At 42.3% G+C, this 57,671-nt stretch carries 55 protein-coding genes, 2 tRNA genes and 1 pseudogene (1 of these 58 cut by a window edge); 2 read left to right on the forward strand and 56 right to left on the reverse strand.

Annotated elements, in window-relative coordinates:
- From A5882_RS00015 to rhaB, 11 genes and pseudogenes are all read right to left on the reverse strand, one after another.
- Nucleotides 1-504: pseudogene (locus A5882_RS00015) on the reverse strand (transketolase); the annotation flags it as partial.
- Nucleotides 505-670: 166 nt separating this feature from the next.
- Nucleotides 671-1,363, reverse strand: a complete 693-nt coding sequence (gene alsE / locus A5882_RS00020; protein ID WP_008380955.1) for a D-allulose 6-phosphate 3-epimerase — start codon at nucleotides 1,361-1,363, stop codon at nucleotides 671-673.
- 71 nt (nucleotides 1,364-1,434) lie between these two features.
- Nucleotides 1,435-2,535: a PTS fructose transporter subunit IIC gene (locus A5882_RS00025; protein WP_005234436.1), complete on the reverse strand. Its 1,101-nt coding sequence runs from the start codon at nucleotides 2,533-2,535 to the stop codon at nucleotides 1,435-1,437.
- A gap of 24 nt (nucleotides 2,536-2,559) precedes the next feature.
- Nucleotides 2,560-2,880 (reverse strand): PTS fructose transporter subunit IIB, encoded by a 321-nt coding sequence (locus A5882_RS00030; RefSeq protein WP_008380953.1) that lies wholly within the window; start codon nucleotides 2,878-2,880, stop codon nucleotides 2,560-2,562.
- A 25-nt stretch (nucleotides 2,881-2,905) separates the two neighbouring features.
- Nucleotides 2,906-3,358 (reverse strand): PTS sugar transporter subunit IIA, encoded by a 453-nt coding sequence (locus A5882_RS00035; protein WP_016612612.1) that lies wholly within the window; start codon nucleotides 3,356-3,358, stop codon nucleotides 2,906-2,908.
- A 58-nt stretch (nucleotides 3,359-3,416) separates the two neighbouring features.
- On the reverse strand, nucleotides 3,417-3,854 hold the full coding sequence (locus A5882_RS00040; protein WP_086316451.1) for a PTS sugar transporter subunit IIA: 438 nt from the start codon (nucleotides 3,852-3,854) through the stop codon (nucleotides 3,417-3,419).
- Nucleotides 3,847-5,325 (reverse strand): PRD domain-containing protein, encoded by a 1,479-nt coding sequence (locus tag A5882_RS00045; RefSeq protein WP_086316452.1) that lies wholly within the window; start codon nucleotides 5,323-5,325, stop codon nucleotides 3,847-3,849. The genes A5882_RS00040 and A5882_RS00045 overlap by 8 nt, the downstream gene beginning before the upstream one ends.
- Nucleotides 5,326-5,670: 345 nt before the next feature.
- Nucleotides 5,671-6,822: a lactaldehyde reductase gene (gene fucO / locus A5882_RS00055; protein WP_061053118.1), complete on the reverse strand. Its 1,152-nt coding sequence runs from the start codon at nucleotides 6,820-6,822 to the stop codon at nucleotides 5,671-5,673.
- Between the two features lie 84 nt (nucleotides 6,823-6,906).
- Entirely contained in the window at nucleotides 6,907-7,731 is an 825-nt protein-coding gene (gene rhaD, locus A5882_RS00060) for a rhamnulose-1-phosphate aldolase (protein ID WP_005234418.1), read from the reverse strand.
- Nucleotides 7,732-7,738: 7 nt separating this feature from the next.
- Nucleotides 7,739-8,992 carry an L-rhamnose isomerase gene (gene rhaA, locus A5882_RS00065; protein ID WP_061053119.1) on the reverse strand — a complete coding sequence of 418 codons (1,254 nt, stop codon included), beginning with the start codon at nucleotides 8,990-8,992 and terminating at the stop codon, nucleotides 7,739-7,741.
- Nucleotides 8,967-10,451, reverse strand: coding sequence for a rhamnulokinase (gene rhaB, locus A5882_RS00070; RefSeq protein ID WP_086372280.1), 1,485 nt, complete (start codon nucleotides 10,449-10,451; stop codon nucleotides 8,967-8,969). The genes rhaA and rhaB overlap by 26 nt, the downstream gene beginning before the upstream one ends.
- Before the next feature lie 151 nt (nucleotides 10,452-10,602).
- Here rhaB and A5882_RS00075 point away from each other — a divergent pair, with 151 nt between their 5' ends.
- On the forward strand, nucleotides 10,603-11,484 hold the full coding sequence (locus tag A5882_RS00075; RefSeq protein WP_074536507.1) for an AraC family transcriptional regulator: 882 nt from the start codon (nucleotides 10,603-10,605) through the stop codon (nucleotides 11,482-11,484).
- Nucleotides 11,485-11,541: 57 nt separating this feature from the next.
- Here the strand turns inward: A5882_RS00075 and A5882_RS00080 are convergent, their stop codons facing one another.
- Nucleotides 11,542-13,356: a beta-glucoside-specific PTS transporter subunit IIABC gene (locus tag A5882_RS00080; protein WP_086372281.1), complete on the reverse strand. Its 1,815-nt coding sequence runs from the start codon at nucleotides 13,354-13,356 to the stop codon at nucleotides 11,542-11,544.
- A complete protein-coding gene (locus A5882_RS00085; protein ID WP_254908449.1) occupies nucleotides 13,353-16,010 on the reverse strand; it encodes a glycosyl hydrolase in 2,658 nt (885 codons plus the stop codon). The genes A5882_RS00080 and A5882_RS00085 overlap by 4 nt, the downstream gene beginning before the upstream one ends.
- Before the next feature lie 152 nt (nucleotides 16,011-16,162).
- Between A5882_RS00085 and A5882_RS00090 the strand changes: the two genes are divergently transcribed.
- A complete protein-coding gene (locus A5882_RS00090; protein ID WP_086372283.1) occupies nucleotides 16,163-17,131 on the forward strand; it encodes an AraC family transcriptional regulator in 969 nt (322 codons plus the stop codon).
- Nucleotides 17,132-17,303: 172 nt separating this feature from the next.
- On the opposite strand, the gene A5882_RS00095 is transcribed toward A5882_RS00090, so the two are convergent.
- The 43 genes from A5882_RS00095 to A5882_RS00305 form a co-directional block, all read right to left on the reverse strand.
- Complete coding sequence (locus A5882_RS00095) at nucleotides 17,304-18,158, reverse strand: GRP family sugar transporter (RefSeq protein WP_005234411.1); 855 nt, start codon at nucleotides 18,156-18,158, stop codon at nucleotides 17,304-17,306.
- 103 nt (nucleotides 18,159-18,261) lie between these two features.
- Nucleotides 18,262-20,847 (reverse strand): glycoside hydrolase family 38 C-terminal domain-containing protein, encoded by a 2,586-nt coding sequence (locus tag A5882_RS00100; RefSeq protein WP_086372284.1) that lies wholly within the window; start codon nucleotides 20,845-20,847, stop codon nucleotides 18,262-18,264.
- 2 nt (nucleotides 20,848-20,849) lie between these two features.
- Nucleotides 20,850-21,986, reverse strand: coding sequence for a PTS fructose transporter subunit IIC (locus A5882_RS00105; RefSeq protein WP_086316458.1), 1,137 nt, complete (start codon nucleotides 21,984-21,986; stop codon nucleotides 20,850-20,852).
- A complete protein-coding gene (locus tag A5882_RS00110) occupies nucleotides 21,976-22,293 on the reverse strand; it encodes a PTS fructose transporter subunit IIB (protein WP_005234408.1) in 318 nt (105 codons plus the stop codon). The genes A5882_RS00105 and A5882_RS00110 overlap by 11 nt, the downstream gene beginning before the upstream one ends.
- Nucleotides 22,294-22,316: 23 nt before the next feature.
- Nucleotides 22,317-22,766 carry a PTS sugar transporter subunit IIA gene (locus tag A5882_RS00115; protein WP_005234407.1) on the reverse strand — a complete coding sequence of 150 codons (450 nt, stop codon included), beginning with the start codon at nucleotides 22,764-22,766 and terminating at the stop codon, nucleotides 22,317-22,319.
- A 1-nt stretch (nucleotide 22,767) separates the two neighbouring features.
- A complete protein-coding gene (locus tag A5882_RS00120; RefSeq protein WP_086372285.1) occupies nucleotides 22,768-24,672 on the reverse strand; it encodes a BglG family transcription antiterminator in 1,905 nt (634 codons plus the stop codon).
- Between the two features lie 304 nt (nucleotides 24,673-24,976).
- A complete protein-coding gene (locus A5882_RS00125; RefSeq protein WP_086372286.1) occupies nucleotides 24,977-26,806 on the reverse strand; it encodes a lantibiotic ABC transporter permease in 1,830 nt (609 codons plus the stop codon).
- Complete coding sequence (locus A5882_RS00130; protein ID WP_086372287.1) at nucleotides 26,781-29,045, reverse strand: glycosyltransferase; 2,265 nt, start codon at nucleotides 29,043-29,045, stop codon at nucleotides 26,781-26,783. Before A5882_RS00130 ends, A5882_RS00125 begins: the two co-directional genes overlap by 26 nt.
- Nucleotides 29,042-30,082 (reverse strand): bifunctional glycosyltransferase family 2/GtrA family protein, encoded by a 1,041-nt coding sequence (locus A5882_RS00135; protein ID WP_086372288.1) that lies wholly within the window; start codon nucleotides 30,080-30,082, stop codon nucleotides 29,042-29,044. The genes A5882_RS00130 and A5882_RS00135 overlap by 4 nt, the downstream gene beginning before the upstream one ends.
- A gap of 60 nt (nucleotides 30,083-30,142) precedes the next feature.
- Nucleotides 30,143-31,195 carry a GGDEF domain-containing protein gene (locus A5882_RS00140; protein ID WP_086297738.1) on the reverse strand — a complete coding sequence of 351 codons (1,053 nt, stop codon included), beginning with the start codon at nucleotides 31,193-31,195 and terminating at the stop codon, nucleotides 30,143-30,145.
- A 332-nt stretch (nucleotides 31,196-31,527) separates the two neighbouring features.
- On the reverse strand, nucleotides 31,528-32,637 hold the full coding sequence (locus A5882_RS00145; protein WP_086372289.1) for a GGDEF domain-containing protein: 1,110 nt from the start codon (nucleotides 32,635-32,637) through the stop codon (nucleotides 31,528-31,530).
- A gap of 4 nt (nucleotides 32,638-32,641) precedes the next feature.
- The gene (locus tag A5882_RS00150) at nucleotides 32,642-33,349 is read right to left on the reverse strand and encodes an EAL domain-containing protein (RefSeq protein WP_005234399.1); all 708 of its coding nucleotides are present in this window, start codon (nucleotides 33,347-33,349) and stop codon (nucleotides 32,642-32,644) included.
- Nucleotides 33,350-33,459: 110 nt separating this feature from the next.
- Nucleotides 33,460-33,642 (reverse strand): hypothetical protein, encoded by a 183-nt coding sequence (locus A5882_RS00155; RefSeq protein WP_086297747.1) that lies wholly within the window; start codon nucleotides 33,640-33,642, stop codon nucleotides 33,460-33,462.
- Nucleotides 33,643-33,745: 103 nt separating this feature from the next.
- A tRNA-Gln gene (locus A5882_RS00160) sits at nucleotides 33,746-33,817 on the reverse strand.
- A gap of 4 nt (nucleotides 33,818-33,821) precedes the next feature.
- Nucleotides 33,822-33,905: transfer RNA gene (locus tag A5882_RS00165), tRNA-Tyr, on the reverse strand.
- 85 nt (nucleotides 33,906-33,990) lie between these two features.
- Nucleotides 33,991-34,224 (reverse strand): DUF2969 domain-containing protein, encoded by a 234-nt coding sequence (locus tag A5882_RS00170; protein WP_005228752.1) that lies wholly within the window; start codon nucleotides 34,222-34,224, stop codon nucleotides 33,991-33,993.
- Between the two features lie 122 nt (nucleotides 34,225-34,346).
- Entirely contained in the window at nucleotides 34,347-34,994 is a 648-nt protein-coding gene (locus tag A5882_RS00175) for a CBS and ACT domain-containing protein (RefSeq protein ID WP_005234394.1), read from the reverse strand.
- Nucleotides 34,995-34,997: 3 nt separating this feature from the next.
- Complete coding sequence (locus A5882_RS00180; protein ID WP_005234392.1) at nucleotides 34,998-35,699, reverse strand: ABC transporter ATP-binding protein; 702 nt, start codon at nucleotides 35,697-35,699, stop codon at nucleotides 34,998-35,000.
- Nucleotides 35,699-36,475 carry an ABC transporter ATP-binding protein gene (locus A5882_RS00185; RefSeq protein ID WP_008380898.1) on the reverse strand — a complete coding sequence of 259 codons (777 nt, stop codon included), beginning with the start codon at nucleotides 36,473-36,475 and terminating at the stop codon, nucleotides 35,699-35,701. The genes A5882_RS00180 and A5882_RS00185 overlap by 1 nt, the downstream gene beginning before the upstream one ends.
- Nucleotides 36,456-37,433 carry a branched-chain amino acid ABC transporter permease gene (locus A5882_RS00190; protein WP_005228744.1) on the reverse strand — a complete coding sequence of 326 codons (978 nt, stop codon included), beginning with the start codon at nucleotides 37,431-37,433 and terminating at the stop codon, nucleotides 36,456-36,458. The genes A5882_RS00185 and A5882_RS00190 overlap by 20 nt, the downstream gene beginning before the upstream one ends.
- Before the next feature lie 9 nt (nucleotides 37,434-37,442).
- Nucleotides 37,443-38,321, reverse strand: coding sequence for a branched-chain amino acid ABC transporter permease (locus tag A5882_RS00195; protein ID WP_008380893.1), 879 nt, complete (start codon nucleotides 38,319-38,321; stop codon nucleotides 37,443-37,445).
- Between the two features lie 108 nt (nucleotides 38,322-38,429).
- Nucleotides 38,430-39,617: an ABC transporter substrate-binding protein gene (locus tag A5882_RS00200; protein WP_081117474.1), complete on the reverse strand. Its 1,188-nt coding sequence runs from the start codon at nucleotides 39,615-39,617 to the stop codon at nucleotides 38,430-38,432.
- A 283-nt stretch (nucleotides 39,618-39,900) separates the two neighbouring features.
- On the reverse strand, nucleotides 39,901-40,782 hold the full coding sequence (locus A5882_RS00205; protein ID WP_005234383.1) for an ROK family protein: 882 nt from the start codon (nucleotides 40,780-40,782) through the stop codon (nucleotides 39,901-39,903).
- A gap of 126 nt (nucleotides 40,783-40,908) precedes the next feature.
- Nucleotides 40,909-41,367 carry an N-acetyltransferase gene (locus A5882_RS00210; RefSeq protein ID WP_086372290.1) on the reverse strand — a complete coding sequence of 153 codons (459 nt, stop codon included), beginning with the start codon at nucleotides 41,365-41,367 and terminating at the stop codon, nucleotides 40,909-40,911.
- A 39-nt stretch (nucleotides 41,368-41,406) separates the two neighbouring features.
- Nucleotides 41,407-41,682, reverse strand: a complete 276-nt coding sequence (gene yidD / locus A5882_RS00215) for a membrane protein insertion efficiency factor YidD (protein ID WP_008380886.1) — start codon at nucleotides 41,680-41,682, stop codon at nucleotides 41,407-41,409.
- Nucleotides 41,683-41,774: 92 nt separating this feature from the next.
- On the reverse strand, nucleotides 41,775-41,951 hold the full coding sequence (locus A5882_RS00220) for a DNA-directed RNA polymerase subunit beta (RefSeq protein WP_005228723.1): 177 nt from the start codon (nucleotides 41,949-41,951) through the stop codon (nucleotides 41,775-41,777).
- 20 nt (nucleotides 41,952-41,971) lie between these two features.
- Entirely contained in the window at nucleotides 41,972-43,264 is a 1,293-nt protein-coding gene (gene murA, locus A5882_RS00225; protein WP_008380882.1) for a UDP-N-acetylglucosamine 1-carboxyvinyltransferase, read from the reverse strand.
- A gap of 90 nt (nucleotides 43,265-43,354) precedes the next feature.
- Nucleotides 43,355-43,588, reverse strand: a complete 234-nt coding sequence (locus tag A5882_RS00230) for a DUF1146 family protein (RefSeq protein ID WP_086297756.1) — start codon at nucleotides 43,586-43,588, stop codon at nucleotides 43,355-43,357.
- Between the two features lie 158 nt (nucleotides 43,589-43,746).
- Complete coding sequence (locus A5882_RS00235) at nucleotides 43,747-44,169, reverse strand: F0F1 ATP synthase subunit epsilon (RefSeq protein WP_005228716.1); 423 nt, start codon at nucleotides 44,167-44,169, stop codon at nucleotides 43,747-43,749.
- A 31-nt stretch (nucleotides 44,170-44,200) separates the two neighbouring features.
- Nucleotides 44,201-45,607: a F0F1 ATP synthase subunit beta gene (atpD, locus tag A5882_RS00240; protein ID WP_005234377.1), complete on the reverse strand. Its 1,407-nt coding sequence runs from the start codon at nucleotides 45,605-45,607 to the stop codon at nucleotides 44,201-44,203.
- 26 nt (nucleotides 45,608-45,633) lie between these two features.
- The gene (locus A5882_RS00245) at nucleotides 45,634-46,536 is read right to left on the reverse strand and encodes a F0F1 ATP synthase subunit gamma (protein ID WP_005228710.1); all 903 of its coding nucleotides are present in this window, start codon (nucleotides 46,534-46,536) and stop codon (nucleotides 45,634-45,636) included.
- Nucleotides 46,537-46,552: 16 nt separating this feature from the next.
- Entirely contained in the window at nucleotides 46,553-48,109 is a 1,557-nt protein-coding gene (gene atpA, locus A5882_RS00250; RefSeq protein ID WP_008380876.1) for a F0F1 ATP synthase subunit alpha, read from the reverse strand.
- Between the two features lie 23 nt (nucleotides 48,110-48,132).
- Nucleotides 48,133-48,675 (reverse strand): F0F1 ATP synthase subunit delta, encoded by a 543-nt coding sequence (locus A5882_RS00255; protein WP_005234375.1) that lies wholly within the window; start codon nucleotides 48,673-48,675, stop codon nucleotides 48,133-48,135.
- On the reverse strand, nucleotides 48,662-49,186 hold the full coding sequence (gene atpF / locus A5882_RS00260) for a F0F1 ATP synthase subunit B (protein WP_005228706.1): 525 nt from the start codon (nucleotides 49,184-49,186) through the stop codon (nucleotides 48,662-48,664). Before atpF ends, A5882_RS00255 begins: the two co-directional genes overlap by 14 nt.
- A gap of 88 nt (nucleotides 49,187-49,274) precedes the next feature.
- Nucleotides 49,275-49,487 carry an ATP synthase F0 subunit C gene (gene atpE / locus A5882_RS00265; protein ID WP_005228705.1) on the reverse strand — a complete coding sequence of 71 codons (213 nt, stop codon included), beginning with the start codon at nucleotides 49,485-49,487 and terminating at the stop codon, nucleotides 49,275-49,277.
- A gap of 32 nt (nucleotides 49,488-49,519) precedes the next feature.
- Complete coding sequence (gene atpB / locus A5882_RS00270; RefSeq protein WP_008380872.1) at nucleotides 49,520-50,239, reverse strand: F0F1 ATP synthase subunit A; 720 nt, start codon at nucleotides 50,237-50,239, stop codon at nucleotides 49,520-49,522.
- 293 nt (nucleotides 50,240-50,532) lie between these two features.
- Nucleotides 50,533-50,991, reverse strand: coding sequence for an SsrA-binding protein SmpB (gene smpB, locus A5882_RS00275; RefSeq protein WP_008380870.1), 459 nt, complete (start codon nucleotides 50,989-50,991; stop codon nucleotides 50,533-50,535).
- Nucleotides 50,992-51,006: 15 nt separating this feature from the next.
- Complete coding sequence (gene rnr, locus A5882_RS00280; protein ID WP_086372291.1) at nucleotides 51,007-53,367, reverse strand: ribonuclease R; 2,361 nt, start codon at nucleotides 53,365-53,367, stop codon at nucleotides 51,007-51,009.
- A 3-nt stretch (nucleotides 53,368-53,370) separates the two neighbouring features.
- On the reverse strand, nucleotides 53,371-54,123 hold the full coding sequence (locus A5882_RS00285; protein ID WP_005234371.1) for a carboxylesterase: 753 nt from the start codon (nucleotides 54,121-54,123) through the stop codon (nucleotides 53,371-53,373).
- A 123-nt stretch (nucleotides 54,124-54,246) separates the two neighbouring features.
- Entirely contained in the window at nucleotides 54,247-54,483 is a 237-nt protein-coding gene (secG, locus tag A5882_RS00290) for a preprotein translocase subunit SecG (RefSeq protein WP_005228700.1), read from the reverse strand.
- 156 nt (nucleotides 54,484-54,639) lie between these two features.
- Nucleotides 54,640-54,912, reverse strand: a complete 273-nt coding sequence (locus A5882_RS00295) for a GNAT family N-acetyltransferase (protein WP_005234370.1) — start codon at nucleotides 54,910-54,912, stop codon at nucleotides 54,640-54,642.
- 17 nt (nucleotides 54,913-54,929) lie between these two features.
- A complete protein-coding gene (locus A5882_RS00300; RefSeq protein WP_005234368.1) occupies nucleotides 54,930-55,886 on the reverse strand; it encodes an alpha/beta hydrolase in 957 nt (318 codons plus the stop codon).
- Nucleotides 55,887-56,030: 144 nt separating this feature from the next.
- A protein-coding gene (locus tag A5882_RS00305; protein ID WP_086372292.1) for a Cna B-type domain-containing protein crosses the window boundary here: on the reverse strand, nucleotides 56,031-57,671 show its 3' portion. Its footprint extends 2,235 nt past the window's final position; only the last 1,641 of its 3,876 coding nucleotides appear in the window; its start codon lies off the right edge, out of view — the gene reads right to left on this strand; its stop codon occupies nucleotides 56,031-56,033.

The following is a 57,671-nucleotide window of genomic DNA, read 5'->3' on the forward strand; positions in this document are numbered from 1 at the left end:
AACACCTTCCATCAAATCCCCATCGCCACATAAAGCGTAGGTATAGTGATCGATGACTTGATACTTGTCGCGATTGTAGGTTGCAGCCAAGTGGGCTTCGGCCATTGCCATACCGACTGCCATAGCGATCCCTTGTCCTAAAGGTCCAGTGGTTGCTTCCACGCCGTCTGTGTGATCGACTTCTGGATGTCCTGGCGTGCGGCTATCCCATTGACGGAAGTTTTTTAGATCCTCAATGGTCACATCGTAACCAGACACATGCAACAAGCTGTACAATAACGCCGAACCGTGTCCAGCAGACAAAACAAAACGGTCACGATCCACCCACTTGCGAGAAGTCGTTGGATTGACTTTCAAGTGTTTGGTCCACAAGGCATAGGCCATGGGTGCTGCCCCCATCGGTAATCCCGGATGTCCTGAATTGGCTTTTTGTACGGCTTCGATACTTAATGTACGAAGGGTGTTCACTCCTAATTGATCGATTTTATCAAATAATTTTTTCAATTAAATTGCCTCCTTCACTTTCTTCAGCCAGCATGTTTCTATTCACTGCCTTTTCACAATAGAAAAGAACCAGACACCCAAAGTTTACAGGCTAGGAGGCATCTAATGCTCCTCTTTTTAACAGTCCGCAACTTGAGTCGTCCGGTTCTTTTGCTTTCGGCTTTGCTTAGCTACTCAAAACTTTTCCAGTCATTTCTTGATAATCTGCGACCATGATCGACCATGCTTTGGCAATGTCATCATCTAAACCAAACAGTCCACTGCGTCCGACAATATAGATGTCTGGATTGGCTTCATCGATCCGTTTGAAGGATTTCCGATTGGAGGAACCATCCATTTCAATGACATAGTGATAGTCGTATTCTTCCCGTAATTCCCGCAGTTCAACAATTTTATCTAACGCCCCTTCAATAAAGCGTTGGCCAGCAAACCCTGGATCAACCGTCATGATCGTGACTTTATCCAAACGATCGATATAAGGCAAAATGACCGATACTGGCGTTTCAGGATTTAAGACGATCCCGGCTTTTAATCCGGCATCATGGATTTGATCGATCAGACGAAATGCTAACCCATCCAAAACTTCAGCGTGCATGCAAATCCATTCACAGTTGATATCGATCAGCTGCTGCACCCAAAAGGCAGGTTCAGTGACCATCAAATGAGCGGACAAAGGCAAAGTACTGATTTTGCGGACCTCTTGAATAAACCATGGGGATAGGGAAATATTGGGTACGTAATGACCATCCATAATATCAATATGATAGGAGTCCACTTGGTCATTCAAAAAAGTGATTTGCTCTTTAAATTTATCTAGATCCATCGTCATCAGTGACGGTGAAAATTCAACTTTGTTCATAGACTTATCCTTTCTCCTCGATCAGTCTTGTACTGAGAGGAACGATTCTTCTTTCAATTGAATCGCTTTTCTTAGAAAATTTGAATATCATCTAAATCGATTTCTTCTTCTTCCACTTCTGCTTGCGCGGCTACTTGTTCTTCAGTGACATTTTTCTTGATCAAAGCCAAGGTGATCCCAGTCACTACTATATTTACCAACAAAGCTACTGCCCCAGCCCATGGACGAGTCATAGTCGGCAGCATCAGCACACCACCAAACGGTACCGTTGCATCTGCCCCTAAGACCATTGAAACAGCACCTCCAGCAGCGCCACCGATAGCTGTTGCGATCAGCCCTCGGACGATATCGTTCATAACGATTGGGATCACCCCTTCAACGATATTGATCACACCCATTGGTACGGCAGATTTTAACGTTTCCACTTCTACAGGCGTATAGATGTTTTTGCCGAACAATTTTGCAATAAAGAATGCTAAACCAAAACCGATTGGTGTTGCAGTATTGACTAATTGCAACGCAGTGATCGGTCCATTGATCCCTTCTGCTTGCATCGTCAGAACAAAAGCAAAGACCGTTTTATTGATTGGTCCGCCATAATCAACGCCACTCAACAAGCCGATGACCGCACCAAAAACCAATAATGAAGAGGAGCCTAAGCTATTTAATGCGTTCGTTAGTAAGTTCGTAAAGGCAGTGATCGGTGTACCGATAATATAGACCATGATCAGACCACCGATCAAAGAGGTCAAAAAGGGAATGATCAATGTCGGCATCAAGCCTTTCGCCCAATTTGGTACTTTAATAAATCGTAAAATAGCAATTACAAGATATCCAGCTAAGTAGCCGCCCAAGATTCCTCCAATAAAACCTGCACCAATGGCATTGGCTGTCAAACCAATAATAAACCCTGGCGCGATCCCCGGTTTTTCGGCAATCGCATAAGAAATTCCTGTCGCAATGACCACCGGAAGCAACCCGAGTCCTGCGCCTCCCATCGTAGCTAAAGCATCCCAAATCGTAAATTCACCTGGCACCAGTTGTCCCTGACTGGTGCCGCCGAAAGCCATGCCAATGGCAATCAAGAATCCGGCACCGCAGACGATCGGAATCAAATAGGAGATGGCTGTCAACAAATGTCCTTTTAAATTCAATGCTTTGATTTTTTCCATAGTTTCCTTCCTCCTTCGGTTTGCTTAGACCGCCTGCTGTTGAACGACCTCTTTGGCTTTTTCCAACAATTTGCTTGGGGACTTGATGGCAACTTCGGTCGGCACTTGAATGATCCGTTTCCCTTCAAATCGTTCACGTCCTGCTACTTTGACGTCAACTGCTAAAATCACGACATCTGCAGCCGCAATCGCTTCAGGTGACAATTCATTTTCACGACCGATCGTTCCTTGTGTCTCCACATGGATCTCGTAACCTGCCTTTTTAGCCGCATTTTCTAACTTTTCTTGAGCAATATAAGTGTGAGCGATCCCTACTGTACATGCACATACTCCGACGATTTTCATAAATAATTCCTCCTTAAATTTTCTGTTATCCTTGAAATGCTTCAATCACTTGCTGCGGCTCTTTTGCTTTCAACAAGGCAGCCGTCACCTCGTCATTTCCTAATTTCCGAGCGAACAAAGAGAGCAGTTTCAAATGCTTTTGCGCCCCTTCCGTGTCATCACCGACGGCAAATAAGATAATTCCTTTCACTCCCTTGCCATCCAACGTTTCCCAAGGGATCTCTTGTTTTAAAACCCCGATTGCTACGCCGATCTCCTTCACATGAGCACTTTTTCCATGGGGAATGGCAATGTAATTACCAATCCCTGTTTGACCAACTGCTTCCCGCTCATAGACATCTTTTAAAAATGCTGCCTGATCCGTCAAGTACTCATTGGTATATAAAAGCTGACTCAATTGCTGCAGGGCTTCTTCTTTAGAAGCGGCCTCCATGTTGGTTTTGATTATTTTTGGATCAATCACTGTTGAAATATCCATTCGTTTTCCTCCTCTAGTTGAGTACCTCTTGCCTTACTGAATTGACCATTCATTCCTATCAGCCGCATTGGTTGAGAAGGAAGGCTTCGATTTCTTCTTTTGATTTTTCTGCAATGAATTGCAGATTTTCTTCATAGGCGAAACATTTCATTAAGCGGATGACTGCTTGTTTCACCGCGGTTGTTTCGTTAGTCTTCATCAGGATCGCAAAAATCGTTTTTGCTTGCAGCGTTCCCTGCCAAAGGACTTCTTCACCTCTGACTAGAACGATTCCGCTTTTTTTCACCACAGCACTTTCAATGTGCGGTAGCGCAAAATCTTCAGCAATCATCGTATTGCCGCTCGCTTCTCGGGCTTGCAGTGCTTCAAATAGCAGGGTTTTGCTCTCCGTCAGCCCGATTGTTTGGCTAACACCTGCAATCTTCCTTAAAACATCGACTTTCGTCTCTCCTGCTTCTGTTGAAACTAAAGTAAGGGACAAAGGGAATTTAGTCATTTCTCACCCTCCCAATCATCACTTCAAGGCGTTTTTGGTCTTCCATCGTCAGCATGGCGCTCACGATCACAACCGGAATCGGACTATCGATCGTTAATTGAACGGTTGAGATGATCATCTCCGTATCCGGGTGTTGCTTTAAAGCCGCTTCCACATCACGAGAAGGTAGGACAGCGGTGATTGCTAACTCACGAAATTTCTTATGCACTTTTACTTTTAATAATTCGGAGGTCCCGATTCCTGTAGTACAGACGATCATTACCTTGAGTTGTTGAGGATGTTCTTCGATCGCTTGAGCAAAGTAAAGGGTGACAAAGCCGATTTCATCTTCTGTGAGCGCTGGCAAATCGTACACTTGGCAGATTTCTCTTGCAGTCTCTTCGGTAGCAAAAAACAAATCTGTATATTCTAATTTGATTTGCTCCAAAAGATTGTTTTTGACTTCGATCCCATGTCGCAACCGATTGATCATTGGTTTGATATGGCGAGCCAATTTACCGAATAACTCCTCGTCTTCAAATGACCGCTGCAGCTGAGTGCTCATTTTTTCTATAAATGCATTAGAAATTAGTTTTACTTGTTCTGACAGATCCTCTAATTCATCCGTGGCCTTTTGCATCCGTGAGGAGACGAGGTATTGATACATATAATAGCTTTCGTTTTCCGGTAATTTCGTATGCAAGTACTGTTCGCTATTGCCAATGATCTCTTTGGCGATGGTGGCTAATTCTGGGTTTTCTTGCATTTGCTGTTTCTCTTTCTCATCTAAAATATCCTCATTAAATGAATTCCCTACTTTGCGAAACCGTCGCAATAAGATATACAGGTGAGAAAAAAGATTAATGTTATAAGGATGTGGTATTACTAATCCTAGGTGATTTTCAATCAAATTCAGCTGTCGCAAAACAAACTCCGCATCATAGCGGTTGAACGCCTCATTCGTCACATGCAGATCATCCAAGCGGATATTGCGGGTTTGTTGGATATACTCCTGCAATGCACGACGGATATTTTTTTCTGCACCGTTCACCCCGATCATTTTATTTTTGCGGGAAACCGTCAGCTCAAAACGCTGCAAAGCTTCAGAAATTAATTTCTCATCACTGTTGATAACCGTTTCACTCACATAAAAAGGCTGATACAGGGAAAAAATATTCTTTCTTTTTGGGGAAATAAGCAATAGCTCCTCCATCACCTTGTTCCGGCGTTCCACTGGTGTCAGCGCATTCGGCATTTCCGCTTTCTGACTCTGGGACTTTTCTTGATGATGGAAACTTAAGCGGTAGCCTTTCCCTTTTTCTGAGAGAATCACATAGTCAATCGCGGCATCCTCATTGATTGCTTTTACGATGCGATAAATCGACTTTGTAGAAAGTCGAAGCGCTGCGGATAGTTCATCGGCCGTGACAAATTCTCTCGTATTGGAAAGAATATGGATGATTTTTCTCTTTCGTTGTTCCATAACAGTCATGTAACCGTTCTCCTTTCTACACACTTATCATAGCACTAGGAAATGTAAGCGTTCTATCATTCTTTGTCCCCTTCATGGGACAAAGATGATCAATAATAAGAATTACAATACAACGTTAAGGACAAAAAAAACAGCCATTTTTCAAAATGGCTGTAACAAAGTCAGTGTTATCATCAATGTTCATTATTCAACTGTTGGAATAAGAAAAGCTGCTAGTTCCCATGAAACGAGAAGGAAAACGCCGTTTATCGAAACCCTTCAACCGTCGTTAAGGAGCAATCCAGGTTTGAGCGCCTATACAGCAAGCGAAATAAGCACGCTCATTGAAAGGAACGATTTGAGCTTTTACATCAACGAACGATAAAGCTCAATAATCTCTTCTAAAGTCGTTTCCCGCGGGTTGCCTGGTGTGCAGACATCGTTCAAGGCATCTTTGGCGATGGCTGGGATATCTTCTTCTTTGACGCCTAATTCAGAAATGGTCGCTGGAATGCCCACATCTTTGCTTAACTGATCGATTGCTTGGCAAGCAGCATCTCGGACGTCTTCAAGTGACATCGTTTCTGCCCCTTCAATGCCTAAAACGATCGCGATCTCACGGTATTTTTCACCCGTAAAGTCTTTGTTGTATTTCATGATGGTTGGCAACAAAGACGCGCACGCTACTCCGTGAGGAATGTTGTACCAAGCGGACAATGGATGTGCCATGCCGTGGACTAAGCCCAAGCCGACGTTTGAAAAGCCCATACCGGCAATGTATTGCCCTAGTGCCATCGCTTCTCGTCCTGCTTGATCGCCATTCACGGAATCTCTCAATGAGCGCCCGATGATCTCGATTGCTTTGATGTGCAGCATGTCAGTCATTTCCCAAGCGCCTTTGGTGATGAAGCCTTCGATGGCGTGGGTCATGGCATCCATCCCCGTTGCAGCTGCCAGGCTCTTCGGCATCCCCATCATCATATCGCTGTCCACAAAGGCTACTAGAGGAATATCGTGAGGATCTACACAAACAAATTTCCGATGATTTTCTTCGTCTGTAATCACATAGTTAATCGTTACTTCGGCTGCAGTCCCAGAAGTTGTCGGTACCGCTAAAATCGGCAAGCATGGATGTTTCGTGTCTGCCACGCCTTCCAAACTAATCACATCTGAAAATTCAGGATTCGTAGCAATGATTGCGATCGCTTTTGCCGTATCGATCGGTGAACCACCGCCAATCGCAATGATACAATCGGCTTGGGCTTCTTTGACAAAGGCTAAGCCGTCTTTGACATTTTGGATCGTTGGGTTGGGCACGATCCCATCATATAACGCATAGTCGACACCTGCTTCATCCAATAATTTCGTCACTTTGGTTGCTACTTCAAATTCCACCAAATCTTTGTCGGTGATCACAGCCGCTTTTTTGAACCCTCGTGCTTTGAATTCGGTCGGTACGTTCTCGATCGCTCCTTTTCCAAAATACGATGTTTCATTCAAAATCATTCTATTTGCCATTCTTCCTACCTCCATTTGTTTGTTTATTCACAATATAGTTTAAATAGAAAAGACTGAGAGCCTTTTCTATTCTTCTACCATTACTTATACCTCAAGATAGCCTGCTCGGGGAGTGACTTTGAAAGCGTCAGCCAATTTTTTCAGATTTTCATCTGTAATGGTTTGTAAGATTGGGCCTTGCGCTTTAACATAGGTGTACACTTCCGCAGCTTTCTCTGCCGTTTCAATCAAGCCAAAGACTTCATCCATATCTTTGCCAGCACCGTAGATGCCATGTTGCGGCCAAAGTACCAAACGGGTTTCTTTCATTTTAGCAGCTGTTGCTTCGCCGATCTCGTTCGTTCCTGGAACCATCCAAGGAATGATGGAAACACCTTCTGGGAAGACCACCAAGCACTCCGTACACATTTGCCACAAGGTCCGCGTGAAACTGCGTTCATCCAACTCATGGGTAAAACTCATGGCCAAAAGATGCGATGCGTGGTTATGCATGATGATTCGGTTTTCTGGATCGACCGACAAGCGAGCGATATGACTCATGAAATGACTTGGCAATTCACTCGTTGGCACCGCACCATTTTCCAAGCCCCAAAGCAATTCCAATGTTTGCCCATCTTCTTTGACCCGAATCACACCAAGGTTTTCCGCTGGATGTGCCGCTACATTTTTAAAGTATTTTCCTGAACCTGTCACAATAAAGTACTTGCCGGCTAGTGCCGTAGCATCAAAAATCATGGGAATTTCCCGCAAGACGCTTTGCGGATCGATGAAAGGCAAGATCTCTTCTTCTGTTAATAAGTAAGAAATATTGCCACCGTTGCGCTCATCCCACCCTAAACGGTAAAGATTTGCTGTCGTTTCCATCATTTCTTGTACAAAATTCGCTTGTAAAATATCAATCTTTTTCATCGTTCTCCTACTTTCTGGCTTTTAAGACGGTTTCTTCATAGGCTTTCACTTCTGATAGCCAATCCAGACCTGCTGGTACCCCTTGGCTTTCACAGAAGTAATTCCAAACATCTGCATACGGATAGTCTTTTAATTCTTCCGTCATGGCTAAACGAGTGGTGAAATCACCTGACAATTCGATTGCTTTTAGTTCTTCGATCGGTTCTAGCATCGCTTTTAGCAACGCTTTTTGAGTATTGCGCGTCCCGATCACCCACGCAGCGACCCGATTGATCGTTGCATCAAAGAAATCTAACCCAATGTTGGTTTTTGGCAATAAGTCATTGCGAACCAATTCGCGACCAATCTCTTGCAATTCATCGTCCATGATCACGACATGATCACTATCCCAGCGTACGGGACGGCTGACATGCAGCAAAATGCCTTTGCTGAATAGTGCCAATGAAGACAATTTATTCGAGATCACTTCAGTTGGATGAAAATGTCCAGCATCCAAACAAATCAGTTTATCGCGCGTCAAGCCATAGCCCATATAAAATTCATGAGAACCGACGGTGTAGGCTTCGGCGCCAAGACCAAACAACTTGCTTTCCACGGCATCCACTGTGTATTCCGCTGGCAATTCTTCAGCAAAAATCTCATCTAATGCTGTCATCAAGCGTTCCCGTGGTGTAAAACGATCGATCGGGTTGTCTTTGTAGCCATCTGGCACCCAGAAATTATTGACACAGACTTGCCCAGTTTCTTTGCCCATATAGGCAGCGATTTGACGCGAACGTTTGCCGTGTTCGATCCAAAACTGACGAACTTCTTCATCTGGTGAAGCAAGGGTAAAGCCATCTTTGAACATGGGATGTGAGAAAAAGGTTGGATTGAAGTCTAAACCTAAGCCTTGTTCTTTCGCCCAAGCGACCCATTTTTCAAAATGCTTCGGCTCCAATTCATTTAGATCCACTGCTTCCTCGGTGTCTAAATAGATAGCGTGAAGGTTCAATTTGTGTTTTCCAGGAATCAAAGAGTAGGCTTTTTCTAAATCTTGGCGCAACTCCTCTGGGGTATGGGCAGCACCAGGATAATTCCCCGTTACAGAGATCCCACCAGATAATGCTTCATCACTCAAAAATCCTTGGACATCGTCCCCTTGCCAAACATGCATCGAGATTTTCACATTGGCTAATTTTTTCAAAACCGTATCCGTGTCGACGCCCAATTTGGCATATGCTGTCTTAGCTTCTTCATAACGCTGTTGAATCGTTGTCATTTTTTCCTTCTCCTTCTATAAAACGTTGATAGTCGCTTAAAATCTTGTGATCAAAAGGCTGTGGTTCATGAACACTGCAAGGAAATGAGTGTTTGACCGCGCGGCGTGCTTCAACCAGCGACGTGAAGATGCTAGCACTCATCATCTGCATTAAAAGATTGCCGATCGCCGTTGCTTCACTTGGGCCAGCTTCGATCGTCAGCTGCGCAGCATCAGCCGTCAGTTGATTTAAAAAGCGATTGTTGGAACCGCCCCCCACGATATGCAGTTTTTGCAGCTTGTTCGTCGTACCTGTCAGCTGTTCCAGCTTTTGCAATTCGCTGGCATAACAAAGCGCTAAGTTATCATACACACAGCGAGCCAGTTCCCCTGCGGTTTCTGGAACTTTCTGCTGGGTTTCTCGACAATACGCTTGCAGTTCAGTAATCATATTTTCTGGATTCAAAAAACGAGGATCATTGACATCGACAAACTGTTGAAAAGCAGGCGTTGCTTGCGCCAATTCCGCCAATTCTGCATAGGAATATTGATAGTCTTGCTGCCGAGCCACTTCTTGGATCAGCCACATGCCCATGATGTTTTTTAAAAAGCGAATCGTGTTGTGGGCACCCCATTCGTTCGTATAATTTTCATTAAAGGCGGCAAGGGAAACATTGGGTACTTTGGTTTCGATCCCCAGCAATGACCAAGTCCCGCTGCTGATGTAGCCCCAATCTGCCCCCTCTCCAGGTGTACCGATGATCGCTGATGCCGTATCATGACTAGCGACAGTGACAAAGGTCGCTTGTGGCAAATCATAGGCTGGAAACTTCTGTGTTTGCAGTGCGCCTAAAACCGTTCCAGCATCAACCAATGGTGGGAATAGGCCTTCTGTTACGCCGATCTCAGCTAACAATTCTGTATCCCATGTTTGGGTGTTGGCATTTAGAAGCTGCATCGTCGAGGCATTGGTTTTTTCCGTGACCATCTTGCCGGTAAAAACGTAGCCCAAATAATCTGGAATCAACAGCAGTTTGTCGGCTTTTTGCAACAGTTGCGCTTCTTCTGTGGCTAATTGAAAAATCGTGTTGAAGGGCTGCAGCTGAATGCCTGTTTTCTCATACAGTTTTTGCAAAGAATAGCGCTGGCCAAAAGCCGCGATCGCATCATTGGTGCGACTATCTCGATAAGCGACTGGGTCGCCTAAACGTTCGCCTGCTTGATCGATCAAACAGTAGTCCACTGCCCAGGTGTCGATTCCGACGAAGCAGTCATTGATACCGGCTTGTTTCACTTTTTGCAGTCCTACTAAAATCTCTTGGATCAAATAATCGATCGCCCAGCGGTCAAAGCCTTCATGGGGACGAAAGCCGTTTTTAAAGCGATGGATCTCTTCTAAAGTGATCTGCTCATTTTCCCAACGGCTCAACATCAGACGACCGCTTGATGCGCCGATATCGATTGCGATAAATGTGTTCACTGGTCTCCACCTTTCATTATCTTGTTTAAAAATAAATCGATTACAATTTACTGATTCATTCTTGTTTCCTCAATTTTAGCTTGACAATCAACGAGTTTCATCACACAATTTTGATAAAGACTTGCACAATCTTGGTAAAAAGGAGGATCCGATGGATTACTGGGAAAAAGCCAACCACTCATGGTCAACCGATTCACTGCGTTACATCAATACTTCAACCCAAAAGCAGCGTGAACTTTTCTATTACATTCAAGAAATCGGCTATTTCAAAGCCAGCAAACCTTACTTTACAGAACGAGAGAACCTGCCTTCTTATTTGATCAAGTATACATTGTCCGGCTGCGGTGAATTGCGCTACAAAGGAAAAAGCTATCAATTAAAAGCAGGTGATGTGTTTTTTATCGACTGTCTAGACTATCAGTACTACCGTACCGTTAGTCAAGAGCCCTGGGAAATGGACTGGATCCATCTATATGGCGCCAACGTCGCAGCGTTTTATGAGGAATTCCTCAAAAATGGCAGTCCAGTTTTTCACACCAATCCTGCCAGCAGCCGTCAAAATCCGATCCATTTGGTCTTACAAGAATTATTGATGCTACAGCCAGAACCAAATGCGAAAACTGCCTTCCAAAGCTCTGTTTTGATCCATCAGCTGCTCAATGAACTGCTCCTGCAAAAATATCATCTCGATTTTTCGGATAGTGAGATCCCCCCTTATATTTTGCAGATTCGTGACCAGCTAGAAGAAGATTTCCGTCAAGGGATCACCTTGGAATCTTTGGAGGAAAGGTATCATATCAATAAGTATCAAATCGTCAAGGAGTTTTCCAAATATATGGGCTTGCCCCCCATCGAGTACCAGATCAGCAAACGCATCTCTTATTCGAAAGACCTTTTGCGCTATTCTCGGCTTTCCATCAAAGAGATCTCATTGGCGATCGGCATCGAAAACACCGCCTATTTCAGCCGTTTATTCAAGAAAAAAGTCGGCATTTCACCTAGTGATTATCGACAGACGGAGAATGGACGGTAAAAAAGAAACATGAAATCATTCACTGATTTCATGTTTCTTTTCATTGAATCTAAGGTTTTAGTTGGCAACAATAAGTGACTCTTTTTCATTCATGATCTTCTCAAATGCTGACGCATTCGTTACCACAACTGGCGTAATGGTCGCATATCCCTCTGCTTGGATAGCTGCGAGATCGGCTTTTATCAGCGGCTGGCCCTTTTTGATTGCTTGATTTGCTTCAATAAGGGTCGTAAAGTGCCTTCCCTCTAGCTCTACTGTGTCAACACCGATATGGATCAAAAGTTCAACGCCTTGATCACTGGTCAAGCCGATCGCATGCTTTGTTGGAAATAAAGCAGTGACCACGCCATCAAAAGGGGCATAAAAGGTGTTTGATTGTGGTTTGATTGCTTTCCCTTGCCCCATCAAGCCTTCTGAAAAAACTTTGTCAGGAACCTCTGTTAAGGGAACGACTTCTCCTTGAACGACTTCTTGAAAATTGATTTTTGTATTCACTGGCTCTTTTGAATTGACTGCTTTCCTTTTTTCAGGTTCTACAATTCCCCAAAAATAGGTGATTAGAAATGCCGCAACAAGCCCTACTACCTGCGAAGCAATCCCACCATAAAATCCACCATCGATTCCTGCTGGATTGATAATCAAAGGAATACCCAACAATCCTGAACCACCAAAAGAATACTGCACTGTCTGCATAAATCCTGCAATAACACCACCTAAACTTCCACCGATGACAGCAGCGATCAACGGACGTTTATAAGGAAGTAATACTCCGTACAATGCTGGTTCACTGACACCAATCAGGGTTGTCAGACCTGTTGAGTATGCGAGTGCTTTCGTTTTATCGTTTTTCGTTCGTAGACCAACCGCCACGACAGCTCCAGCCATTGCCATTTGGTTCGCTAAGAGCAGACCCATCACAGGATCGAATCCTTGCATCGCCATGTTGTTAAGAAAAATTGGAATGAATGCCCAATGCAATCCGAACATGACCATCAAGATCCATGGTCCCCCAATCACCAGCCCGCCCAAAACCGGACTGAAGTGATAAACATTATTAACAAGCGTTGCCAGTAGACTTGATAAGTTGGATATAATTGGACCAACGACCAGCAAGGCAAGAGGGACAGAAACTAGTAACACGATAAGAGGCTGTACCATGAATCGCAAATCTTTCAACGGCCAATTCTGAACGAAGCCATTGATTTTGGCTGCCACCCAGACAGCAATGATTGCCGGAAAAACGGAAGAAGTATAGTCCATCATATTCACGGGAATCGACAAAAAGGTCAAACTACCTTCTGTCGCATACGGCAGCAAAGTAGGATAGATCAATGATGCCCCAATCAACATTCCGACATAGCTGTTTAATTTAAAATAATTTGCCGCCGAAGCACCTAATAAGATTGGCATGAAGTAAAAGAAAGCATTAGACAATGCATACAAAACGATATAGGTTCCCGAAGTTTCTGACAAAATACCTGCTACTGATAAAATCGTCAAGATCCCTTTGATCGTTCCTGACGCAGCCATAGCGCCTAAAGCTGGCGTGAAAATCCCTGAAATCGTGGAGGTAAACTGATCAAAAAGAGATTTTTTTGTTTTTTCATGGGTATTGTCTTCTATTAATTCGCCGACTTGTTGCAGGACCGCTTCATAGACATCGTTTACACGATTTCCTAAAACGATCTGGTACTGTCCGCCCTGTTCAACGACTGAAATCACTCCGTCAAGACTAGCAATGGTCTCCTTACTTGGGGTATCTGTATCATGCAATACAAAACGCAGACGTGTGACGCAATGGGTCACCGATTCGATATTGGCTTTTCCACCAATTTCCTTTAAAACCTCTGTTGCCAACTGCTGGTTGTTCATTTTTGCTCCTCCTCAATAAAAAGTTTGATTTCGCCAGTGATCCCCAAAGGCTCGAACAGGACAAACTGTGAAAGATAATCCCGCATACTGCGACCTAAATTATTGATCACTTCAATCTGGATGGAATTATTCGTTTCTTGAAGCAGGTCCGTCAACTCAAATGTATACGGTGTACTGATTCTTGTGCCTACACAATGACCGTTCACTGAAACAGTCACAACTTCTGAAGCATCTTCAATACTTAATAAAACCTCTCCTGCTGCTTTAGGGAAGTCCACGGTATAAGTGATTTTCCCGCTAAACCGACTGAAGTCATCACCGACTCCCAGTAAAGGCAATGACGAATATTGTTTTTGACAGGCAACTACCGCTTGCTCTTTCCCGATTCCTTCGAAAGTGACTTGCCATGGCTGATCGTTTAGATGAACTTCTTTCACTGGTTTGCTTCTATCAATACGCAATGGTTGTTCCGAGGTAGCTTCAAAAAGAATCATACTCTCTGCTGGTGCTAAATGAATCTCATAGCTGCCATTTTTATATGACACAGGTTTCAGTTTATTTTCTACTGGATTATATTGAACTAAAGGCTTCTTAGCAGGAAAAACAGCCTGAAACTGCAGCGATTCACTGTCATTTTCATTGAAAAGCATGAATATTTCATCTGTCTGCTGCTGATAATGATAGTAGCGCAAATACGGCAGAGCTTTTGATGTTTCTAAACGATCCCGTACCTTCAAGCCAACGTTATCAGTAAGTGCTGTGAGCGGTGTTACTTCCGTAAGGCGAGCGAGAAGCCGCAGTTCATGGGTAAGCAGAGTTTGTTCAAGGGCTTCTTTCACCATTTCCTCAACAAAAATAATTTGAATTCCAGATTCTGCGAGAGCTGTCAGCTTTTTGATCAATGGACCAGACATTCGCTCAGTATATGGAATGACTAATGTTTGAAAGGCATACTCATTGATGACAAACGATTGATCCGTAAATTGCGCATCAAGCATCATCTCAACCGAAACGATTTCAAATTCGTATTGATGCTCCATCAGTTCACGAGCAACTTTTTGAATCGGCATATAAGCGCCTGCCCACTCCGCTTCAGCATGGTACAGCACAGCAATATCCGCTTGATGTTTCCCGTCGCTAAATAGATAACTCAAACGATTCATATACGTCATCAGCTGTTTGAAGCCCTCAAATTGTGGATTATGGCCTTGCGCATAAAAGTGTGGCGGGCAATCGGCATCAGGAAAGTCATTCATTGAAAAAGCATGAGGGACAAAATGATTGATCCCTCGCACCAGCATGTGATCGGTTAGCCATTTCATCAGTTTGGTTCCTTCTGACCAACCATATGCACCGAATACTTCGCACATCGTTCGACCTTGTTTCACAGGGTCTAAGTTTCCTAAAGATGCCCCCATTTTCCCTAATGCGTAATGGAAAAATTCGCCATCCCAGCCAGTAGATGTCATGGCTTCAAAGTATCCGTCATTTTGTTGCGGCATCAATTGATGCAAAACGACATCGATCCCTGCCATCGATTGTCCTTTCATCGATTGAAAGAAGTGACCTGCCCCATAGCCTAAACGTGCATGGGCATTGTTATCCTCAATCACATGTCCGATATAGTCGACCTTATGTTCCCGACACCAGCGTCCGATCCGCTGAGAAAAGTGTTGACTATATAGCTCAGAAACCAACGACATATAATTGTAACGAATCTTAGCCGTCTGTTTTGATTCACCACGATAGAGAGCCGGCAACAGCCCTCGCAGCTCAGTTTCAGATATGGCTAGCTGGTTTGCTAACAAAGTCAACAAATCATACCGCCACGGCAATGGCATATCTACTTTTCCAAGGACTGCATCAGGACCCTTGATATTCCCAAACCGCGGTTCATCTGAGAAAAATCCTTGGATCGTTGTGCCAAATTTCTCTCCAAAGTGTTGATAATGACTTTGATAAACCGTTTCCAGCAAAACATCCGTTGCTTCTGGTACCAAAGGATTCAAGTACCCTTGTGTCGAAGCTTCCCCTCCTTCTTGTGTCGTGTAAAAGACAAAGATACTCCACTCTCCTTCAGGAATAGACCAATACAATGTCTCATCAATCATTGAGTCTGTAAGGTCGATCCACTCCTCCTCGCTGATCTGCTTAAATCCAGTTTTTTTGACCGCAACGGCGCTGATGATTTCAGCAGAAAAAAATGATTTGCCACTCTCGTTAACCGTTTCCCCTTCGGAATTCAAAATATTCGGTCGCTCTGCATTGAAACACCAATCCAACATAATTCCAGCATTCTTTTTTGGGCCTACAAAATCAAATTGTCGAAAATTCAAAAATTCTTTCTGCAAATGTCGATGATTCTTCTCAATTTCTCCTGCGGCGTAGCCTGTTGGAAAGTGCTTGTCATCCAAAATCCAAAGTGTCATTTGTCTTTTTTCACACTCTTCAATGATGATCGCCAACTCGTCCCACCATTGCGCTTTCAAAAATTCTTCATGAGGGCGTGATTCGATGCAGACAGATCGGATGCCGGCTTCGTAAATTTTATTGATGTAAGTTTGAATCGTCTCCTTCTCTTCTCCATGCATCCATAAAAACGGAAAAATATGATTATCATATTTTTCGTTCAATAAATTCGTTATCTTTTTCATACAAATTCCTCTTTCTTTCTCATTCAACTTCATTTAAAATCATAATAAATACGCTTTCAAATGTATCATAAGCAATTCTGCAGATTGAAACAATGTCATCTTCTTTGCAGATAATTATCACATTTTTAGATTTACGAAAGGAGGAGATCATAATGACAACCGAAGAAATGGAAAAAAAGCTTTTTCAGTTATCTGAGCGGGAATGCCATCACAGAGACCATCCAAACCACCTTTCTGACTATTATCAACAGCTGGAAAAAGTGATGATCAATGGCCGACAAGTTTACTTATTCGATAATCTGATGGAAGAACAAGAAAACTTTACTCTGTTAAAGCAAAGCCGCTTCAGTCCAGTTCCTTATCATAACCACAGTTTTATCGAATTAAATTATATCTACTCAGGAACATGCACCCAATTGATCGATGATCAGAAAGTTACGCTGACAAAAGGACAAATTTGTCTGATTGATACCGGAATTCCCCATTCGATTGAAATGACTGGTGAAGACGATGTTTTGATCAATCTTTTGATCAAGCGGGATTATTTCGCTCAATTGATTAGTCGAGAACAGTTTAATGAAGGGGTCGTGCTTGATTTTGTTCTGACTGCATTGTCAGACAAGCACGCGCATGACCAATATATTGTCTTTAAGAACAATAAAGATGATCGGATCCATGCTGTGATTCAAGAAATGCTGAAAGAAACTTATGAAAAAGCCATTGGTAGTAAACGAATCATCAGCAATCTAATAGCCATTCTTTTCACTTTTCTCGTACGTGAGTTCGACTATCAGACCAACAAGCAAGAAGCGGCAAAAAAACAGCACATTCTAGCGATCTTGACCTATATCGAAGAGAACTTCCAAACGGTTACTTTGCCAAAACTCGCCACCCTTTTCAACTATTCTCCTTCCTATTTAAGTACATTGATCAAACGAGAAACTAGTAAAAATTTGACCGAATTGATTATCGAAAAGAAATTGAATCTCGCCCACAACTTAATTGCTTCCTCCACCAAACCAATCACCCAATGTGCGGCTGAAGCAGGTTTCACCAATATCACTTTTTTCTATAAAAAATACAAACTGTATTATGGGCATACGCCAAAAAAGAAAAAATGATTCTATGTCGCTACTTGCTTAAATAAAAAAATGTGGCATAAGTTAAATATTCATGTTCTAAACAAAAAAAAGAGTGGTTACCCACTCTTTGATTTTTAAGATAAGTTCTTTATTGGTTAAACTGTTATCTGCTACTTTATTGATCACTAACTAAAATTGCTCAGGTGCAAAGTTATTTCAACCAACTCATCCCTAATACACCAACAATATAGAGCAAGCTACCAAGAGCTACAAATTGCTTTTCTCTGCCAACTTTTTGTTCCTTTAAGAGGACAATACTTCCATAAGTAGCAACAAGTAAGCTCATTTGAGAAAATGAATAGGTTACGCCTACACCTAAAGAAGACGATACAGCGAATAACGAAGTATTCGCGATAACCCATGTGCTACCAGTACCTAAATTGTGGATTATTTTGCGGAAACGCAACTGTTGCTTACTTTTCAAGGAAATTACGCTTCCCCCGAGAAACATCCCTACTGCCTGAGGCAAGAAAATCTGTGCGCCACTTATCTGAAACAGACCAGTGACTGTCACATATAGCATCAAAAAAGCTGAAGAACAACATAGATAAAGAAGTACTTGCTGTGTTAAGCCTGTTTGCTGATGAGTTGTCTTAGTTACAAGGAAAACACCTGTTAGAATGACTCCTAATGCCATGATTGAGAAAATTACAGTCGTTAAATCTGTCCATTCTTTGAGAAAGAAGCCAGATGCTAATGTAACAAATAATAATTGGGTCCCGACGGAGACGGGCATTACTTTAGAAACCTCCGCTTTCTCCAAAGCGAGAAATTGGAAGTATTGTCCGCAAGCCCAAAAAACCCCAGATAATAAACTGATGAAAAATGGCACCATGGCATAACTCACTTGATTCAAGAAACCAAATACACTACCGAAAATCAAGGCTGCGATTGTTGTTCCTAGCAGTTGTTCCTCTGATTTTCCTCCCATCAATTTAGCGACGATTGGCATTAAGCCCCATCCTAGTGCAGGCAGTGAGGCAAGCAATAAAAGTTGTACGGACATAAAAACTCCTTCTAAATATTGTAAAAAAGCGAGAACACAAAATCTTGTAGAGGAAAGCGTTACAGAAGCAATTCCTTCTCGACAAATTTTGTGTTCTTTATTCCTAGTTTTTAGTTAATAAATAGGTTGCTACTCCATAAGCGTGGATGATATGATCCGCTTCAAGCGGTTCTTCTAAGGCATTGATTCGCTGATATTCGTACCCATTAAATAATTTTTTGGGCTCAAGAGGACGTTCTTTGTTCGTTGAATTGACGAAACGGACAACGATTCCCTCAGAGTAATACGCATTATGGAGCGCACTGACTCCCACACCTGGTTCTAAGCTGCAAGACAACAAAGAAAGAGACATGTCGGTCAGAGATAATGGATCAATGCGCTTTTGAATTTTATTGTCTATACGATAAATAAAGTAATTCAAATCTTGCAATTGATAAGAAATCGATGGCTGTTCTTTAACAGTTTTCCAAGTAGCCAACAAATCTTCAGAAATAGCTGTTGATGCGACCCTTAGGGAAAAATCGAAGACCATCTCATAGTTTTCCATTTGAGCAAGAGGTGTTTCCATCATAATATGTCCCTTTTTGGTTGTATCGCCAGAAGCACGACCTGGTCGATACAACAAATCTGGTTTTCCTAGAGAGTCGGTTGTAGCTAGTACCGTTACATATAAGGAGTCATCGATATATTCATACTCTTTGCTCTGCTCGCTATAAAAAACGAGGGCGTTCTCTTGATCATAAACAACCACTTGTTTTTCAAATGGTTCAATATTGACAGGTTTTTCTGCATATTTTTCTTGCCAATTTTCCAGTGTTTGATTTCTTTTTTCAAGATAGCCAAATTGAATGGCCGCAACCGCTCTTTCTATCGGCTTGTTTAATCGAGCTTTCACTCGAATCCGATGATTTAAAAGCGTATTTTTAAAACGTAGCTTTGCGTTTACCTCACCATTTTTTGTCAGTTGGAGGGTCAATGTATAAGCGAATGTTTTGGTGGCGATTCCTTTCATCCGTTCTTCGATCGTATACGGTAGCTGTAAACTTCCTTCCAAAGCCAATGTTTCTTGCTTCCCTTTGCAGCTGGCAAAACGAAGCGTGATCGGTTGATCATTCAAAATAGGCGAATAGTCATACGTATCACCGGCATTACTATCATCGATGATCGACAAGAAATCCAAGATCTGTTGTTTTCCATCTGAATAAATCAGGTGGCCGTCTTCAAAGGAAAGCATGTATTTTCCATTTCTAATCCATGTGTTTTGATCTAAAGACGATTCGGGAGTTGTCTCTTGCTCTTCAAATGTAAGGACTTGATAACCAAGGCCTGAAAAGGCACAGGTCACTTGAACGGTTAACAGATAATACCCCTCTTCTTCAATAAAACGGTTGCCAGCCGGAGTTTCTTCCATAATATTTTTCCTGCTTGGGATATACACTGCTTCAAGTACAGATGAATCAGCTCCAATAACCTTGATATTGTTGGTTCTGGATACGATCTTAACGAATTTCTCTCCTTGAAATGGCACTGGTGTTGGATGAAGAATCAGAAATTGGTTGGCTTGTAAAGCGAGTCCTTCACTGATTCTTTTTAAAATCAAATTTTCAATGCTCTCACAAATCTCACTGATTTCTTTTAACCGATGACTGATATCTTGTGCAACACTATCTGATACACAGCCTGCCAAACTATCATGGGCTTGACATTCAAATAACTTTTTCCAAGCTTTCATTAGCAAGCGATTGCTTAATTCGATCCCTAAATCTTTCGCAATAACTAACATTGGTTCAATTTCTAAAACTAATTTGTTTTCTAATCGAAAAATCTCACGTTTCAGATCCATTCGTACAGAACCAATCGTTTTGTGAACCCGTGCAAACACCGGTGCACGAAACTCTCCTTGATAAACTTCCAGTTCTTTTTGACGGACGATCTCCATAAATGCTGGATAGGTGCTCAATTGATACTTGTATTTTCCAAGCTGATTGATTTTCGTTAGTTTTTCTTCTATGGCAGAAACAATGCCTAACTGATCATTTCCAGTTGGAATCAAGATTTCAGGTTCATTCGCGTAGCTCTTAATAAAATCAACACCTCTATCGAGTCTGCCATCTACATAACTGCTCGTTGGCTCCAATTGCTGCTGTGCACCATATCCTTGAGGAAAATTCACCGCATACAGTGAACCTCGCCCACTTAAACTCGTCCATTTAAAGTAAGGGGATTTGACCTGTTCCCCTAAATCGATGCCTCGCCAAAAGATAATGTTATCAAGTCCAACTTCGTTCAATATGGTTGGCATTTGAGCATTAAAACCAAATGTATCTGGCAAATAACCGATCGGCATATAGCTGCCATATTTTTTGCTATCAAATATACCAATCATGGCATTTCGAATGATGGACTCACCAGAAGCGAAAAAGGCATCTGTTTGGGTGTACCAAGGCCCGATGAACAATTGACCATTGGCGATCAACTCTTTGACCTCAGTCAAGCGCTCAGGATAGAGTTCTAAATAATCGTCCAGAATAGACAGTTGTCCATCTAGCACGAAAGATGCAGTCGGTTGCCTCTTTAGTTCTTTTAGTACATCACTAAATAATTGGTCACTCAAAACGACACAGTCCATCGAAGTAAAATACCATTCACGATCCCAATGGGTGTGGTTTACTATGTGTACATTTGTCATAGCTATGCTTCCCACTGCTCTTCCCAAGCCGCTTCGTCAAACTCTTCCATCGTGGCATCTGTTTCTTTCCCCGCATCTTTTGAACGTAGCAAGCTTGTACAAATCGCAATGAATAATGAGCCAGTAGCAATCGATAAAACATACAGTGGCCATTTTTCTACGGTGAACCAACCATAAAAACCAGAGATTGGCGCTGTATTGACAGCTCCTAGACCTACAGCCATTGCAGAACCAATCGCTGAACCAATCATATTCACTGGGATCACTTTTAGTGGATTTTCCACCGCAAATGGGATCGCTCCTTCTGAAATACCTACTAGTCCCATAATGATCGACGATTTTCCTGCTTCTTTTAGTTCGTTATTGTATTTATTCTTTGCAAAAACAGTCGCTAATCCTAAACCAATTGGCGGAATGATAATCGCCACTTGTGCTGCAGTGTTTGGTGCATAAACGTTACTTGTCAATAAAGCCATCGCGGTTGTCACAGCTGCCTTATTTACTGGCCCTCCAAGATCAAATCCAACCATTGCCCCTACAACTGCCGCCATCACGACCGCATTTCCGCCACTCAATCCGTTCAACCATGACTCTAAGCCCACATTGATAGCTGCAAATGGTGTACCGATCACATAGTTCACAAGTAGGACAGTGACTAAAGTACCTAAAACAGGAACTAAGAACACTGGAACTACCGATGCCATCGATTTTGGCAGTTTGATATGGTTTTTGATCCACAAGCAGATGTACCCAGCGATCAACCCTGAAACAATTGCGCCTAAGAAGCCTGCGTTAATGTCTTTTACTAACATACCTCCAACAAGACCAGGGGCAATCCCTAGCTTATCGGAAATCGAATAAGCAATAAATGCCGATATTACGGGAAACATCAGTCCTAACGCAATGCCACCGAATCCATCTAAACTATGGAGTAATCGGATAATCGTATTCGCACTTTCTCCATGAGAGGCGTCCCAAATATCAACAATCCCAAATATTGATCCACCTACTCGAGAAATCGCCATGATAACTGCTCCGGCAATCACTAGAGGAATCATATAAGATATTCCTGTTAAAACATGATTTTTCATTTCACTTGCCAACTTTTTCATCTGATTTTCCTCCTCTTTATTGATCAATCAGCTTTAATGCATCTTCAATTACTTTTTCTGCGTTTTTTATAGGGGCTGCTACCGGGACTTTGAGAATCATTTTGCCATTGAAACGCTCCTCATTTCTCACTTTCGTATCAACGGCAAAAATCACGACTTCCCCAATTTGACAATCCCGCTCGTTCAATTCATTTTCGATACCTGTTGCTCCTTGTGTCTCAACCTTGATTAAATCGCCACGTTTTGCTGCTGCTTTTTTTAGCGCCTGTGCCGCCATAAAGGTATGAGCAACTCCTGTGGCACACGCCGTTACTGCAATAATTTTTCTCTTCATTCGTCTTTCCCCTTTTCTCCATTTTATTCGCTTAATAATTTCGCGATAATCTCTTTATCTGTTTCGCTTTTCAGCGCTTCTGTGATGTCTTCATCCATCAATTTCATGGCAATTTCTGATAAAATCCGTAAATGGGTGTCTCCTTGATGTTCTTCAGGAATAGCAAGCATAATCACAACCGTTACCGGTTCATCATCTAAAGATTGCCATTCTAATGGTGCCTTTAACCGAGCAAAAACGATTGCGGGTTCAGAAACTGCACGACTTTTTCCATGAGGGATAGCTATATTATTGCCTATTCCTGTGGTCGAGTGATCTTCTCTTTCCATGACTGATTGAACATACTCATTTTCGGATTGAACGATTCCTTCAATTACTAATATTTTTGCTAATTGACGGACCACTTCTTCTTTAGTGGTTGCCTCTAGACCAAGAACAATATGTTCAAAAGGTAGTAGTGTTTCTATATTCATTTTATGTTCCCCCTTGTAAATACTTTTTTAATTCATCTTTCGTCCCTTTAAGGAGGAAGGTTCGTTCATCTGATTCCATCACATTAAGCATCGTGTCATAGATTTCCTCAAGGTCTTGTACAGTTTCATCCTTGATACAGATGAAAAAGACATATTTCACCTTTGTTTCTCCCCAGTGGATCTCATTATTAAGACGTAAAAATACAATCGCTGATTTTTTCACGTATTCTGGCGTCCCATGAGGCGTTGCGAATCGTCCAAAAGAAGTAAAGGAAAGCTGTTCCCTTTTTAGGGAAGAATCAATCATTTCCTCGATCACATACCCACGAGTAACCAACTGCTCTCCAATAAATGTAATCACCTCTTGATAATTTTCAAAATGATGATCTAAAAAAATCAAGTCCTCGTGAATCAGTTTCGCAAACTGACTGAAAGAACCATTTTGCTTTTCTTCGACATTTTTTAAAAAGGTTTCTATTTTTCGCTGCTCATCTTTATTCAGTACAGGTGAAACATTGATTGTTGGAATCGAATCGATTTTTAAATCCACTGTCGATAAAATCAAGTCCTCATAAATATTGGTCTGAATCAACTCTTGAATAGAAAGAATTCTGGAAATATCGATTTGCTCATAATTTCTCCGAATGCGAGCAGCTAATAGTTGTGAAGTGCCTTTCCCACTGCTACAAACTAATAAGACACTCACTTTCTGCGGTTGTTTTTCTTCTCGCTGTTCTTTCATCACTTGGATGTGTACGGCCAGAAAAGCAACCTCATCTTCGGGGATCGAAATCGAAAACTGCCAATTTAAGGCATGAGCTAATCGAAGCGCTTCCTCAAAAGACAAAGGGAAATTCTTCTTCACATCATTTAGAAACGGGTTATGAATGACTAATCCTTTTTGAATGCGATAAATAGCTTCTTTGATATGTGATACCAATCCTAACAAAAGACTTTCATTGCGTAGGGAGATCGTCTCATGAATCAATTTTCGTATCGTTTCATCAAGAAAATCATCGGAGTCATTCTTCTTCATCAACGAATCCCCATAGATATGAAGCGAAATATAATGAACTTCCGAAACTGGCAACGACAGAGAAAACGTTTCTTCTATTGATGCGATAAATCGATAAAAAGCTCTATTCTCCATCAAAGGATGGCTTCTTTCTTCGAAAGTCAGATAATTCTTCTCTTTGACCCGATCAATCATGATGATTAGATGAAGCAATAGTGAGTGATAGGCAGCATCATTAAGCGTAATTTGTTCTTTTTTCAAATACTCTTGTAAGAGCGTATCAACTAAAGAAATTTTTGTCAGGTCAATAAAATCATTAACAAACTGAGGAATTCCTTGAATCGAATGCAAATAGCGTTGCTGCTCTTGTGTTATTTTCCAATTTCCACCCCAGAAATAGTAGATCAAATCAAATGCTAAACGACGTTTTTCTTGTTCTGACAAATTCAAAAAGGAACCCTTCCCCGGTAAAACTTCAATCGTAACGTTAAAATGACGAAAGATCTCGCTTACCTGCCCCATGTCATTTTCTAAAGTTGATTTACTGATGTAAAGTGCATCTTGCAGTTGTTGACGCGTAAAATACGTTTTTTGTTTCAGTATTTCAAAGCAAAGAAACTGAATACGATCTTTTTTGCTCGTCGGTAAGTTTGATTCCTCGTTCCCATCAAGATACTTTAGAATTTCAGCTGAATCGCCATCAAGAAATACACCTACTCTAGGTTTGCGAACAAGCCTTATTGCTGTTTCCTGCAAAAATTCATCAATTCTCTTTAGCGATTGCGAAACTGTCTTTTGCGAAAGCGACATATGCAACCCAATTTTAGCAACCGTTGTTGGTCCATTCTCTAAGAGATATCGAATAATTGCTTTTTCCCGTTCACTGATCATGAAACTTTCACCTCGTCTACATTTCTAATGGTAGCTGTTTCTCAAAAAAATGAAAACACTTACTTTTACTGCATTGATTACAGTAAATCATAGGCACTGAAAATATTGCGCCGTTTTTTTTATTCATGTGTACCCTTTCGTTTAATACAGATTATTTACATATCCTTTGGTATTTTCATAGTATAGAGGATATTACTCAGTGGGAACAGAAAAAAAATACCAATGAACAAACGATACGTCTGTTTCATTGGTATTTTTACTATTGATTCTCTAATAAGGAGACGCGCTTGAGAAATTCCTTCATTTATTGCCCCAACACCTCCGCCACCGAATAAACACCAGGGGCAAAGGTTTTGCCTGTTAGCTTCTTCGTCATGGCATTAAAGGTATAGTGCTCTTCTAAGACGACGACTTCATCGTATTGCTTTAATAGCGTGCGAAAATCTGCATCTGATAAGAGGAAATTCTCTCGACCATCGACATTAGGTGAAAACAAGTAATATTTGCCGACATAGCCAACTAAGTAGCTGTCTACTGCTTCTTTATTGGTACTGACCACCAAGTATTTTTTCTGGTTTAGGTCAAAGCGATCGCCAGTAACGGCTGAAACTTGTGCTGGAATCGAAGCAGCATATTCACGATTGGTATAACGCATGCCATTATTTTCTGAAAGGATCAGCAATGTCGCAAAAAATAACAGAATCAAGGTACTGTATTGATAGATTTTTTTTGTGGTCAAGCTGGCAAAACTACGGTAGTTTCGCCGATCGATCGCTTGTTCATGATACAAATGATCAATGCCCCGGACCATGAAAAAGGTCATCAAACCTAATGCCAAGATCACAATACTCGAAGCATAGCGATCGAACCCTGCCAAAGACAGTGCTTCATCAGTGGGCATCGAGAACAAGAACATGGCGTAAATACCCAAGTAATAGAGACCAATAATACCATCGATCAACAGCAGTTCTTTTAGAAATGGATTGCGTTTTTTTATAATAAATCGGACAAATAGCCAACTGCCCAACAGGATGACTTCGATCAAAAGAATCCCCTGCGTGGAAACCGTCGCAATATCCGTAATAGTTTTGACAAAAACATCCGTAATCTGTTGTAGTATCTGTGAATCCTTTTCGCCAAAAATCTGTTTATAAGCGGTCACGCTGACTTCATGCTTCGATTTAGGAAAATTCGCTTTGACATGCAGGTTCCAAAGAATCGCCGGCAGGACAGATAGCCCAATGGCAGCTAATCCTACAATCATCAAGCCTAGCCGTTGCCGCCAACGAATTGATGCCTGCCATAAGCAGACTAGTAAATAGCCACCTAAAATCAGCAGAAAAAAGACGGCACTATTTTTGACCAAATCAAGAGAGGCGCCAATCAAAAGAAAGTAGCTGATTGGAGGCAGCACTTTGCCTTTTAAAGAAAATAACCCGGAGATGCCTGCCAAAGTTAAAACGGGAAGAATGAAGTCTACCAGCAAATTATTCATTCGAATCGCAATATTAAAATAATTGAATACGGCCATGCTGGTGAAGACCAAGACAAAAGCCAGCTTTCTTTTCGGATCACGAATAATCGCAAAAAAACTATACAGACTACAGAAAATCAAAATCAATTGACCAATCAGCAAGACATTCTCATGATAACCAACGATGATTGCTGTATAAGTAACAAACAGTGAGCTGCCTAAAGGATAGGAAGTAAAACTGATGATGGCATCGGTTGCCGTTGGCAATTGTCCCTGCGTATAAAGGAATTTAACGATCGTCGCCCAATGAGAGAAGTTGTCATAGTGGGTCAAATGACTGTGAAGCAATGTTAAAACGAACAAAGTAAAATAGCCATAAAACCACAACATGATGGGCTCTTGTAAACCCCAGCGCACCTGATGGCGCTCCTGCCAAAAACGCCAAACGCATAATAGTAAGCCAAGACCAAATAAAAACCAGGCCCCCCAGATCAACCATCCTTTGGGACCATATGCGACAAAGGAAAGAACGAGGATCGGCAAACAGCAGGCAGCGATCCAGCTAATGTATTTGGTAAAATGACAAACTCGTACAAAAAGATAGGCATAGCCAGCTAATGATAAACCAAATAGACTAAATCGCAGCAGGATCTCGATCATCGTCTGCCTCCTTTCTCAGCAAGCTGTCTACCCATTCTTGGAGGGCTACTGTGGAACGCAGCTCTGAAAGATTGCTTACTTGATATATCACTTGATTTTCTTTTGGCTGAAGCGTCGTTTTTTCAGCGTGAAGCACAAGATTACTGATCGGTAAGTTTAGATGGACCGGCATCTCGACCTCTTCTGTTTTTGCCAACGTGAACTGATCAAAACCAAATGTTGTGACCGCATAGGTTCCTTCATCAAAGTGCCATTTTTGATCAATGGTCAGTATGGGCACTCGTTGAGGCGGCAATGGCTTTTGTTTGGCTTGCAGCAGATGCTTACCGAGATTTTCAAAAAGACTGTCAAAGAAGGTCATCCACGGATCCCGCAGAACCGGCAGGCTTTGATTGAAGCCATCATAAATGATCTGCAGATAGGCTAAGTAATCTTTTTCTGTCAACTGGTTTAAAGCAACGCCATAGACCCAGCGATCTTTTCCAGAAAAGACGCGGACAATATTTCCAGTCATCTCTGCTTGGTAGCCATTACGGGTGATTTTAAAAGTCAGCGGCGCATCTGGCGGAAAATAAAGAGGAACGTCAGAAACGAAGGACAAGCCATTTTCTGAGATATTTTCTGTCATCAAAGAATAGCTGGCGTCTTGGTCGGAAACTTCAACAGGATAATGGGCTCTGAACCGTTCCGTCGTTCGATAAATCGGGCGACCGAGATAAAATAAGACCGCAAAGGTTAAGTTAAAGAAATGGGTCAGCAGCCAAAAGGTCAACACACTGCCGTAGAAAATCTCTGAGCCGAATTTGCCGTAATTAAACTTCACTAAGCCGATAATCGTCAAAATCAACAGCAACAAATGCGGCACCACAAACAACAAGTCTTTTTTAGACTGAGTTGCTGCTTTATTAGTCACCTTGAAGCGGGTCTCTTTGATGCCAATGGCTTGCAAAAAGACAGGAATCACTAGGTAAGGTGCAAAAATCGTTTCCTGGATCTCGCCCCAACGCTGCGTTCGAATATCACTGCTCAAATCCTGCATCGCCAAATGCAAGAACGTATAGCTTGGCAGCCAAAACAGCAGCAAGACCCAAAAGTTTGTCTCTACGACCCTTACATTAAAGACGGTGTACAAAATCGGCGCGAAAATAAATAGTAGCCGTCGTAGAAACGACCACCAATACAAATAGCTGTTTAAGAAAACCATTTTTTGCGCCAAAGACAACGTCTTATTCTTAAAAAGATGGAGATTGTGGACACTTTGGACCACTCCTCTTCCCCAGCGAATCCGCTGCTTTAAGGCACTTGGGATATCAATTGGAGACAGACCGCTGGCCATTGGCTGCAGTGTTGATAAACTGCGATAACCTTGGCAATTGATCAAGGCGCCTAATTCAAAATCTTCCGTGATCGTGTCCGTTGGAAATCCGCCAGCGGCTTCGATCGCTTCTCGTGCAATCACCGTATTGGAACCTGTATAAATAGCGGTATCATGGGCGTTGTTCAAAACATTGACTTCTCTGGAAAAGAAGTCCTGCTCGTTAGGGATCGCCGCTTCTGAAAAAAGATTGTACTGAAAAAGATCCGCATTGTAAAAACTTTGCGGTGTTTGAACAAAGCCCAACGGTTTGATGGTCTGGTCATTGCGGCGTTCCTGCTGATTTGCCACAAAATATGGCACTGTTTCCAGCAAAAAATCTGAGTAAGGAATCATATCTGCATCAAAGGTCGCCACTAGCGGCGAATTTGTTTTTGATAATGCATGATTGAGATTGCCTGACTTGGCATGCTGATTGCCGATCAATCCGATATAGCCGATGCCAAATTTATCTGCCAGTGCTTTGACCTCTGGACGGTTGGTGTCATCTGACAAATAGATGTGAACTTTTTTGGGATCGGGGTATTTCATATGAACTGCCGCATTGACCGTTTTTAATAAAAGCGGCACTTCTTCATTATGAGTAGCAATCAACACATCGATCGCCGGATAGTCGGCTTCTGGCACGACCGGTTTTTCAAAGGGCTTTGCTTTGTTTTTGTTCCAAATCAACAGCAAGCCCGTAAAGTTCGATACGATCTCACTGCCCCAAAGCAGCAAACCAAACAGCAAGGCAAACCAAGACTCGTGCCATGGCAATGTATACAGCCCCCGCCATGATAAATAGATCAGCGAAAAGACAAACGCCAGAAAGTAAACGACTTTTTTCGCCCAAGGCAAACGTTTTTGTTCCACCTCAATCACTCCTTAAAGATGACATTTTTTTGCACATGGTAACTAAAGAAAAAGAGCAGGCAATCGACGCCTATTTTTAACAACACAGAATCTCCGATCGGTAGGATCAAATAAATCAGGTAGACGAGAAAAGAGGACAGCAAAATCTGTACGATCACCAATAAAAAATACTGCAGCATACTGTTCTTTGTCCGTTGACCAAAAACAAGCTCGCGATTGATGTAGTAATTGACGATCGCCGAAATCAATCGGGCACCCAACGAAGCGATCACGATGGAGGACAGATTGATGACAGACAAGAAATGGATCAATAACGCATAAGCGATCACATCGACAAAAAAGGAGACCACAGATGAAAACAAATACTTCAAAAAGACGCTATAGATAGCGACGGAATCTGCCAAGACCCGAAAATGGGAAGAGGCATTTTCTTCAATATAGATGGTGGCGATCGGTTGCGAGAGAATCGGCCACCCCCGTTTCTGGGCTTCGATCAGCATCCGCGTTTCATATTCAAAGCGCTCACCTGAGATCGCCAACAAATCTGTCATGAATTTCCGAGGGAAAACCCTTAAGCCCGTCTGCGAATCCTCGATGGCAAGACCAGTCGCTAAACGTAGGATATTTCGGGTCAAAATGTTGCCGAACTTACTCCGCAAAGGCACTTCTTTGCCAAAGGATCGGGTCCCTAAAATAATACTGTCCGGATGGGCTTGGGCCTTTGCTAAGCAAGCCATCATATCGGTATACTCATGTTGCCCGTCCGAATCAATGGTCACCATAAATTCAACAGCTGGCTTGTTTGTCAGCACTTCAATGAGAGCGGTTTTGATGGCTGCGCCTTTTCCCTGATTCTTTGGATGGGTCAAAACCTGACAACCAAACTTCTGTTCCAATGCCGAAAAGACGGGCTGATAAGCTGCCCCACTGCCATCATCCACGACCAAAATCGGCAGGTGCTGGTTATGCAAACGAATTTTCTCCACCAGAGCCAGCAGTTTGTGGTCCGGTTCTAGCGAAGGAATCATGATTAAACTATTTTCCATATGCGCCCCTCATTTAAGGTAGTATTTTTGAAAATAAAAAAAGAAAAGAAGCCAACCCCATCAGTAAAGACAGAGTTGGTCGCGACCGCTGCGCTTGGCTCGATACAATGCTTGATCGGCACGTTCTTGCGTTTGCTGTAGCAACTCACCCCTTTGCCGTTGTGCGATCCCAATCGACAACGTGATGCTGACCGAATCACCGGCATCCAAGATGATTTCTTGGTAACGGATGCGCTTTTGAATTTTTTCAAGGAGATAAGCAGCAGCCTGTGCGTCTCCTTGGATCAAGATCGCAAACTCTTCCCCACCGATGCGATAGACCGGATTGCTCGCCGTACAGTAGGTCGAAAAAATACGAGCGATTTCTTGCAAAATCACATCCCCGGCACGGTGTCCGTAACGGTCATTGTAATTTTTGAAATGATCGATATCGATCAAAGCGATCGATAAGTCCACCTCGGTCGTATCTAGGCGTTGACGGTCATCTTGAAATTTACGAAAGTTGTTCAACTGCGTAAGATCATCGATTTTGACCAATGCCAAAATGCGCTGCATATCATTGACTATCGAGTAAAGGAAAAACGCCAACGTATAGGCGAGAATGCCATAAACTATATAAATTAGGGTCGTTTTTTGAATATCGCCTGTCAAATAAAAACCAAAAAGAAAGGAGATAGCGATCAAGTAGGTAATTGATAGGAACAACTCTTGTTTGTCAGTAAATCGCCGTTTGGCCCAGGCATGCAGAAATGTCAGTGTCACTATCAAAAAACACGTAAGGTATAAGTTCAACCAAGACGATTTTGATACTTCAAACAAGAAACGCCCTAACGCTAGATTGACCATCGTCGGTACGGTCACCTTCCATCCCAGATACTTCATGGAAAAAGCGTAAAGCAAGAAGCGCAGGTCAAATCGCGTTTCGTATACGACATAAGAGAAATTCATCATCAGCATCCCCACCACGGTTTCACAAGCAATCGCCGCTGCGATCTGTTTCGCTTTGAATGTCCCTTGACCTACGAAGCCATCACTGATTTTGAATAACAAATAAATATTGATGATAATTGCGCCTAAATTTGCGAGTGTATTGACAACCAGCGTATTTGCCATTTCCTGTGCTTCCTTTCTAAAAAAAAGAACCCTTACTTGCTGATTCGACGGGACAATTCCAGAGACATTTCATTGGAAAAGCGGACAAAGCATCAAGTAAGGATCACTATTTATTATTGACAGTTTTTATCACTCTTGATTTAGAATAATTTACCAGAAATTATACATAGTTTCAATCTTTTTGTTGATATGCGAAGATTCTCAAGATAAATAAAATAATCAAAATGTATATTTTGTAAATAAATAACATTATTTCTTTATTATTACTAACTTTTTGTGCATAAAAATTTAATTCTTTGTGAATTTGTGTAAATTATTTTTCCATTATTTTTTTACGTCTCAGGCAAGGTGCACACCCGATTTCGGCCACTTTGTTTTGCGAGATAGAGTGCTTGATCGGCTCTTTCGACGGCTGCCAAGATATCCCCATGACAAACGGTGCTCGCTTCAACGCCGCAAGACAAAGACATCGTCCCTTTTTCAAAATTAGCCACAGGAAACATACTGCTGGAAATGGTTTGACACAGTGTCGTCATTGCAGCTACGGTCCGTTCTTTGACATCCCCTTCGATCACGAGACAGAACTCTTCGCCGCCATAACGATAAAAGGAATAGGTCTCGGCAAAATGCGCCTCTAAAAAAGTAGTCGTCCGTGAGGCAAAGGTTCTCAACAACTCATTTCCGGCGATATGACCATAACGGTCGTTGACCTTTTTGAAGTGATCGAGATCAATCATGGCGATCGTCACAGTCTTTTTCTGTGAAACGGCTTGAAGCAGATCGTGGTTATAGGTCCCATAGTTGAAGCAGCCGGTCAACGCATCGATCTTACTATTCGCCAACTCTGCCAGTACTTGGTATTCTTGCCCCTCAATCAATCGATGCAACCACATAAAACTTCCTAGCAGCACGAAAGAACCAACAAATACTGCCAACATCGCTCCCCAGTCATAGGTCGTCGTATGATGGACTAGCATCGAAAAACGCGGTGAGAGCAGGCAGGTCAAAAAATACATCATATAAAATTGCTGTTGCGGACGGATCAGCTTGACTTTTGATAAAAGAAAATCAAGGACAAAGATCCCCACTCCGAATAATGGAAGATAAAAAGCTTTACCCACATCAGAAAAACCGACAAACCACAAATAAAAGACGACCATACACGGCGTTATCAAAATCAAGATCTTGCCACGATCACCATAGAAAAAATGACTCGCAATAAAAGCAGTTGTGTATTGATAACAGATAAACCCAACTGAATTCATTGAAAAAGAAAGAATAAAATACAAATGCGTAAACGTCAGAATACCAATAATAAAATACTTAAATGGACGAGAAACCGATATTTTTTGCACACTTCGTACAAAAACATCTGCGGTCACCAGTAAACTGGCAATCATCAGCGGCAAACCAAACGCCAAAAGCACGCCTCGTTCTAACATTCCATCACAATCGCTCTCCTTTAGACCATAAATATCCTTGTTGCAAATGCACCCCCATCTCAAGCAACTGGACCATTTTTTCGCGGTTCTCGATCCCTTCAACGATCAGCTCAAGCTGATATTTTTGGGCAACCTTCAACCAACAAGCCAAAAAGCTGAAGCCAATCTCCTCATCAAGCTGAATAAACGGTAACAACGAAAATTTCAAACAATCAACGCTGGCAAGATTGGCAAAGACCAACGAGAGGGTATTTTGTCCGCAACCGATATCATCGACCGCAATCACATAACCATAAGCTTTAATTTTTGCAATGGCTACAGACAAATCAAATGACTCTTGCTGTATGCGTACGGGGTGTTCCGTCAATTCAATCTGCAACTGCGCCTTATAAACAGCCATCGTTTCAAAAAAGGACCACGTAGACTGCCACAGCAGCTGTTGTGGATGTATATTGACACTAAAGCGGGTTTCCGGCTTTTTTTTGCATAAACGCCGCAATTCCTTGGCATACCATCTCATCAATTGCTGATTGCCACTTTCAGTTTGAATCATTGTGCTGAATTCTTGCTGTGGAAATCGGTTGTTCTTCTCGCTACGTAGCAAGACTTCATAGCCATTCACCTCTTGCTGACTTAGCGATTTTACCTGCATGATTGGTTGACACAACAGATAAAGGCGGTCTGTGTTCTCCCAAGTCGTTTCATTTCCCATCTTCGTTAAGCCCCCATCTAGTAAAGTTATCACTTCCGAAAATCGGTAATATTCCTGTCATCGCTCGTTTCTCATGCTATAAAATGGTTCTCTCAAAGGAACTGATTTGCCTAAGTATACCAAACAGAACCAAAAATGCCCAAATATTTTAAATTCTCTGAAAGAAATTTCTGTGAAAGAATCGACTGTGATTTTCCGTTCCACTCCATGCCTGTTTCATAGAAATGCCCCAAAGCAACCATTGCTTTTTTCAATTTCGTAGAAACTAGCTTGTTGAAAGTGGCTTCTTCCATATCAGTCTCCTGTTTCTTTAAGTACTTATAAAAAACACGATTCTTTTTAAATAACAAAAAAACAGCAAGAGTGCTTGCTGTTTTTTTCTACGTATCTCTTTGACTGGGGTAGCTGGATTCGAACCAACGCATGACGGAGTCAAAGTCCGTTGCCTTACCGCTTGGCTATACCCCAATAATGGTGGAGGAGAGTGGATTCGAACCACTGAACCCTAAGGAACGGATTTACAGTCCGTCGCGTTTAGCCACTTCGCTACTCCTCCAAAAGGTTTTTCTCAAACCTGACAATAGTTATAATACCGAAAAAGATAACAAATTGCAAGAGCAAAAAGTAAATTTTTCTAGAAATTATTCATGTAAATTCCATTGACGAATAATCATCTCGATGGCAGCTTCTAAGCTTCTGCTCGAACCTAGATCTTCATCCCCTAAAAAGCTTTGAAATTCTTTTGGTCCAGTTGTTAAAATCTCACCAATGCGTTTTTTTCCGATGAATAATTCATTGACGGTATAGTCTTTGCCATGAATGGCTTTTGTTGTTTCTTCAATACGTACTTCGATATCTTTATTTTTCTTAGACATGGTTGCACCTCTTTCTTTACAGCACCTTCCTATTTTAACAGAAAAGCAGCAAAAGAAAAAGAAAATCTCTTCTAGAAGTAAAAAAAGTAGCCAATCTTTACGATCAGCTACTTTTTCTTAGATCACTTCTGGTTCGTCAAGACAGCACTCGTCACGGTATAGCCTGCATCGCTTAAAATTTTCTCGATTGCTGCGACTTGCCGTGATTCTACTTGGATCTCAACAACTGTTTTTAGTGCCATCCGATTTACCACAATCGTCAAAATACTCATCTGATGATCCGCAAGGAGTTTCGTCACGTCTGCTAAAACACCCACATGGTCATCCGTGATCTCAATGGACACTCGTGTTCCACCATCGTGGTACCCAGTGATTTTCAAAAAGGCATCGAAAATATCATTGTTGGTAATGATTCCCACTAAGGCATCATCATCCATGACTGGTAAAACCCCAACGTTTTCACTTCGCATCACCGAAATCGCATCCTCTAATAAAGCTTCCGGTTCAATCGTGGTCACTTTTTTCAACATGATATCAGCGACCGTCGTTTTATTTAAGAGATAGTTCATTTCATAAACGCTTAAGCTGGTCGCTTTTGAGGGAGTTGCTTCAGCGATCGTTCCTTCTGTGATCAACCCTACTAATTTGCCATCATCAACGACAGGTAGACGATGGATATCATGCTGCTTCATCACATCTATTGCATCAAAGATCGGTGTTTGTGAATCGACGGTGATGACCGTCTTCGTCATAAAATCACTTACGCTCATTGTTTAACCTCCTAGATACGCTTTTCTAACTTCATCACTTGCTAGTAATTCTTCTCCAGTACCTTCTAAAACGATTTTCCCGGTTTCTAATACATAGCCGCGATCGGCAATCGATAAAGCCATTTTCGCATTTTGTTCGATCAGCAGCACAGTCGTTCCTTGCTGCTTGATTTCTTGAATGATGGAAAAAATTTCTTTGATAAAAATTGGCGCCAAGCCCATCGATGGCTCATCCAGCAAAAGCAAGCGCGGTTTTGACATCAATGCCCGCCCCATTGCCAACATCTGCTGCTCACCGCCAGATAATGTCGACGCATCTTGCGAGAGGCGTTCTTTCAATACAGGAAACTTGCGGTAAACTTGTTCATAGTCTTCTTTGACACCACTGTCTTTACGCAAGAAGGCGCCCATCTCTAAGTTTTCTTGAACCGTCAAACCGGAAAAGACGTGCCGCCCTTCTGGCACCTGCGACAAGCCGTTTGCGACGATTTTTTGCGGTGCTTCTTTCTCAATTTGCTTTCCTTCAAAAGTGACGGAGCCTTTTGAAGGACGGATCAATCCAGAAATCGTCCGTAAAATCGTGGTTTTTCCGGCACCATTGGCACCAATCAGCGAAACGATCTCTCCTTGATTGACGTGGAAGGAAACATCATGAACTGCTTGGATCATGCCGTAGTGAACACTTAAATTTTGAATTTCCAGCATCAGATTTCCCCTCCTAGATAGGCTTCGATTACCCGTGGATTGTTTTTGATCTCTTCTGGTTCACCGTGGGCGATGACTTGCCCGTATTCCAGTACATAGATTCGTTCGCACACTTCCATGACCAAACTCATATCATGCTCGATCAAGAGGATCGTCAATTGAAAATCTTTTTGGATCTTATAGATCAGCTTTGTCAGTTCTGTTGTTTCCTGAGGATTCATCCCCGCTGCCGGCTCGTCAAGAAACAAAATTTTTGGCTCTGTAGCCAATGCGCGTACGATCTCTAAACGGCGTTGCTCGCCATAAGGCAAATTTTTCGCTAACGTTTGGCTTTTGCCATCCATATCAAAGATCCGTAACAGCTCTAAGGCTTTTTTCTTCATGGATTCTTCGTTTTTGTAATACTTTGGCAAACGCAAGATGCTCGTCAGTAGTCCTTCTTTATGCTTACTGTTCATAGCGATCAAGACGTTATCCATTACGGTCAAGTTTTTAAACAAGCGAATATTTTGGAAGGTTCTTGAAAGGCCTAAATCCGCGATTTTATAAGGCTTCACGCCATTTAAACGTTTTGGCTTACCTTGGGTCTCAAAAAGCACTTCGCCTTCACTAGGCTCATAAACACCTGTCAGGAGGTTAAAGAGCGTTGTCTTGCCGGCACCGTTTGGTCCAATCAACCCGACCAGCTCATTGGTATCTAGATGGAGGTCTACATGAGAAACAGCAGCTAAACCACCGAAGTTTTTCGTTAAGCTTTTAACTTCTAATAGAGGCATCGTTGTCATCCCCCTTTTTTCTAAATTTGTCCAACAGTCCTTTTACGGAGAATTCCCAGGTCCCTAAAAGTCCGCTTGGTTTAAAGATCATGATGATGATTAAAGCCAATGCATAAATGATCATGCGCAAATCAGAGAAGCCTTGCAAGTACATGTTTAAGATTCCTAGCACTACTGCCGAAACAACCGCTCCTGTGGTACTCCCAAGCCCTCCAAAAACGACGATGATCAACACATCGATCGATTTCATAAAACCGTAATCTCGTGGGAAAACCGACTGCTGATAGCTGGCATAAAGGGTACCAGCAATGCTTGCCATCACTGCCCCCATCACAAACGCAATTACCTTGTATTTCGTTGTGTTGACCCCCATCGATTCTGCAGCGATCTCATCTTCCCGAATCGCTAAAGTCGCTCTGCCTGGTCCGCTATGGATAAAGTTTGAAACGACAAGAATCGATAGAACGGCAAAGAGAAAGACGATCTGCCAATTACTGAATTGGGGCAATCCGAAAATTCCAGCAGGACCATTGGTCAAGCCTCGTAGGTTCACCAACAAGATCCGAATGATCTCTGCCACACCTAGGGTAGCGATCGCTAGATAGTCGCCTTTTAAACGGAGGGTCGGAATCCCAACCACTAATGCGACTGCACCTGAAACCAGCATCCCCACCAGTAAACCAGTTAAAAAGCCGCCAAAGGTTGGATTGCTTGCCGACAGGATCGCGCCAGCATAAGCACCGATTGCCATAAACCCAGCATGTCCTAAGGAGAATTGCCCTGAAAAGCCGATGATTAGATTCAAACTGACTGCCAAGATGATATTGATTCCGATATTGACGATGATCGCATCAGAGAACAAATTAATCATTCCGCCATTGTAGGCTGCAAATAATCCAAAATAAAGAATAGCTGCCAGAGCGAGCCAGATTAAGTTGTAACGTAAATTCTTTTTCATTTCTGCCACCTACACTTTCTCTTTGATATTTTTGCCGAGGATCCCAGCTGGACGAACCAACAATATAATTATTAAAATGACATACACTAAAGCATCCTTGTAATCAGAAAAACCAAGCGCTGTCGCTGCTGTCTCCACTAAACCGATCACAAAGCCGCCTAAAGCTGCACCAGGAATGATCCCGATCCCGCCGAGAACCGCCGCAACAAAAGACTTCAGACCAGGAACGACCCCCATTGATGGATCAATGGAATTATAATACAAACCGATCAGCATCCCGCCAGCTGCAGCTAAAGCCGAGCCTAAGGCAAAGGTAAAGGAAATCGTTCGATTAACATTGATCCCCATCAAACGCGCTGCATCTGCATCAACACTTACTGCACGCATCGCTTTTCCCATACGGGTCTTTTTCACGATCAATTGCAAGAGAATCATTAAGGTAACCGAAACAGCCAAAATCAATAACTGGACATTACTTACTTGAACAAACCCGATGGAATAGGTTTTTCGTTCGATTGCTTGCGGAAACGGGCGCACATTGGCAGAAAAGAAAAAGATCATGACATTTTGCAAAAAATAAGAAACCCCGATTGCCGTAATCAATGCCGAAATTCGCGTGGAATTTCTCAAAGGACGATAGGCTAAAAATTCAATCGTTACCCCAAGTGCTGCACTGGCGATCATCGAAATGAATAACGCTGGGAAAAAGCCCAATTGCCATTGATTGATCAAAAAGTAACCGATAAAACTACCAATCATATAAACTTCTCCGTGGGCGAAGTTGATCAGCTTGATGATGCCATACACCATCGTATAACCCAACGCTAACAAGGCGTAGATACTGCCTAGAAACAAGCCGTTGATCAATTGTTGGATCATCATTTCCATATACTCACTTCCAATATCATTTATTATGGTTCTTCTCATTAGAGAAAAGAAACTGAGACAAACACATCAGGTCTGTCCCAGTTTTCACTGCCAAACAACTACAGGTTTTTAAGGTTCCACAGTGTCTGCTGAGGTTTCCTTCCCGTCAGTCAATCCTAAAACAACTGCTGATTTCTCAGGGTTATGATTTTCATCCATTGTGATTTCACCTGTCACGCCGACAAAGTCTTTCAGTTCAGACAAACCAGCTGCAATTGCCAATGAATCTGCTGAGTTTTGATCTTCGATTGCTTGTTTGATCATGTAAACTGCATCATAGGCTAACGCATTAAAAGCAGAAGGTTCTTTGCCATACTTTTCATTGAAAGCTGCCACAAACGGCTCAACTTTGTCGTTTGCTGGTGCTTTGGTAGAGAAGTGACCGGTATAGTAAACATTGCTGACATTTTCTGCACCAGCTGTTTGAACCATTTTTTCATCACCGAATCCATCGGCACCAATGATTGCTTGATCAATTCCTAATTCTCGCGCTTGCTTGATGATCAAACCAGCTTCTGTGTAGTAGCCTGGAATGAACAAGACATCGAAGTCGACATCTTTGATTCTTGTAAGAACTGCTTGGAAATCTTTGTCGCCTTCAGTAAAGTTATCTTCTAAGACAATTTCGCCTGGGTAACTTTCTTTAAATGCTTCCGTCAATCCAATTGCGTAATCACTTGAGTTGTCTCCCAAGATCACGGCTTTTGATGCATCCAAATTTTCAGCCGCATATTTCGCTAAGATCGTTCCTTGGAAGCTATCTTGGAAACAAGAACGGAAGGCAAATTCTTGCACTTTCCCACTAGTATAAGTAATCGCATCGTCAGTACCTGAAGGTGTAACCATTGGTACTTGTGCTCTGGTCACGTTAGGCAAAGCCGCTTTCGTAGCACCAGAAGTTGCTGGACCAATGATGGCTACAACTTTATCATTTGTAGCTAAGTTGGCTGCTACCGTTGCAGCTTCATTGTTATCTGATTTGTTATCTTTCGAAATAATTTCAATTTGTTTTCCAAGAACACCGCCGGCAGCATTGATTTCTTCTACTGCTAAGTCGATTCCTTCTTTTTCAGCCGTCCCATAAGCAGCTACGGCTCCTGACAACTCTAAGTTGGTTCCGATCTTGATGGTATCTCCCTCTTGTTTATTGCCACCTTCAGCAGCCCCGCTGCCATCCGTTGATCCACCTGTTGGTCCAGCGCTACATGCTGTCAACAAAAACAAACTCGCAAACAAAAACGCAAATTTCTTTTTCATAATTTTCCTCTCCTTCACTTCCCCTGAATATGTTATCCAATATACTGAAAAATCTGGAAAATGTCAACGAATTATCAGAATATTTCACCTATTCAGAATTTATTTTTTTTACTAGGAAAAAATGGTGTTTTTAAAACACTGTTCCATCAATAATGGAATCGCTTTTCATTTTTTTGAACAAAAAGAAAAGCAAGCAAAGTTTTTTTCCTTTGCTTACTTTTTGATCGTTTCGAATTGCTTCATTTTTTGTCAAAAGGACGTTTGAAAACATTACATCAAGATGTTAGCGGCTATTTCGTGGATACAATGCTTGAAAATTGGCTGCCGCCCCAACTAGATTGGCATCGTTGCGATAGTCACATAGCTTGATCAGTGGGACAAAATCATTTAAAGCTTGATCTGCCAACATTTTTTTCAACCGTTGATTCACTTCTTCTAACAAGCCATTTTTGGCACTGACACCGCCACCGATAATGATCACTTCAGGATCAAAAGCAAATTGAATACTGAATAGTCCTTGCGCTAAATAGCGGTAAAATTTATTGACTTCCTCGATCGCAATGGCATCCCCATCTTCTGCACGTTGAAAGACCTCTTCGCCGGTAATTGTGGTTCGATCTACACCAATTCGATCACAATAACGCCAAGCCATCTGAACCGCTGTCCCTAGTTGCGAAAATGTTTTGCCTTGATCCAAAATCATCAACCCAAATTCACCGCCGTATAAATGTGCCCCACGGACTAGCTCACCATTTTGAAACAGGGTACCGCCAACGCCTGTTCCGATCACAACGAAAGCTGCTTGCTGATACTCTTTGCCCGCTCCTTGATAGAATTCAGCCATCCCAGCGCAATTAGCATCATTTTCGATGGTTACTGGTACCCCAAACACTCCTTCGAGTTCAGAGTAGATGTCAAACCCATGGATATAAGGAATCGCACTGATACCGTCGATTCGACGTTCTTGGGCATTGACTGCACCTGGAGCACTGATCCCGACCCCTTCGATCTCTTCGTTTACGCTTGCTCTTACTTGCTGCAACTGGGCTTTCATTTCTTGCCACGTGCTTGGTGTAGTAAATTTGCCTTTACTCACCAAAGAATCCTGTGCCCAGACGCCATATTTTACTGCTGAACCACCCATATCAAAGACTAAAATCGCCATTTTTTTCCCTCAATCCTTTATTATTCTGATACTATCTATTTTACCGTAAGTCCCCACTTGAAGAAAGCGATTTCCGAGAACAATAAAAAAAACAGCCTAAAATCGCCATAGACTGTCTCTATGGGATTAGAGCTGCTTTTCCAAAATAACTTGATCGATCAACTGCTGCCCATTTTCGAAAATCGGTTCAGCATAGTGAGTGGTGAAATAATTTTCCATCCGGTCTTTTTCAACATAGCCTTGCGTTTGGTACAAAGTCAGGGCTGCAGAGGGCAGACTACCAGTTTTGATCACTACAATCGGCCGTTTTGCCCCAAGGTGTTGACTGAGGATCGCTTCTTCGGCAGCTTGCAGCAAATGACGACCAATGCCCATTCCTTGCTTTTCTGGAGAAACGGCCACATTCATAATCTCCCAATTGTTGCCTTGATTTTGATAAACTAGCACACCAATCATTTCTCCAGCTTCTTCATAAACAAGTGTTTGGCTATTATATAGATAGCTTTCTACGACTGCTTTTTCAGGATCTGCATCCAGCAGCAACGCCCAAGGATACGCTTCATTAGAGTCGATTGGACGAATCATGGCTTTTTGGCTCCTTTTTTACATTTTTGTTGATTCCTTTTAACTTTTCCGATAACGGTACGTTGGTTTGACTTTGTCTTGCGTATTTCGTTTTAAAGTAAACGTCTGGGGTACGTAATCTATACCGCCTTTTACAAAGGGATGGCAGCGTAAGATACGAGCTACCCCCATCAAACCTCCTTTGGCTGCGCCATGGACTTGGATCGCTTGGATCATGTATCCTGAGCAAGTCGGATAATAACGACAGCTAGGAGGAAATAATGGGGAAATAAAACGTTGATAGAAACGAACAAAGCCAATCAAAAGTTTACTCATTTCTTGCCAACCTTTCTTTTTATGATCACGATTCAGTGAAGACAGATAGAAAAAACTAGGACTCAGCACGAGGCATAAGTCCTAGTTTGGGGTTACTTCATAAACTCAAAGATATGATTCCAAAGACTTGGAGAGAAGACTTTAAAAGGACTACCGTCGCCAATCACCCCATAGCCAATCATCGTTCCGGCTAAGAACAATAAAATAGCTAATAATATGACGATTAGAATTTTTATCAAGCTAGTTAGAATGTAACGGTTCAACTTCACTTTATTCTCTCCTACTCCTACTATGCGTTTACTGGTACGGTTTCTTCAACTGCTTCAGAAACTCGTTCCACAGAAGCACCTAATTGCTGCAATTTTTCATGGAATTTGTAATAGCCACGATCCAAATATTTTAGATTACGGACACGTGTCCGACCAGTTGAACGTAGACCTAATAAAATTAACGCTGCTGCTGCACGTAAATCCGTTGCATAGACCAGCGCACCTTGCAATTCATGGCCGCCTTCGATCACTGCTACGTTGCCGTCTATTTTGACATGAGCATTCATCCGACGCATTTCTTCTAAATGTTGGAAACGGTTCTCAAATACAGTTTCGTTCACAACACTCGTTCCAGCTGCTAAAAGTTGAATAGCAGACATTTGCGCTTGCATGTCCGTAGGAAAACCTGGATGAGGCATTGTTTTCACATCTGTTGCCTTCAATTGTTCAGGTCCAACGACACGAATCCCTTCAGCTACTTCAGTCACTTCTGCGCCCATTTCGATCAATTTTGAGATCAATGGACGATTGTGTTCTGAGATCGCATCTTTAATAATGACGTCTCCTTGGGTCATCGCTGCTGCAACCATAAAGGTTCCTGCTTCGATACGGTCTTGGACGATCGAATGTTCCACCGCATGAAGGTGATCGACCCCTTCGATACGCATCGTTTCGGTTCCTGCACCAAAGACTTTGGCACCCATTTTGTTTAAAATGTTTGCTAAATCGACGATTTCAGGTTCACGAGCGACGTTTTCAATGATGGTGATACCTTTAGCTTTTACCGCAGCCATCATGATATTTTGCGTTGCGCCGACACTTGGGAAATCCAAGTAAATGCTATTGCCTTTTAACTCATCGGCGATCGCTTCTATGTATCCATCTTTTTGGATGATTTGAGCGCCTAGTGCTTGAAATCCCTTCAAATGCAAATCAATTGGTCGTTTGCCGATTGCACAGCCGCCAGGCATTGCCACTTTGGCATGACCATTACGGGCTAACAAAGGCCCCATGACTACGATTGAAGCGCGCATTTGGCTTACATACTCATAAGGTGCTTCGATCGCTAACTCTTGTGATGCATCGATCGTCATCGTATTGTTTTCTTCTTCAAAATCGATTGCGACATTTAAATGCCGAATCACTTCTTTCATTGTTAATACATCGGAAAGGATCGGTACATTTGTTAATGTCGTTGTTCCTTCTTCCGCTAATAAGCTTGCCGCTAAGATAGGTAGAACAGCATTTTTTGCCCCTTCGATCTTCACTGTTCCAGTTAATCGATTACCACCTTGAACGATCATCTCTTCCATTTATGTTCCCTCCAAATAATGCAGTGACTCACACAAATCTTGCCAATTATAGCATAATATTCGGTGTTTTTGCATATATTAATGAAATTCTTAAAAACCTGTTAAAAATAAATTACGACATAACGCAATCAACTCAAGGAAAAAAGTACTGGCGGTGTAGCCTAATGCAATCGCAAGAAACACCATGATCATTCGTATCTGAGTCGTTCGTAAGACTTTAAAAAAAGCATCGATCCGCACAGATTGCAATGCCCAAAATGCTAAATAGATGAACGCTAAATGACTCACGATTCGAATGATTGCATCAATTCCATACACTTGCATACTTCCTGCTCCTTTTTCATAATTGAACATTCCTATCATACCACAAAGATGTCAAGATAAAAAATAATCTTTCTTGAAACCTTCATGAAAAGACTTTAAAAAGTTTTTAAAACGTTTTCTCGAATAAAAAAAAACAAAGGCAAGATGCCCTTGTTTTTTTAGGAATGTTTTGACACGTTGATTCGATTAATGGCGCGGTGCAAAGCAACCGTTGCGCGACGAAGCTGGTCGATATCTTCGACTTGTTTGGCCTCTTCGATTTGACGTTCTGCACGTTGTTTTGCTCTTTCTGCCCGTGAAACGTCGATATCACGATCACGTTCCGCACTATCGGCTACGATGGAGACAACATTGTCCCGCACTTCAAGGATACCGCCATTAACGGCGACCCAGTCGACGTGAGTATCTGAATCGATCCGTTTGACCCGGACTTCATCAATCGTCAAAGGAACGATGATTGGGGCATGATGCGGCAAAATACCGATCTCACCATCTGTCGTACGTGCAACCACGATTTTCGCGTGATGATCGTAAACCAAACCAGCAGGTGTCACCACATTGACTGTTAAAAATTGATCCATGAGGTTCCCCTCTTTCTTCAAGGCTGGTTAATTAATAGCCAATTTTTTTCGCTTTTTCAATGACGTCTTCAATTCGTCCTACACTACGGAAGGCTTCTTCTGGAAGATCATCATATTTTCCTTCAAGAATCTCAGCAAAGCCTTTGATCGTTTCTTCAACTGGTACATAAGAACCAGGTTGTCCAGTAAACTGTTCCGCTACGTGGAAGTTTTGCGACAAGAAGAATTGGATCCGACGCGCACGAGCCACTAACGTTTTTTCTTCATCAGACAACTCATCCATCCCTAAGATAGCGATGATGTCTTGTAGTTCGCGATAACGTTGCAACGCATGCTGTACTTCAGTCGCTACTTCATAGTGTTTTTCACCAACGATTTCAGGTGCTAACGCACTAGAAGAAGAAGCTAGCGGATCAACAGCTGGATAGATCCCTTGTTCAGTCAATTTACGTTCCAAGTTGGTTGTTGCATCTAAATGGGCAAAAGCAGTCGCTGGTGCCGGGTCCGTGTAGTCATCGGCAGGAACATAGATTGCTTGAATAGAAGTAACCGATCCTTTTTTTGTTGAAGTGATCCGTTCTTGCAATTGTCCCATTTCGGTTGCTAGTGTCGGTTGATATCCAACGGCAGAAGGCATCCGACCTAGTAAGGCAGATACTTCAGAACCAGCTTGAGTAAATCGGAAGATATTATCGATAAACAAGAGCACGTCTTGTCCTTCTACATCGCGGAAGTACTCCGCTAAGGTCAACCCAGTCAAGGCAACCCGCATCCGGGCACCTGGTGGTTCGTTCATTTGTCCAAACACCATGGCTGTTTTTTCGATAACGCCAGATTCTTTCATTTCATTATAAAGGTCGTTTCCTTCACGTGTCCGTTCACCAACACCTGTGAAGACAGAGATCCCCCCATGCTCTTGGGCAATGTTGTGGATCAGTTCTTGGATCAAGACAGTTTTACCAACACCGGCACCACCGAAAAGACCAACTTTCCCCCCTTTTAAATAAGGGGCTAATAAGTCGATAACTTTGATCCCAGTCTCAAGGATCTCGGTACTTGTTGACAATTCATCAAAGTCAGGAGCTTTTTTGTGGATCCCACTGCGGGGTGCTTCTTCAGGAAACGGTGCTTCTAAATCGATGGTGTCCCCTAAGACATTAAACACCCGTCCTAAGGTTTCTGTCCCAACTGGAACAGAAATGGAGGCGCCTGTATCGATTACTTCCATTCCTCGTTGTAAGCCATCTGTTGATTCCATGGCAATCGTACGGATAACGCCGTCGCCAAGTTCTAAGGCAGCTTCTAACACAACTTTTGTTTTCTGCTCATCTTTTTTGTAAACAATCAACGCATTGTTGATATCTGGTAATGATTGGTCTAGAGAGAATTCCACGTCAACAACGGGACCAATGACTTGAACAATCTTGCCTGAACTCATTCGTATTCCTCCATTCGTTCTTGAAACTATTCTAACGCGGATGCCCCCGCCACAATTTCAGTAATTTCTTGGGTGATCGCTCCTTGGCGCGCTCGGTTATAAGAGATCGTCAAGTCCCCAATAATATTTTTGGCATTATCTGTTGCTGTTTTCATCGCTGTCATTCCGGCAGCATGCTCGGCTGTTTTTGCGTCAACAATCGCACCATAAATCAAGCTTTCAGCGTATTGAGGCAGTAATTGATTCAAAATTGCTTCTCTGGAAGGTTCAAACAAGTATTCTTGTTCATAACTTTCGGCTTCTTCAGGATCTAGATCGGAAATCGGCAACATTTTCTCCACACGAAATTGGCTAGTCAATGAGTTGATGTGATGGTTATAACACACATATAATTCATCGAAGACTTCGTTTTGGTACATCGTTGTCGCCAATGTTACGATTTTACGCACCTCGTCAAAGCTTGGTTGATCCGAAAGGTTTCTTAGCTCGTACGCCAAATTGATGCCCCGTGCTTTGAAAAAGTCAGCGCCAGTTGCACCAATGGCAATCATGACATACTCTTCTTCTTTTGCATGGTCTTCATCCAGCATGGTCATCATTTGCTTCAAGATGGAACTATTGTAGCCGCCCACTAGACCGCCATCAGAAGTGATGACGATGTAGCCTGTGCGTTTGACCGGACGACTAACCAACATACTGTTATAGTTCACACCATCTTTAGGACCAGAACCTGCAAGATCGGAAAGCTGCTGCGCAGTTAAATGCGTAACGATTTCACGTACTTTGTTGGCATACACTTGAAACTGTTTCGAATGAGCTTCAGATTTTGTTAATTTTGCAGCTGAAACCATTTGCATGGCCTTTGTGATTTGGCTGGTTTTTTTTGTTGAGGCAATTCGTTGCTTGATTTCATTTAATGAAGCAGCCATTTTCTCTCACCTCTTTTTATGCGTTTTGCATTGTCGATATTTTATCTTGGGGTGTCACCCGAGAACCGTTGGATGCCATGAAAATATCTTTGAATGCTTTAATGGTGTCATCTAACAAGCTTTCTTCTGGCAAGTCTTTCGTTGTCCGAATGGTTTCAAAAATCGTCGCTGCATTTGCTTCGATATATTCAAATAATTCTGCTTCAAAGTCCAATAGTTTATTGACTGGTACACTATCAATGAATCCATGCGTCAAGGCATAAAGAATCACGACTTGTTTTTCTACTGCCAGTGGTTCATGCAGTTTTTGCTTCAAGATTTCAACGGTTCGACGACCGCGGTTTAATTTGGCTTGTGTTGCAGCATCTAGATCAGACCCAAACTGCGTAAAGGCCTCTAGTTCGCGATAGCTAGCCAAGTCCAAACGCAAGGTACCGGCAACTTTTTTCATTGCTTTGATCTGCGCAGACCCCCCAACCCGTGAAACGGATAATCCAGCCGCTACGGCAGGACGAACACCAGAATAGAAAAGGTCGTTTTCTAAGAAAATTTGTCCATCTGTGATAGAAATCACGTTGGTTGGGATATAGGCTGAAATATCCCCTGCTTGTGTTTCAACAAACGGCAATGCCGTCATCGATCCACCACCTAGTTCATCACTTAATTTCGCTGCACGTTCCAATAAACGAGAATGCAAGTAGAAGACATCCCCTGGGTATGCTTCACGACCTGGCGGACGACGTAGAAGTAGAGAAAGTTCACGATAAGCGACCGCTTGTTTTGATAAGTCATCAAAGACGATCAAAACATGTTTGCCGTTATACATGAATTCTTCCCCCATCGCAGCCCCCGCATAAGGTGCGATATAAAGCAGTGGTGCTGGTTGTGAAGCACCTGCTGAGACCACGATCGTGTAATCAAGCGCACCGTAACGACGCAATGTTTCCACTTGTGCACGAACAGTTGAATCTTTTTGGCCAATTGCGACATAAATACAGATCATGTCTTGCCCTTTTTGGTTGATGATCGCATCAATAGCGATCGTTGTTTTTCCGGTTTTCCGGTCACCGATGACTAATTCCCGTTGGCCACGACCGATTGGTACTAAAGCATCAATAGCTTTCAACCCTGTTTGCATTGGTTCCGAAACGGATTTCCGTTGCATAACACCTGGTGCAGCTGCTTCGACTGGGCGTGATTTATCTGTTTCGATCGGACCTAAACCATCGATTGGTTGCCCTAATGGATTTACTACCCGGCCAATTAATGCATCGCCGACAGGAACTTCCATGATTTTACCAGTTCGTTTTACTTTGTCCCCTTCACGAATGGTTTCAAAATCACCTAGAATGATGATTCCGACATCGTTTGACTCTAAGTTTTGTGCCATCCCATAAGAACCGTTTGAAAACTCAAGCAGTTCTCCACTCATGGCATTTTCTAAACCGTGGGCGCGGGCGATCCCGTCCCCAACATATGTGACAGTACCGATTTCTTCTACAGAAAGTTCGTTCTGATAATTTTTAATTTGCTCTTTGATCAAGGCACTAATTTCTTCTGCTTTGATGGCCATCCGATTCACCTCTTATCTCTTGTTTATCTGCCGATTTTTTGTCGCAGATAATCCAGTTGGCTCTTAATACTACCGTCGATCACTTGATGATTTGCTTCAACGATGACACCGCCTAAAATCGTTGGATCGATCGTTTCTTTCAATTGTGCCTGCTTGTACCCAAGCTTATCGGCGATTTGCTTTTCGATTTTGCTTTTTTGTTCTGCTGACAAAGCAACAGCCGTTGTGATCGTTCCGAGAACAAGACCTTGATATTCATCGTAACGACGTTCGTATTCATCAATGATCAGCAATAAATCATCCATGCGATCATATTCGTAAACGATCTCCAAGAAATTTCTGACTAAACCTTCAAAGCCCTTCAGCAATTGATCGACTAATTGTCTTTTCTCATGAAGATCCAAACGGTTATCGGTCACGATTTGGCCGAATGTTGGAATTTCCTGATAAATCTGACGCAAGGTCAATAATTCTTGGTAAACTTCTGTCAAGCGCTGTTCTTCCATCGCCAATTCGAACAACGCTTTTCCATAACGTTTTCCCACTGTGAATTTATCGAGTTTCATTAACTGAACCCAATCCTTCGATATATTGATTGATTAGGGATTCATGATTTTCGGGAGTCAATTCGCGGCCTAAGATTTTTTCTGCGATTTGAAGCGAAAGTTCTGCAACATCATCTTTCACTTCTTTTAACGCAGTTTCTTTTTCAAGGGTGATATCTGAGTTTGCTTTTTCTTTCAAACGAGCCACTTCTTCTTTGGTCTCGCTCAAAATATTTTGCCGACTCAATTCCCCGCTATCTTTGGCGCTCTTGATGATCTCCGCAGCTTCAGAATGAGAACGTGCCAATTTTTCTTGGCGTTCTTTTTCTAATTTTGCTGCATTCAAGCGTGATTGTTCCGCTGAATCCAAATCATTGGCGATTTTATCTTCCCGTTTTTGCATCATGCTGCTGATGGCATCCCATGCAAAATGTTTCAATAAGAATAGCAAAAGAAGAATTGACCCGCTGACAACGATAATATTGCCAAGCATTGGATTTTGAACTTCCGCTATAACCAACTGATTTAGCATAACGATTCTTCCTTTCTGAAAGTCATTGTTTCATTAGAAAAAAGCAAAAACGAGTGCAATTGTTCGTTTCTGCCTTTTCGTGCTCGTCTTATCGGAAGACTAATAACAGCGCGATAACTACCCCTAGAATCGGTACAGCTTCGACTAACGCTACCCCGATAAACATTGTTGAACGTAGTTGACCTGACATTTCAGGTTGGCGTGCCATTGATTCGATTGTTTTTGCGATTACTTGTCCGTTACCATACCCTGCACCAATTGCTGCTCCGATAATTGCTAATCCTGCTCCAATAAAGTTCATTCTTTTTTCCTCCTAATTGTATGTCGATTCGATTAATGTTCTGCCACGATTTTGTGGCTCATAAATACCATGGTCAATGTAACAAATACATAAGCTTGGATCGCTCCAATAAAGAGCGAGAAGCCAATCCAGATCATTTCTAGCGGCATCACGATCGGCAATGACCACCAACCAAGACTAATAAACATGTTGGCAATCAATCCTAATAACACTTCACCAGCGAATATATTTCCATATAAACGCAAGCCTAACGTGATGACATTCGTAAATTCTTCGATGATTTTTAGCGGCAATAAAAAGCCCACCGGTTTCAGATACGAATTGATCAAGTAATTTTTGAAGCCCAACGACTTGATCCCAAAGAAATGTGTCAAGGAAATAACCATAAGTGCAAGTGTCAATGTAACAAACGGGTCTGCTGTCGGACTTTTCCATAAGGTAATGTCATCTGTCGTCACGATTTTTGTGACTAAGCCGATCTCATTTGCCACAAACACAAAAAGAAACATTGTTACACCGAGCAAATGAAAGTTGTTCACTTGAGATCCTGGTAGATTGTCCGCCACGATGCCACGAACAAAGTCAATGACCCATTCAATGAAGTTCTGCTTCCCTTTCGGTTTCATTTGCAGGTTACGTGTACAAATAAAGACCACCAAAAAAACAATAATACAAGAAATGATTGTCATCATAGCTACAGTTCCATCAAACCATATAGGACCGATATGAAACATAAGCGATTTATCTTCCAATCTTTCTCACCTCTTTTCCTGTCATCTCCAGAAAAAAATCTGGTGTTACAATGCGTTTCCTCTCATAACAATCGGTATCATACCACCACGAATGGAAAATTTCAAAGCATTTTCAAGAAAATTAGACAAAAAACTCACAATGCCAAAAATCCTAAATTAATTGAAAAATTCTCGTGTCGCTATGTGGAAGAAAAAGCCTGTTATATCAACAGCTTTCCCTTAAATGCTACCAAATTTAGCGTGATTTTCAAAGCAATAACCTCTATCGGATTCTAAAAGAAGTTCTTAGAAAATTAGAAATTTCTAAGAACTCGGTCAATTTGTCTTTCTTGATCTTTGCGTTTCAAGGATTCCCGCTTGTCATATTCGCGTTTTCCTTTCGCTAAACCAATCAAAACTTTGGCATAACCATCCTTGATATACACCTTTAATGGCACAATCGTCATACCGGTATTTTTTGTTTCGCCAATCAGACGAGCGATCTGCTTTTTGTGTAGCAACAGTTTTCTCGTCCGCAATGGATCGTGATTAAAAATGTTTCCTTGCTCGTAAGGACTGATATGCACATTGACTAAGAATGCCTCACCGTTACGAATGCGTACAAAGCCGTCTTTCAAATTGATCCGGCTGTTACGGATCGCTTTGATCTCTGTTCCCTGTAAGACGATCCCCGCTTCGATCGTATCGAGGATCGTGTAATCATGGCGGGCCTTTTTGTTTTGGGCGATTAATTTCCCTTCTCCTTTAGGCACGGGCCATCCCTCCAATTATTTTTTCTTGATTCCTTTGTAAAAAGGTTTTTTCTTTTTCACTTTGCCAGCTTTTTTCGGCTTGCCTTTGCCTGATTGCTCAAAGCGTTTCCCTTGGTTTTTCTCAGGGTTTCGTTGTTTTTTTCCACGGCGGCTAGCTTCATTTTTTTGATTGTTGTTACGTTTGTCGGCTTTTGGTGCTTGCAGTTTTTCAACTTCTTCTGCTGCTACCAGTTCGAAATCGATCTCTCTTGTTTCTGGATCAGCCTTTACGACTTTGATGCGAACTTTCTGACCAATTTTAAAGGTCAGGCCTGTCCGTTCACCCACAAGTGCCAGATGGTTTTCCAAATAATGGAAGTAATCTTGCTTCAGATTATTGATATGGATCAACCCTTCAATCGTGTTAGGCAATTCAATAAACAAGCCAAACTTAACGACGGAACTGATGATACCGTCAAACTCTTCTCCTACTTTATCGGCCATATACTCAGCTTTTTTAAGCGCATCGACTTCTCTTTCTGCATCGACTGCTCGTCGTTCCATTTGGGAGCTGTGCATGGCGATGTCAGGCAAGATTTCCGCCCATTTGTTTTGGTTGGCTTCAGAGACATCTTCACTGTATGATCGAATCAAACGATGCACGATCAAGTCGGGATAACGACGGATCGGTGACGTGAAGTGGGTATAATCTTCCGCTGCCAAACCATAGTGGCCGACGTTTTCTTCTGAATACTTCGCTTGCTGCATACTTCTTAGCAGCATTGTATTGACAACCATTGCCTCTGGCTTATCTGCGACATCTTCAACCACTTTTTGCAATTGTTTTGGTGAGATCGAGCCATTGGTCTGCTTGACTACGATCCCTAAAGCAGATGCAAAATCAAAGAAGCGGCGCATTTTCTCTTCTTTTGGTTCCTCATGGATCCGGTAAATAAATGGTAAATGCTTCTGATTGAAATGACGCGCCACGGTTTCATTGGCTGCCAACATGAATGATTCGATCAATCGTTCGCCGACGCCCCGTGCTCGTAGAACGATTTCTTGCGGGTGTCCTTCTCCATCGACCAAGACTTTTGCTTCTCGGTCTTCAAAAGAAACTGCCCCACGTTTGATGCGCATCGCTTCTAACACGTGATGCAAGGCGGCCATATCATGGAACATCGGTACTAATTCCGCATATTCTTTGGTGGTTTCTGGATCATTGTCTTCAATGATTTGATTGACTGCTTGATACGTCATACGGGCACTTGTTTGAATAATACTTTGGAAAATATTGTAATCTGTGACGATCCCCTCTTGGTTGATCCACATTTCACAGCTCATAGTCAACCTTGGGACATTCGGATTCAACGAACAGATCCCGTTTGATAAACGCTGTGGGATCATCGGAATCACACGATCCGTAAGATAGACACTCGTTCCCCGATCAAACGCTTCTTTATCCAATGCGCTGTTTTCGGTCACATAATAAGAAACATCGGCGATATGCACGCCCAAATAGAAGCTACCGTCAGGCAATGCTTTTACGGTCACCGCATCATCCAAATCTTTGGCATCCGCTCCATCGATTGTTACAATCTGTTGATCTCGTAAATCCCGCCGTTCCGGAAAGTCGGCAGGATCGATCGTATCTGGTACTGCATCTGCCGCTGCTAAGGTTTCTTCCTCGAATTTTGTTGGAATCCCGTTCGCCACGACGATCGATAATATATCCATTCCAGGATCGTTTTTATGTCCTACAACTTTCGTGATCAACCCCTCTAAGCTTTTCGAATAACCTTTTTCTGGGTAATGGCTGATTTCAACGATCACAATGCTCCCATCTACAGGTCGAATCCCTTGAGCACCAATAAACACCTTTAATTCACTTAGTTTTTTATCTTTAGGCTGAACAACGCCATATAGATCCGACTCTTCGATCTCTTTTTCATCAAATAATGTAAACTCGCCGACCAACTGACTGATGGCCCGTTGTTTGATCTCAACGACTTTCCCCTCTGCACCACGATCTGAGAAAGGATCCGCAACTTGCACGATGTCCACAGCAACGGTATCGCCGTCCATGGCATAGCCTGTTGCTTCTTTAGGGATATAAATATCGTCTTCTTCTTCATCCAACGTGACAAAGCCGAAGCCCCGCTCGTTGGCACGGAAGGTTCCTTCCACAAACACTCGTTTCATGGGTAATTTCACTTTGCCTTTTTTGTTAAAAATCACGCTGCCTTCTCGTTCCATCGCCGCTACTGTCTGGACAAGATTCTTAAAGTCTGTACTTTTTTGAAGTCCTAGACCTTCAGCAATTTCTTCCATTGAAAAACTTTTTTTGCGGCTTTCTTCGAGAAACTGAATAATTTTTGTTTTAATCGTTTCTGTCATAACTCACTCTTTCCAAGCAAGTGTTTCTAAGAAAGCAAACACATCCTGCTCTAATTTTTTCCGTTCTGGTCCAACGGTCACCACATGACCGCTTTCGGGATACCATTGAAGCGTATAGGGAACATGGGACAGTGCCCCTGCTGTTTTGAAAACCGTCTGTGGATCGATCATTTGATCCTTTCCTGCTTGTGCTAGAAAGACTGGGCGCTCGATTTTCCCTAAATGCCCAGCTGTGGTTTGTCCGACTGTTTCGATCCCTTGCAGTTGCTCTCTGACCTTACGAGGGACTTCTGCCAATATTTCTTTTTGGGTCGCCTCGTCTAAATCAGCATAGGGTATGACCATTTCAGCATACTTTTCAAAATTGACTGGCACTTCATTCTTGGTTTCAAATAGTGGCGAACAAAACAGTCCGCCCCCCATCAATGTTGGATCTTGTGTCAAACGATCCATCGCTAAAATCCCGCCCATCGAAAGTCCAAGAACGGCAACTTCTTCATAGCCTTTTTCTCTTACATAAGTAACTGCATCTGCAGCATCCTGCTGCCAAACAGCCATCCCTTGATTTAAGATATCATCTGGATTGGGCGTACCATGTCCAGTAAACATCGGCGTATAAACCGTGTAGTCTTTTTGTTCTAACGAACGACAAAGCATACGCACATCGTTAGGACTACCTGAATAGGCATGGAACAAAATGACTGCTCGCTTGCCGTGTTCAGCAAAAACCGGTTTTGGTTGATTAAATGTTTTCATGTTTCCTTTCACCTCACGTCCAATTCTACCATAGTTAAGAAGAATACTTCGACAAATGCGATCAAAATCTTACCCTTAAAAAGAAAAAAACCTCTCTTTACGAGAGGTTCGCTAGCAAAATGATTAGTTTGATGAAAGAAAAGCCAAAATAAAGAGCAAGACCATCCAAACAAAACCTAAAATGGCCGTTGAGCGCTGCATCACTGCTTCAAATCCACGGGCTTTTTGCTTACCAAACAATTGATCCGCACCGCCAGTAAAGGCACTAGCTGCACTATTTTGCTTGCTAGGCTGCATCATGATCGTAATGACCATTAAAATCGAAATAACAATTACAGCAGTTAATAAGATATTATACACGTTAGCTCCTCCTTGCTTGCTAAAGTCGTCCTTTCTATTTTAGCATTTTTCGCTAGAAATTACTACTCCCTTTTTGTCATTGCTCGTTGCGTGACGGTTTAAAAAAAAGACTGTCCTTTCTGACAGCCTTTTTCTCATAGATCGCTTTCGTTCAAATCAGCGAACGAGTACGTCATCATATTCTGGTTTTTCTTTGAACTCTTTGACCGCAAAGGAGCAGACAGGCATAATTTTTTTCTCTTCCCGTCGTGCTTTTTCAACAACTGCTTTGAGCAATTTTTGCGCCAATTGCTGTCCACGATAATCAGGGTTGACGAAGGTGTGATCAACTTCAAGTACATCATCTGGTGTTTCTTGCCATGTAATCTCACCAATTTCTGTTTCTCCATCATATAAAGCAAAACGCTTGTTTTCTTCTTTTATTTCCATTGTTTTCGCCCTTTCTATCAGACAATGTCTGTTTTTTGTTTGATATTCTCAATAAATTGCAAAACGGTTGGCCAATATTCTGGGGCATCTTTAACTGCCTGTAAATGTCCCATATTGGGAAAAAGGACTTTTTGTTTCGGACCAGCCGTTGCTTCCATTAAAGTATTGATTTCTTTTTCAGAAAGAAACGTATCCTTTTCTCCTTGTAAAAACAGCACAGGTAAATGGTTGCTGCCGACTTGTCGGGTCACTGAGATTTGTAGGAAGGGGTAGCCGACTAAGTGTTTACTGTAACGATTGGCTAATCGCAAAAAGCGCTTGACGGGTAACCGAGAAAATTGTGGTAGACTTGCCCGAATGGCACTATAAACGGACGTATAACTGCTGTCTGAGATCAAACCCGCAACTTGCACCGGCATGACTTCTCCACTGGCCAGCAGCAAAGTCGCCGCTCCCATCCCTAAACCATAGAGGAAGATTTGGGTTTGTGGGTCTTTTTCCAAAATCTTATCGATCCACAAAAGCAGATCCATCCGATCTAGCCACCCTAAGCCGATCTCTTTGCCTTCACTACGGCCATGTCCACGCAAATCAGGAACTAAAACATTGTAACCCGCAGCCCAGAATTTCTCGGCCGCATCTTGACAGTCTGCTTGCCCATCACTGCGATACCCATGCAAGCAGATCACCCACGTTTTAGCACACTGATCAAAGACTTCTGCTCTCAGGATCAGATCATCGGTGGTCGTTACCGTACATTCCGAACCTTGTGACCAAAAAGCCGAACTGCTTTTCGCGATCCGCTCTTTGTATGGAATCCCCAGTTTCTTTCTGCCTTCTTTTTCATACCATTCATTGTTACGCATAATAATTGCCGAAACAAAATAGCGTACGCCCTTTTTCATCACAGACGTGCGATATACATAGTACACCAAAAAAATAAAAATTAGCAGTAGTAGCAATAGCCAAACCATAGGATCCCCCCTTCATTTTAGTTTACCATTTACACCGGTTTTCAGCCAAAGTTTTGTCGCAAGTCTTAAATAAGTCCTATACTTTTTTAAGAAAAAATCTTTGTACTGACTTCTAGCGAAGGAGCAGTACAAAGATTTGTTTGGTTAAATATGTTTCTGTTTATAGAATAGGAAGGCGATCATGGTGAGTAAAATACTTCCAAGAACACTTAGTTCATAAGAGGATTCCTCATTTGTCTTTGGCAATCGTTTTTCATTATCTGTCTGTGATGACTCTGTCTGGTTCTTTTTGTCATCCAGCTTTTGCTCGGCGTTTCCGGCTATTTTTTTCGGTTTATCAGACTTGTCAGAAGGTGTTGGTACTTTGGGACCGCTAGGATCATTCGGTGTCTCAGGCGTTTTTGGTTCGACATAAGTATTGATCAAATCATAGTCATGGACTTCTGACTTGTATCCTTTGACAGCCACTTCTTGAATGCTATAGGTGTACGCTTGACCTTTCTCATCATATTTTGGCAGATCTTCAAAACGATAGGTCCAGTTGCCTTCTTTATCTGCTTTTACGGTTTGCTTGTCGATTTCTTTACCGTTTTGCATTAATTCGACAGTGATGCTTTCAGGGCGGGTATTGAACTTGTTATCATAGTCTTTCCATGTCTTTGTTCCAGCTACGTCTGTTGTATCGGTGTTATGGTACGTGTTTACTAAATCATAGCCGTTGACTTTAGTGGTGTAACCTGGCACTTTTTCTTCTTGGATCGTGTACGTGTACACTTTTCCTTCGGCATCATACTTAGGCAAATTTTCAAAGCGATAGGTCCAGTTCCCTTGGTTATCTGCTTTTACGACCAGCTTGGCGATTTTTTTATCATTTTGCATCAGCTTCACAGTGATACTCTCTGGACGGGTGTGGAACTTGTTGCCATAGTCATTCCACGTCTTCGTTCCCGATACTACCGTCGTTTCAGTATTGCGATAGGTGTTGACTAGGTCATAGCCGTTGATTTCAGTGGTGTAACCTGAAACTTTTTCTTCTTGGATCGTGTACGTGTATGCTTGACCTTTTTCATCATACTTAGGCAAATTTTCAAAGCGATAGGTCCAGTTCCCTTGGTTATCTGCTTTTACGACCAGCTTGGCGATTTCTTTATCATTTTGCATCAGCTTGACAGTGATGCTTTCTGGTCTTGTTTCGAATTTGTTGTCATAGTCATTCCATGTCTTTGTTCCGGCTACGTCTGTCGTTTCAGTATTGCGGTACGTGTTGACTAGGTCATAGCCGTTGATTTCACTGGTGTAACCTGGCACTTTTTCTTCTTGGATCGTGTAGGTGTATGCTTGACCTTTTTCATCATACTTAGGCAGATTCTCGAAGTGATAGGTCCAGTTGTTTTCTTTATCAGCTTTTACGGTTTGTTTATCAATCTCTTTACCGTTTTGCATTAAGTCGACAGTGATGCTTTCAGGGCGGGTATTGAACTTGTTGCCATAGTCATCCCATGTCTTTGTTCCAGCTACGTCTGTCGTTTCAGTATTGTGATAGGTGTTGACTAGGTCATAGCCGTTGATTTCAGTGGTGTAACCTGAAACTTTTTCTTCTTGGATCGTGTAGGTGTATGCTTGACCTTTTTCATCATACTTAGGCAGATTCTCGAAGTGATAAGTCCAGTCGCCTTGGTTATCTGCTTTTACGACTTGCTTGTCGATTTCTTTATCATTTTGCATCAGCTTGACAGTGATGCTTTCTGGTCTTGTTTCGAATTTGTTATCGTAGTCTTTCCATGT

This window comes from Enterococcus sp. 4E1_DIV0656 (assembly GCF_002140695.1).
GTDB lineage: Bacteria > Bacillota > Bacilli > Lactobacillales > Enterococcaceae > Enterococcus_D > Enterococcus_D entomosocium.

Excerpts from the sequence above, each read along its gene's own strand:
- alsE (WP_008380955.1), bottom strand. The coding sequence starts at position 1,363 with ATGAACAAAGTTGAATTTTCACCGTCACTGATGACGATGGATCTAGAT.
- A5882_RS00025 (WP_005234436.1), bottom strand. The coding sequence starts at position 2,535 with ATGGAAAAAATCAAAGCATTGAATTTAAAAGGACATTTGTTGACAGCC.
- A5882_RS00030 (WP_008380953.1), bottom strand. The coding sequence starts at position 2,880 with ATGAAAATCGTCGGAGTATGTGCATGTACAGTAGGGATCGCTCACACT.
- A5882_RS00035 (WP_016612612.1), bottom strand. The coding sequence starts at position 3,358 with ATGGATATTTCAACAGTGATTGATCCAAAAATAATCAAAACCAACATG.
- A5882_RS00040 (WP_086316451.1), bottom strand. The coding sequence starts at position 3,854 with ATGACTAAATTCCCTTTGTCCCTTACTTTAGTTTCAACAGAAGCAGGA.
- A5882_RS00045 (WP_086316452.1), bottom strand. The coding sequence starts at position 5,325 with ATGACTGTTATGGAACAACGAAAGAGAAAAATCATCCATATTCTTTCC.
- fucO (WP_061053118.1), bottom strand. The coding sequence starts at position 6,822 with ATGGCAAATAGAATGATTTTGAATGAAACATCGTATTTTGGAAAAGGA.
- rhaD (WP_005234418.1), bottom strand. The coding sequence starts at position 7,731 with ATGAAAAAGATTGATATTTTACAAGCGAATTTTGTACAAGAAATGATG.
- rhaA (WP_061053119.1), bottom strand. The coding sequence starts at position 8,992 with ATGACAACGATTCAACAGCGTTATGAAGAAGCTAAGACAGCATATGCC.
- A5882_RS00075 (WP_074536507.1), top strand. The coding sequence starts at position 10,603 with ATGGATTACTGGGAAAAAGCCAACCACTCATGGTCAACCGATTCACTG.
- A5882_RS00080 (WP_086372281.1), bottom strand. The coding sequence starts at position 13,356 with ATGAACAACCAGCAGTTGGCAACAGAGGTTTTAAAGGAAATTGGTGGA.
- A5882_RS00085 (WP_254908449.1), bottom strand. The coding sequence starts at position 16,010 with ATGAAAAAGATAACGAATTTATTGAACGAAAAATATGATAATCATATT.
- A5882_RS00090 (WP_086372283.1), top strand. The coding sequence starts at position 16,163 with ATGACAACCGAAGAAATGGAAAAAAAGCTTTTTCAGTTATCTGAGCGG.
- A5882_RS00095 (WP_005234411.1), bottom strand. The coding sequence starts at position 18,158 with ATGTCCGTACAACTTTTATTGCTTGCCTCACTGCCTGCACTAGGATGG.
- A5882_RS00100 (WP_086372284.1), bottom strand. The coding sequence starts at position 20,847 with ATGACAAATGTACACATAGTAAACCACACCCATTGGGATCGTGAATGG.
- A5882_RS00110 (WP_005234408.1), bottom strand. The coding sequence starts at position 22,293 with ATGAAGAGAAAAATTATTGCAGTAACGGCGTGTGCCACAGGAGTTGCT.
- A5882_RS00115 (WP_005234407.1), bottom strand. The coding sequence starts at position 22,766 with ATGAATATAGAAACACTACTACCTTTTGAACATATTGTTCTTGGTCTA.
- A5882_RS00120 (WP_086372285.1), bottom strand. The coding sequence starts at position 24,672 with ATGATCAGTGAACGGGAAAAAGCAATTATTCGATATCTCTTAGAGAAT.
- A5882_RS00125 (WP_086372286.1), bottom strand. The coding sequence starts at position 26,806 with ATGATCGAGATCCTGCTGCGATTTAGTCTATTTGGTTTATCATTAGCT.
- A5882_RS00135 (WP_086372288.1), bottom strand. The coding sequence starts at position 30,082 with ATGGAAAATAGTTTAATCATGATTCCTTCGCTAGAACCGGACCACAAA.
- A5882_RS00140 (WP_086297738.1), bottom strand. The coding sequence starts at position 31,195 with ATGGCAAATACGCTGGTTGTCAATACACTCGCAAATTTAGGCGCAATT.
- A5882_RS00145 (WP_086372289.1), bottom strand. The coding sequence starts at position 32,637 with ATGTTAGAACGAGGCGTGCTTTTGGCGTTTGGTTTGCCGCTGATGATT.
- A5882_RS00150 (WP_005234399.1), bottom strand. The coding sequence starts at position 33,349 with ATGGGAAATGAAACGACTTGGGAGAACACAGACCGCCTTTATCTGTTG.
- A5882_RS00155 (WP_086297747.1), bottom strand. The coding sequence starts at position 33,642 with ATGGAAGAAGCCACTTTCAACAAGCTAGTTTCTACGAAATTGAAAAAA.
- A5882_RS00170 (WP_005228752.1), bottom strand. The coding sequence starts at position 34,224 with ATGTCTAAGAAAAATAAAGATATCGAAGTACGTATTGAAGAAACAACA.
- A5882_RS00175 (WP_005234394.1), bottom strand. The coding sequence starts at position 34,994 with ATGAGCGTAAGTGATTTTATGACGAAGACGGTCATCACCGTCGATTCA.
- A5882_RS00180 (WP_005234392.1), bottom strand. The coding sequence starts at position 35,699 with ATGCTGGAAATTCAAAATTTAAGTGTTCACTACGGCATGATCCAAGCA.
- A5882_RS00185 (WP_008380898.1), bottom strand. The coding sequence starts at position 36,475 with ATGCCTCTATTAGAAGTTAAAAGCTTAACGAAAAACTTCGGTGGTTTA.
- A5882_RS00190 (WP_005228744.1), bottom strand. The coding sequence starts at position 37,433 with ATGAAAAAGAATTTACGTTACAACTTAATCTGGCTCGCTCTGGCAGCT.
- A5882_RS00195 (WP_008380893.1), bottom strand. The coding sequence starts at position 38,321 with ATGGAAATGATGATCCAACAATTGATCAACGGCTTGTTTCTAGGCAGT.
- A5882_RS00200 (WP_081117474.1), bottom strand. The coding sequence starts at position 39,617 with ATGAAAAAGAAATTTGCGTTTTTGTTTGCGAGTTTGTTTTTGTTGACA.
- A5882_RS00205 (WP_005234383.1), bottom strand. The coding sequence starts at position 40,782 with ATGGCGATTTTAGTCTTTGATATGGGTGGTTCAGCAGTAAAATATGGC.
- A5882_RS00210 (WP_086372290.1), bottom strand. The coding sequence starts at position 41,367 with ATGATTCGTCCAATCGACTCTAATGAAGCGTATCCTTGGGCGTTGCTG.
- yidD (WP_008380886.1), bottom strand. The coding sequence starts at position 41,682 with ATGAGTAAACTTTTGATTGGCTTTGTTCGTTTCTATCAACGTTTTATT.
- murA (WP_008380882.1), bottom strand. The coding sequence starts at position 43,264 with ATGGAAGAGATGATCGTTCAAGGTGGTAATCGATTAACTGGAACAGTG.
- A5882_RS00230 (WP_086297756.1), bottom strand. The coding sequence starts at position 43,588 with ATGCAAGTGTATGGAATTGATGCAATCATTCGAATCGTGAGTCATTTA.
- A5882_RS00235 (WP_005228716.1), bottom strand. The coding sequence starts at position 44,169 with ATGGATCAATTTTTAACAGTCAATGTGGTGACACCTGCTGGTTTGGTT.
- atpD (WP_005234377.1), bottom strand. The coding sequence starts at position 45,607 with ATGAGTTCAGGCAAGATTGTTCAAGTCATTGGTCCCGTTGTTGACGTG.
- A5882_RS00245 (WP_005228710.1), bottom strand. The coding sequence starts at position 46,536 with ATGGCTGCTTCATTAAATGAAATCAAGCAACGAATTGCCTCAACAAAA.
- atpA (WP_008380876.1), bottom strand. The coding sequence starts at position 48,109 with ATGGCCATCAAAGCAGAAGAAATTAGTGCCTTGATCAAAGAGCAAATT.
- A5882_RS00255 (WP_005234375.1), bottom strand. The coding sequence starts at position 48,675 with ATGAAACTCGATAAATTCACAGTGGGAAAACGTTATGGAAAAGCGTTG.
- atpF (WP_005228706.1), bottom strand. The coding sequence starts at position 49,186 with ATGCTAAATCAGTTGGTTATAGCGGAAGTTCAAAATCCAATGCTTGGC.
- atpE (WP_005228705.1), bottom strand. The coding sequence starts at position 49,487 with ATGAACTTTATTGGAGCAGGATTAGCAATTATCGGAGCAGCAATTGGT.
- rnr (WP_086372291.1), bottom strand. The coding sequence starts at position 53,367 with ATGACAGAAACGATTAAAACAAAAATTATTCAGTTTCTCGAAGAAAGC.
- A5882_RS00285 (WP_005234371.1), bottom strand. The coding sequence starts at position 54,123 with ATGAAAACATTTAATCAACCAAAACCGGTTTTTGCTGAACACGGCAAG.
- A5882_RS00295 (WP_005234370.1), bottom strand. The coding sequence starts at position 54,912 with ATGGAAATAAAAGAAGAAAACAAGCGTTTTGCTTTATATGATGGAGAA.
- A5882_RS00300 (WP_005234368.1), bottom strand. The coding sequence starts at position 55,886 with ATGGTTTGGCTATTGCTACTACTGCTAATTTTTATTTTTTTGGTGTAC.